The sequence below is a fragment of the Nocardiopsis sp. NRRL B-16309 genome, assembly GCF_001279585.1.
Lineage (GTDB): Bacteria > Actinomycetota > Actinomycetes > Streptosporangiales > Streptosporangiaceae > Nocardiopsis.
Genome location: NZ_LGEC01000062.1, coordinates 57,033 through 105,677 on the forward strand (window position 1 = coordinate 57,033; position 48,645 = coordinate 105,677).

General features: G+C 71.7%; 39 protein-coding genes. 23 read left to right on the forward strand and 16 right to left on the reverse strand.

The window, feature by feature from the left end; translation table 11 throughout:
• Window positions 1-87: 87 nt before the first annotated feature.
• Window positions 88-1,737, reverse strand: a complete 1,650-nt coding sequence (locus ADL05_RS08855) for a S1C family serine protease (RefSeq protein WP_053616392.1) — start codon at window positions 1,735-1,737, stop codon at window positions 88-90.
• Window positions 1,738-1,969: 232 nt separating this feature from the next.
• On the opposite strand from ADL05_RS08855, the gene ADL05_RS08860 reads away from it, so the two are divergent.
• Entirely contained in the window at window positions 1,970-2,575 is a 606-nt protein-coding gene (locus ADL05_RS08860) for a response regulator transcription factor (RefSeq protein WP_053616393.1), read from the forward strand.
• A 22-nt stretch (window positions 2,576-2,597) separates the two neighbouring features.
• Here ADL05_RS08860 and ADL05_RS08865 read toward each other — a convergent pair whose 3' ends face one another.
• The gene (locus ADL05_RS08865; protein ID WP_053616394.1) at window positions 2,598-4,742 is read right to left on the reverse strand and encodes a SpoIIE family protein phosphatase; all 2,145 of its coding nucleotides are present in this window, start codon (window positions 4,740-4,742) and stop codon (window positions 2,598-2,600) included.
• A gap of 165 nt (window positions 4,743-4,907) precedes the next feature.
• Between ADL05_RS08865 and ADL05_RS08870 the strand changes: the two genes are divergently transcribed.
• Together ADL05_RS08870 and ADL05_RS08875 are read left to right on the forward strand one after the other, a co-directional pair.
• Window positions 4,908-9,257, forward strand: a complete 4,350-nt coding sequence (locus ADL05_RS08870) for a HAMP domain-containing protein (RefSeq protein ID WP_053616395.1) — start codon at window positions 4,908-4,910, stop codon at window positions 9,255-9,257.
• Between the two features lie 5 nt (window positions 9,258-9,262).
• Window positions 9,263-9,898 carry a two-component system response regulator gene (locus ADL05_RS08875; protein WP_053616396.1) on the forward strand — a complete coding sequence of 212 codons (636 nt, stop codon included), beginning with the start codon at window positions 9,263-9,265 and terminating at the stop codon, window positions 9,896-9,898.
• Between the two features lie 282 nt (window positions 9,899-10,180).
• Here the strand turns inward: ADL05_RS08875 and ADL05_RS08880 are convergent, their stop codons facing one another.
• Window positions 10,181-11,350 carry a GAF domain-containing protein gene (locus tag ADL05_RS08880; protein ID WP_053616397.1) on the reverse strand — a complete coding sequence of 390 codons (1,170 nt, stop codon included), beginning with the start codon at window positions 11,348-11,350 and terminating at the stop codon, window positions 10,181-10,183.
• A gap of 330 nt (window positions 11,351-11,680) precedes the next feature.
• Between ADL05_RS08880 and ADL05_RS08885 the strand changes: the two genes are divergently transcribed.
• Entirely contained in the window at window positions 11,681-12,454 is a 774-nt protein-coding gene (locus ADL05_RS08885) for an ANTAR domain-containing response regulator (protein WP_053616398.1), read from the forward strand.
• 92 nt (window positions 12,455-12,546) lie between these two features.
• Complete coding sequence (locus ADL05_RS08890; protein ID WP_053616399.1) at window positions 12,547-12,909, forward strand: STAS domain-containing protein; 363 nt, start codon at window positions 12,547-12,549, stop codon at window positions 12,907-12,909.
• Between the two features lie 68 nt (window positions 12,910-12,977).
• On the opposite strand, the gene ADL05_RS08895 is transcribed toward ADL05_RS08890, so the two are convergent.
• From ADL05_RS08895 to ADL05_RS08905, 3 genes are all read right to left on the reverse strand, one after another.
• Window positions 12,978-14,246 carry an aminotransferase class I/II-fold pyridoxal phosphate-dependent enzyme gene (locus ADL05_RS08895; protein WP_053616400.1) on the reverse strand — a complete coding sequence of 423 codons (1,269 nt, stop codon included), beginning with the start codon at window positions 14,244-14,246 and terminating at the stop codon, window positions 12,978-12,980.
• A gap of 250 nt (window positions 14,247-14,496) precedes the next feature.
• Window positions 14,497-15,417, reverse strand: a complete 921-nt coding sequence (locus ADL05_RS08900) for an anti-sigma factor RsbA family regulatory protein (RefSeq protein ID WP_053616401.1) — start codon at window positions 15,415-15,417, stop codon at window positions 14,497-14,499.
• A gap of 149 nt (window positions 15,418-15,566) precedes the next feature.
• A complete protein-coding gene (locus ADL05_RS08905; protein ID WP_053616402.1) occupies window positions 15,567-16,844 on the reverse strand; it encodes a glycosyltransferase in 1,278 nt (425 codons plus the stop codon).
• Between the two features lie 883 nt (window positions 16,845-17,727).
• Between ADL05_RS08905 and ADL05_RS08910 the strand changes: the two genes are divergently transcribed.
• Window positions 17,728-18,489, forward strand: coding sequence for a PP2C family serine/threonine-protein phosphatase (locus ADL05_RS08910; RefSeq protein ID WP_053616403.1), 762 nt, complete (start codon window positions 17,728-17,730; stop codon window positions 18,487-18,489).
• Between the two features lie 436 nt (window positions 18,490-18,925).
• Here ADL05_RS08910 and ADL05_RS30405 read toward each other — a convergent pair whose 3' ends face one another.
• From ADL05_RS30405 to ADL05_RS08925, 3 genes are all read right to left on the reverse strand, one after another.
• Window positions 18,926-19,540, reverse strand: coding sequence for a copper resistance CopC family protein (locus tag ADL05_RS30405; RefSeq protein WP_231640669.1), 615 nt, complete (start codon window positions 19,538-19,540; stop codon window positions 18,926-18,928).
• A 66-nt stretch (window positions 19,541-19,606) separates the two neighbouring features.
• The gene (locus tag ADL05_RS30410; protein ID WP_369800913.1) at window positions 19,607-20,284 is read right to left on the reverse strand and encodes a copper resistance protein; all 678 of its coding nucleotides are present in this window, start codon (window positions 20,282-20,284) and stop codon (window positions 19,607-19,609) included.
• 113 nt (window positions 20,285-20,397) lie between these two features.
• Window positions 20,398-20,661, reverse strand: a complete 264-nt coding sequence (locus ADL05_RS08925; protein WP_053616404.1) for a WhiB family transcriptional regulator — start codon at window positions 20,659-20,661, stop codon at window positions 20,398-20,400.
• An 842-nt stretch (window positions 20,662-21,503) separates the two neighbouring features.
• On the opposite strand from ADL05_RS08925, the gene ectA reads away from it, so the two are divergent.
• The 11 genes from ectA (at window position 21,504) to ADL05_RS08980 (ending at window position 32,516) form a co-directional block, all read left to right on the forward strand.
• On the forward strand, window positions 21,504-21,974 hold the full coding sequence (ectA, locus tag ADL05_RS08930; protein WP_053616434.1) for a diaminobutyrate acetyltransferase: 471 nt from the start codon (window positions 21,504-21,506) through the stop codon (window positions 21,972-21,974).
• A gap of 89 nt (window positions 21,975-22,063) precedes the next feature.
• On the forward strand, window positions 22,064-23,329 hold the full coding sequence (ectB, locus tag ADL05_RS08935; RefSeq protein WP_053616405.1) for a diaminobutyrate--2-oxoglutarate transaminase: 1,266 nt from the start codon (window positions 22,064-22,066) through the stop codon (window positions 23,327-23,329).
• Between the two features lie 138 nt (window positions 23,330-23,467).
• Window positions 23,468-23,884 (forward strand): ectoine synthase, encoded by a 417-nt coding sequence (locus ADL05_RS08940; protein ID WP_053616406.1) that lies wholly within the window; start codon window positions 23,468-23,470, stop codon window positions 23,882-23,884.
• A 561-nt stretch (window positions 23,885-24,445) separates the two neighbouring features.
• The gene (gene ehuB / locus ADL05_RS08945; RefSeq protein ID WP_053616407.1) at window positions 24,446-25,294 is read left to right on the forward strand and encodes an ectoine/hydroxyectoine ABC transporter substrate-binding protein EhuB; all 849 of its coding nucleotides are present in this window, start codon (window positions 24,446-24,448) and stop codon (window positions 25,292-25,294) included.
• Between the two features lie 7 nt (window positions 25,295-25,301).
• Window positions 25,302-26,030: an ectoine/hydroxyectoine ABC transporter permease subunit EhuC gene (ehuC, locus tag ADL05_RS08950; RefSeq protein ID WP_053616408.1), complete on the forward strand. Its 729-nt coding sequence runs from the start codon at window positions 25,302-25,304 to the stop codon at window positions 26,028-26,030.
• The gene (gene ehuD, locus ADL05_RS08955; RefSeq protein WP_053616409.1) at window positions 26,031-26,666 is read left to right on the forward strand and encodes an ectoine/hydroxyectoine ABC transporter permease subunit EhuD; all 636 of its coding nucleotides are present in this window, start codon (window positions 26,031-26,033) and stop codon (window positions 26,664-26,666) included.
• Window positions 26,653-27,477 (forward strand): ectoine/hydroxyectoine ABC transporter ATP-binding protein EhuA, encoded by an 825-nt coding sequence (gene ehuA / locus ADL05_RS08960; protein ID WP_053616410.1) that lies wholly within the window; start codon window positions 26,653-26,655, stop codon window positions 27,475-27,477. The genes ehuD and ehuA overlap by 14 nt, the downstream gene beginning before the upstream one ends.
• A gap of 165 nt (window positions 27,478-27,642) precedes the next feature.
• Window positions 27,643-28,578, forward strand: a complete 936-nt coding sequence (locus ADL05_RS08965) for a CPBP family intramembrane glutamic endopeptidase (protein ID WP_197285732.1) — start codon at window positions 27,643-27,645, stop codon at window positions 28,576-28,578.
• 359 nt (window positions 28,579-28,937) lie between these two features.
• Complete coding sequence (locus ADL05_RS08970) at window positions 28,938-31,043, forward strand: RNA degradosome polyphosphate kinase (protein ID WP_082376211.1); 2,106 nt, start codon at window positions 28,938-28,940, stop codon at window positions 31,041-31,043.
• Window positions 31,040-32,005, forward strand: a complete 966-nt coding sequence (locus tag ADL05_RS08975) for an NUDIX hydrolase (protein WP_053616412.1) — start codon at window positions 31,040-31,042, stop codon at window positions 32,003-32,005. Before ADL05_RS08970 ends, ADL05_RS08975 begins: the two co-directional genes overlap by 4 nt.
• Before the next feature lie 64 nt (window positions 32,006-32,069).
• Complete coding sequence (locus ADL05_RS08980) at window positions 32,070-32,516, forward strand: SRPBCC family protein (protein WP_053616413.1); 447 nt, start codon at window positions 32,070-32,072, stop codon at window positions 32,514-32,516.
• 46 nt (window positions 32,517-32,562) lie between these two features.
• On the opposite strand, the gene ADL05_RS08985 is transcribed toward ADL05_RS08980, so the two are convergent.
• Window positions 32,563-32,820: a hypothetical protein gene (locus ADL05_RS08985; RefSeq protein WP_053616414.1), complete on the reverse strand. Its 258-nt coding sequence runs from the start codon at window positions 32,818-32,820 to the stop codon at window positions 32,563-32,565.
• Window positions 32,821-33,082: 262 nt separating this feature from the next.
• On the opposite strand from ADL05_RS08985, the gene ADL05_RS08990 reads away from it, so the two are divergent.
• Window positions 33,083-33,778, forward strand: coding sequence for a M50 family metallopeptidase (locus ADL05_RS08990; RefSeq protein WP_053616415.1), 696 nt, complete (start codon window positions 33,083-33,085; stop codon window positions 33,776-33,778).
• Between the two features lie 21 nt (window positions 33,779-33,799).
• Here the strand turns inward: ADL05_RS08990 and ADL05_RS08995 are convergent, their stop codons facing one another.
• The 3 genes from ADL05_RS08995 to ADL05_RS09005 all read right to left on the reverse strand — a co-directional run bounded on the left by ADL05_RS08995 (window position 33,800) and on the right by ADL05_RS09005 (window position 38,141).
• Entirely contained in the window at window positions 33,800-34,153 is a 354-nt protein-coding gene (locus tag ADL05_RS08995) for an STAS domain-containing protein (RefSeq protein WP_053616416.1), read from the reverse strand.
• A 547-nt stretch (window positions 34,154-34,700) separates the two neighbouring features.
• Entirely contained in the window at window positions 34,701-36,959 is a 2,259-nt protein-coding gene (locus tag ADL05_RS09000; RefSeq protein ID WP_053616417.1) for a hypothetical protein, read from the reverse strand.
• Window positions 36,960-37,046: 87 nt separating this feature from the next.
• On the reverse strand, window positions 37,047-38,141 hold the full coding sequence (locus tag ADL05_RS09005) for a CaiB/BaiF CoA-transferase family protein (protein WP_053616418.1): 1,095 nt from the start codon (window positions 38,139-38,141) through the stop codon (window positions 37,047-37,049).
• Between the two features lie 385 nt (window positions 38,142-38,526).
• On the opposite strand from ADL05_RS09005, the gene ADL05_RS09010 reads away from it, so the two are divergent.
• Both ADL05_RS09010 and rsmA read left to right on the forward strand, forming a co-directional pair.
• Complete coding sequence (locus ADL05_RS09010; protein WP_053616436.1) at window positions 38,527-39,627, forward strand: resuscitation-promoting factor; 1,101 nt, start codon at window positions 38,527-38,529, stop codon at window positions 39,625-39,627.
• Window positions 39,628-39,906: 279 nt separating this feature from the next.
• Complete coding sequence (gene rsmA / locus ADL05_RS09015) at window positions 39,907-40,803, forward strand: 16S rRNA (adenine(1518)-N(6)/adenine(1519)-N(6))-dimethyltransferase RsmA (RefSeq protein ID WP_053616419.1); 897 nt, start codon at window positions 39,907-39,909, stop codon at window positions 40,801-40,803.
• Between the two features lie 75 nt (window positions 40,804-40,878).
• On the opposite strand, the gene ADL05_RS09020 is transcribed toward rsmA, so the two are convergent.
• Both ADL05_RS09020 and ADL05_RS09025 read right to left on the reverse strand, forming a co-directional pair.
• A complete protein-coding gene (locus ADL05_RS09020; protein WP_053616420.1) occupies window positions 40,879-41,112 on the reverse strand; it encodes a hypothetical protein in 234 nt (77 codons plus the stop codon).
• Window positions 41,099-42,598, reverse strand: coding sequence for a PspC domain-containing protein (locus tag ADL05_RS09025; RefSeq protein ID WP_082376212.1), 1,500 nt, complete (start codon window positions 42,596-42,598; stop codon window positions 41,099-41,101). The genes ADL05_RS09020 and ADL05_RS09025 overlap by 14 nt, the downstream gene beginning before the upstream one ends.
• A 184-nt stretch (window positions 42,599-42,782) precedes the next feature.
• On the opposite strand from ADL05_RS09025, the gene ADL05_RS09030 reads away from it, so the two are divergent.
• Both ADL05_RS09030 and ADL05_RS09035 read left to right on the forward strand, forming a co-directional pair.
• Window positions 42,783-43,988: an ATP-binding protein gene (locus tag ADL05_RS09030; protein ID WP_053616421.1), complete on the forward strand. Its 1,206-nt coding sequence runs from the start codon at window positions 42,783-42,785 to the stop codon at window positions 43,986-43,988.
• Window positions 43,989-44,056: 68 nt separating this feature from the next.
• A complete protein-coding gene (locus ADL05_RS09035) occupies window positions 44,057-44,728 on the forward strand; it encodes a response regulator transcription factor (protein ID WP_053616422.1) in 672 nt (223 codons plus the stop codon).
• A 9-nt stretch (window positions 44,729-44,737) separates the two neighbouring features.
• Here ADL05_RS09035 and ADL05_RS09040 read toward each other — a convergent pair whose 3' ends face one another.
• Window positions 44,738-45,667: a nucleoside hydrolase gene (locus ADL05_RS09040; protein WP_053616423.1), complete on the reverse strand. Its 930-nt coding sequence runs from the start codon at window positions 45,665-45,667 to the stop codon at window positions 44,738-44,740.
• 157 nt (window positions 45,668-45,824) lie between these two features.
• Here ADL05_RS09040 and pcrA point away from each other — a divergent pair, with 157 nt between their 5' ends.
• Window positions 45,825-48,188 carry a DNA helicase PcrA gene (pcrA, locus tag ADL05_RS09045; RefSeq protein ID WP_053616424.1) on the forward strand — a complete coding sequence of 788 codons (2,364 nt, stop codon included), beginning with the start codon at window positions 45,825-45,827 and terminating at the stop codon, window positions 48,186-48,188.
• Window positions 48,189-48,645: the final 457 nt, after the last annotated feature.

Consider the following 48,645-nt stretch of genomic DNA (forward strand, 5'->3'; position numbering starts at 1 on the left):
ACCCACCCCGTCCCCGCACGCCGGAGGCGGCCCGGACCGGTGGTCCGAGCCGCCTCCGGCGTGAGCGCGGTCAGGTCCGCGCGCGTGTCAGTTCCCCTCCGACTCCTCCCCCTGCTCGACGGAGGTCGAGCTCTGCTCGCCGAGCGTCACCGCGATGTCCTGCGGCGACCCGCCGCCGCCCTTGCGGACGCCGAGCGTGATCTCGTCGCCCGCCTGGTGGGAGCGGATCGTCGCGATGAGCTGGTCCGGGCTGTTGACCTGCTCGCCCTCGACCGACACCACCACGTCGTCGGGCTCCAGCCCCGCCTCCTCGGCGGCACCGCCCTCGGTGACGTCCACGATCAGCGCCCCGCCCTGCGGGTCGGCGGTGATGGTCGCCTCGATCGCCGGGTAGCTCGCGCTGCCCGTCTCGATCAGCTGCTCCGCGATGGGCCGGGCCTGGTTGATCGGGATGGCGAAGCCGAGGCCCACCGAACCGCTCTCCTCCGAGATCCCGGCGATCGCGGTGTTGATGCCGATCACCTCGCCGCTCATGTTGACCAGCGGGCCGCCCGAGTTGCCGGGGTTGATGGCCGCGTCGGTCTGGATCGCGTTGATCACGGTGGACGTGAAGCCGTTGACGCTCTCGGTCGCGCCGGTGTTGACCGGGCGGTTGAGCGCGCTCACCACACCGGTGGTCACCGTTCCCTGCAACCCCAGCGGAGAGCCGATCGCCACCACGTTGCCGCCCACCCCGATCTGGTCGGAGTCGCCGAGCACGGCCGGGGTCAGGTCGGTGCGGCCCTCGGCCTGGATCACCGCGATGTCGGACACCGTGTCCACGCCCAGGATCTCGGCCGGGGCGGTCGTGCCGTCGTTGAACTGGACCTGGAGCCGGCCTTCGCGGGCCGCGGTCACCACGTGGGCGTTGGTCAGGATCTCGCCGTCCGAGGAGAGGATCACGCCGCTGCCGCTGCCGTCGGAGGTCTGGATGGACACCACGCTCGGCAGGACCGCGTCGGCGACCTCGCCGACCTCGCCCTCGGTGGGCGTGCTGCCCTGTTCGCCGTCCAGCGAGCTGCTGGGGGAGCCGAGCCCGCCGGGCAGCAGGTAGGCCGTGCCCAGAGCGGTCGCCGGGCCCACGATGAGGCTGGTGACCAGGGCGGTCGCGGCGGCGATGGCGATGATCCGGCCCGACCCGCGCTTCCTGGCGGGCGGCGGCTGGGAGCCGGCCGGCATCCCGCCGTGGTGCGGGTGCTCCGGAGGCGTGCCCCCGGGCGGCGGGGGCTGCTGGCCGCCGTGGTCGCCGAACCCGCCGTGTCCCCCCTGTCCGGGATGACCGCCCTGACCGGGGTGTCCCCCCTGGCCCGGGTGGCCGCCGTGGCCGGGGTACCCCGCGTACCCGGCCGAGGCGAACGCCGCGGTCTGGGACGGGTGGGCGTAGCTGCCGCCGTGCGGAGGCACGGACGTGCTCGGGTGCTGCGAGAACGGCTCGGAGGACCGGCCCGCGGCCGGGCCCTCCGTCGCGCCCGGCCGCGGACCGGCCGACTGACCGGAGGCGTCCTGGGCGGCGTAGGTGTAGGCCGCGCCCTGGGACTGCTCGGGGCCGGTGGCCCAGTGCGGTCCGGACGGCGGGGAGAAGCGCGGGGTCCGGCCGTCGGAGGGGTCGTCCACCTGATTCTCGGAGGAGTGCCCCTCGTGCGGGGTCGGCTCGCCGGGGGCGGGCGCGGTGTCTTCGTTCGGTTCGTTGGGGTTCAACTCATCCTCCGGCTGGCGGGACGATGCCTGCTGACACTCATCATCTTGAGCCGCATGGGTTAGAACAGGGTGAGAGCGCGATATACCAGGGTTTCGAGTCCGCTCCCACACGGTGGGCCCGGATGCGCGCGGTCCCGGTCGCCCCCTCGTGACGACCGCGGGTGACGAGCACATCACGATGTCCGGAACGATACCGTGCCTACGCAAAGGGGACGCCGGGGAAGGAACGACCTTGATCAAGATCGTGCTGGCCGATGACGAACACCTGGTGCGGGGAGCGATCGCCGCCCTCCTGGGCCTGGAGGAGGACCTCGACGTCGTCGCCCAGGTGGGGCGGGGCGACCAGGTCGCCGACGCCGTCCGCGAGCACGGTGCCGCCGTCGCCGTGCTGGACATCGAGATGCCCGGCGCGACGGGACTGGAGGTCGCCGGGCAACTCAGGACGGCGGCGCCCGACTGCGGCGTGGTCATCCTCACCAGCTTCGGCCGGCCGGGCTACCTGCGCCGCGCGCTCGCCTCCGGGGCCCGCGGCTTCCTCGCCAAGGACGCGCCCGTGGAGCAGCTGGCCGGCGCGATCCGCCGCGTCCACGAGGGCGGCCGCTACATCGACACCGACCTGGCCGCCGCCGCCATGGTCGGCGGGGAGAGCCCGCTGACCGACCGCGAGGCCGAGGTGCTGCGAGCGGCCTCGGACGGCGCCACGGTCGCCCGCATCGCCGCGTCCCTGCACCTGACCGAGGGGACCGTGCGCAACTACATGTCCAACGCCATCGGCAAGACCGGCGCGGACAACCGGCTGTCGGCGATCCGCACCGCCCAGGACATGGGCTGGCTCTGAGCCCGGGGCGGGCGGCCGGGTCTCACAGGAACCGCAGGACCAGCATGGCCGTGTCGTCGGTGTGCCCGCCCGGGGCGTACTCCTCCAGCTCCCGGTCGATACGGCTGATCACGGCCTGGGCGGTCAGGCCCGCGCACCCGGAGAAGATGTCCATCAGGCCCTCGTCGCCGAGCATGTCGGAGTTGCTGCGCCGCTCGGTCACGCCGTCGGTGACCGCCAGGACGACCTCCCCCGGGCCGATGTCCACGTTCTCCGTCGTGAAGCCCACGTCCTCGAACGCGCCCAGGAGCGGCTGTGAGGAGCCGAACGACTCCACCTCGCCCTTCTGGTTGAGCCGCAGCGGGAGCGGGTGGCCGGCGGACACCATGCGCAGGCGCATGCCGCCGGACTCGTCGGTGGAGGGGGTCATCTCCCCGTAGAGCATGGTCAGGAAGCGGGTCGAGGTGTTCTCGTCCAGGATCGCCATGTTCAGCCGCTGCATGATGTGCGACGGCGTGAAGCCCTCCTTGGCCAGGGCCCGGAGGGTGTGCCGGGCCAGCCCGGTGACCGCGGCCGCCTCGGGGCCGGTCCCGCAGACGTCGCCGATGGCGAAGCACCACCGGCCGCTGGCCGCGAACACGTCGTAGAAGTCGCCGCCCACCACGTTCTTCTCGTCGGCCGGGCGGTAGAACACCGCGTGGTCCACGCCCGGGATCGTGGGCTCCTTCTCCCTGGCCGGCAGCAGGCTGCGCTGGAGCGCCTCGCTCATCGCGGACTGCTTCTCGTGGAGCCGGGCGTTCTCCATGGCCGAGGCCACCCGGCGGCTGAGGTCGTCGGCGACGTCCACCTCGTCCCGGGTGAAGTCGTCGGACTCGCTCTTGCCGATCGTCATCCGGCCGAGCGGGCGGCCGTGCGCGACCAGGGGGAGGCTGATCGCCGGGCCGTGCGCCAGTTCACGGGCGAGGTGCTCGTCCACCTCGGACAGGTCCTCGGGCGTCCACAGCGGCTGCGGGTCGCGCTCCTCGCGCGGGGGCAGGTCGGTGAGCAGGTCGTGCAGGACGTCGTTGTAGTTCTCGTCCGCGTGGACGACGTGGGTCAGCTCCGAGGTGCCCAGCTCGTTGATCGTGTGGATGGCGCACCACCGGCCCAGCCGGGAGGTGATGAGCTGCGCGGCCAGCGCGCCGGTCATCCGCTCGTCCAGCGTGCCCGCGAGCAGGTCGCTGGCCTCGGCCAGGAAGCTCAGGGAGGCGCGGCGGTTGAGCTCCACCTCCGCCAGGCGGGCCCGCTCCACGGGCAGGGCGATGAGGTCGGCGCCCTCCTGCAGGCGCTTGGCCGCGGTGGGGCCGAAGTGCCGCGGGCGGGCCGAGGCCACCCCGAGGAGGCCGGTGACGCGGCCGTCCACGATGAGCGGGGCCGTCACCAGCGACCGCATGCCGCCGCGCGCCAGGCGGCCGCGGTTGGCCCGGGCGATCATGAGGTCGTCGTTGATGACCGCGCCCGGTTCCGGCGCCGCGGACGGGAAGACCTCCTCGGTGCGGACCCGCAGCGGGCGCCAGGGGTGGTTGAGACCGACCGCCGAGCGCACCTCCCACATGGTCTCGTCCGAGGTGGCCAGCGCGATGTAGGCGGCGTCCCCGCCGAGCGCGGTCGCCGCGTGCTCCACCGTGCGCTCCAGCAGCTGCGGCAGGCTCAGCCGCGCCCTCAGGGCGGCGTCGAGCGCGGACCACGTCGTGGGGCGCGAGGCGCGGCGGACCCCGCCGCGTACCGGGGGCGACTCCAGGGACGCCTGTTCCGGAACGTCGTCCACCCGGAACCAGACGCCCTTGTCGGCCCGCCCGTAACTCACGCCCCAGCTGGAGGCGATGGCCGAGGCGAGCGCCAGCCCGAGTCCGCCGCTGCGGGACCCGGCCGAGTCGGAGGTGTCGACGGAGAGCGGGCCGGCCTGGGGCACCGCCCGCTCGGGAGCGGCGTCCGTGACCATCACCTCGGTCGAGCCCTCGCCGCGGCGGACGGTCACCTCCAGGGACGACTTGGCGTGGATGACCGCGTTCGTCACCAGCTCGCTGACGAGGAGGATGACGTCGTCGGTGGGTTCGACGCCCCAGGACAGCAAGGTGTCGTGGACGAACTCGCGGGCAGCCGCGGCGGTCTCCGGGGCCGGAGGGAACTCGTGCCGGGCGACCTTCAACGCATCGTGTGCTGGCAAGCCGTATGTGTCCTTCGTCACTGGGCGGGGGCCGGTCACTGCCACGATACGCGCGCTGCGCGACCAGGACTGCTTGGTCAACCCACCTGTGCCCGTCCTCCTGGGCGGTTAGTGTAAGTCAGCGACACCTTTCAGTGGAGGGATTCGATGCCCGAGGCGGTCCAGGAAGTGGCCGAAGAACAGCTCGACGAGATTCTGCGCGCCCTGTACCGCATGCGGGACGGCGACTTCAGCGTCCGCCTGCGCAAGCGGGGCAGCGGCACCATCAGGGAGATCGCCTCGGTCTTCAACGAGGTGGTCGACCACAGCGAGCAGCTGAGCAGCGGCCTGCAGCGGGTCGGCGACGTGGTGCGCGACGAGGGCCGGCTCAACGAGCGGGTCAGCGTCAACCCCGCACGCGGTGCGTGGGGCAAGAGCGCGCAGGCGCTGAACGACCTCCTCGACGAGGTCGCCGACCCCGTGACCGACGTCGCGCAGGTCCTCGACTCGGTCGCCGAGGGCCAGTTGAACCGCAGGGCCTCCACCGAGGGGCGCCGGGGCGGGCTCAACGGCGACCTGCTGCGGCTGGCCACGACGGTGAACCGGATGGCCGACCAGATGAGCGGCTTCACCGAGGAGGTCACCCGGGTGGCCCGCGAGGTGGGTACCGAGGGCAAGCTCGGCGGCAGCGCCAAGGTCGAGGGCGTCTCCGGCGCCTGGCGCGAGGTCACCGAGAACGTCAACTCGATGGCGGACAACCTCACCAACCAGGTGCGCGACATCTCCGCGGTGACGACGGCGATCGCCCAGGGCGACCTGAGCAAGAAGATCACCATCGACGTCCAGGGTGAGATGCTCAACCTCAAGGACACCGTCAACACGCTGGTGGACCAGCTCTCCACCTTCGGTGACGAGGTGACCCGCGTGGCCCGCGAGGTGGGCACCGAGGGCAAGCTGGGCGGGCGCGCCAACGTCCGCGGGGTCCGGGGCATCTGGAAGGACCTCACCGAGAACGTCAACTCGATGGCCGACAACCTGACCAACCAGGTGCGCGACATCTCACAGGTGACGACCGCGGTGGCGCGGGGCGAGCTCACCCGCAAGGTCGAGGTCGACGTCCAGGGCGAGATGCTCGCCCTGAAGAACACCGTCAACACGATGGTGGACCAGCTGGACTCCCTGGCCGACGAGGTGACCCGGGTGGCCCGCGAGGTCGGTACCGAGGGCAAGCTCGGCGGACGCGCCAACGTCAAGGGCGTGTCGGGGATCTGGAAGGACCTGACCGACAACGTCAACTCCATGGCCAACAGCCTCACCTACCAGGTCCGCAACATCTCGCAGGTGACCACGGCGATCGCCAAGGGCGACCTGAGCAAGAAGATCACCGTGGACGCCCAGGGCGAGATGCTCGACCTCAAGGACACCATCAACACGATGGTCGAGCAGCTGGACTCCTTCGCCAGCGAGGTCACCCGGGTGGCCCGCGAGGTGGGCACCGAGGGCAAGCTGGCCGGGCAGGCCCACGTCCGCGACGTGTCGGGCGTGTGGAAGGACCTCACCGACAACGTCAACTCCATGGCCAACAACCTGACCTACCAGGTGCGGCAGATCTCCATGGTCACGCGCGCGGTGGCCGCCGGCGACCTGACCAAGAAGGTCACGATCAACGCCAAGGGCGAGATCCTGGAGCTCAAGGACACCATCAACGTCATGGTGGACCAGCTGTCCGCGTTCGCCGACGAGGTGACCCGGGTGGCCCGCGAGGTCGGTACCGAGGGCAAGCTCGGCGGGCGCGCCAACGTCAAGGGCGTCTCCGGGATCTGGAACGACCTCACCGAGAACGTCAACTCGATGTCGCACAACCTCACCACGCAGGTGCGCAACATCTCCGAGGTCACCACCGCGGTCGCCGCGGGCGACCTGACCAAGAAGATCGACGTCAACGCCCAGGGCGAGATCCTGGAGGTGAAGACGACGGTCAACACGATGGTCGACCAGCTGTCGGCCTTCGCCACCGAGGTCACCCGGGTGGCCCACGAGGTGGGCAGCCAGGGGCAGTTGGGCGGCCAGGCCAAGGTCGAGGGCGTCTCCGGTACCTGGAAGCAGCTGACCGACAGCGTGAACGGCCTGGCGGGCAACCTCACCACACAGGTCCGCGCCATCGCCGAGGTCGCCAACGCGGTCGCCAAGGGCGACCTGACCCGCAACATCCAGGTCGACACCCGCGGCGAGATGGAACAGCTCAAGGACAACATCAACCTGATGGTGTCCAACCTGCGCGAGACCACCGCCGACCAGCGCGACGCCGACTGGCTCAAGTCCAACCTGGCCCGCATCTCCGGCCACATCCAGGGCCACCGCGACCTCCACGAGCTGGCCCGCCTCATCATGACCGAGGTGACACCGCTCATGGAGGCCCAGCACGGCGCCTGCTACCTGCCCGAGGACCAGGACGACCAGGACGTCTTCCGGCTCTACGCCGGATTCGGCTTCGAGCCCGACGAGGGCCGGCGCCGGATCCGCAAGGGCGTCGGCGTCGCGGGCGAGGCGCTGCAGCAGCAGGTCGAGCAGCACATCCGCAACATCCCGTCAGGCTACGTCACGGTGGAGTCGGGGCTGGGCGAGGCCGAGCCCCGCAACCTGTACATCCTGCCGATCGTCTCCGAGGAGCGCTCGCTGGGCGTCATCGAGTTCGCCTCCTACAGCGAGTTCCGGGAGATCCACAAGAACTTCCTGCGCCAGCTCGTGGCCCTGCTGGGCACCACGATCAACACCATCCTGGCCAACAACCGCACCGAGCACCTGCTCGAACAGTCCCAGCAGCTGGCCAGCCAGCTGCGCGAGCGGTCCAACGAGCTCCAGCGCCAACAGGAGGAGCTGCGCGGCAAGAACGCCGAGCTCCGCCAGAAGGCCACCCAGCTCGCCAACCAGAACCGGGCCATCGAGCTCCAGAACCAGCAGATCCAGCGCTCCAGGAACGCCCTGGAGGAGCGCGCCCACCAGCTCCAGGTCTCCTCCAAGTACAAGTCGGAGTTCCTGGCGAACATGTCGCACGAGCTGCGCACGCCGCTCAACAGCCTGCTGATCCTGGCCCGGCTCCTGGCCGACAACGGCGAACAGAACCTGTCCCCGAAGCAGGTCGAGTTCGCCCAGACCATCCACAAGGCCGGCAGCGACCTGCTGCTGCTCATCGACGAGATCCTCGACCTGTCCAAGGTGGAGGCCGGGCGCGCCGAGGTGCAGCCCAGCGAGGTGTCCATCGCCCAGCTCGTCGACTACGTGGAGGCCACGTTCCGGCCGGTCACCGGCGAACAGGGCCTGGCCTTCGCCGTGGACGTGTCCCCGGACATCCCCGGCACGCTGTGGACCGACGAGCAGCGCCTCCAGCAGATACTGCGCAACCTGCTCTCCAACGCGGTGAAGTTCACGCCCCAGGGCGAGGTCCGGCTCCTGATCGAGCCCGCCTGGGCGCTGGACGACGCCGACCTCGACATGTTCGTGGAGAACGAGGAGGTCATCGCGTTCACCGTCGCCGACACCGGCATCGGGATCGCCGAGGACAAGCTCCAGGTGATCTTCGAGGCCTTCCACCAGGGCGACGGCGGCACCTCGCGCCGGTTCGGCGGGACCGGGCTGGGGCTGTCCATCAGCCGCAACTTCGCCCGCCTGCTGGGCGGCGAGATCCGTGTCCAGAGCGTCGCCAACCAGGGATCGACGTTCACGCTCCTGCTGCCGGTACGCCTGCCCGACGACGCGGCCGAGCGCGCCGAGGAGCCCAGCGGCCTCGAACCCGTGCAGGTCACCGACACGCCGCAGCCGCGTGCCGTCGAGCGCGTCCCGGCCGGCGACGGCTTCGACATGCAGGACGAGGACTTCGACGCGGCGGTGGCCGCCCTCACCGACTTCGGCAACGAGCCGCTGCCCACGGTGCCGGTGCTCAAGGCACCCGAGACGGCTCAGGGCTCGACCGACCCCGGCGAGGAGCACGACACCGTCGAGGCCAGGCCCGACCCCGAGCGCCGGGCCGTGCTGACGGGTCGGCGGGTCCTCATCGTCGACGACGACGTGCGCAACGTCTTCGCGCTCACCAGCGCGCTGGAGGCGCAGGGACTGGAGGTCCTCTACGCCGACAACGGGCGCTCGGGCATCGAGCGCCTGGAGGCCAACGAGGACATCTCCCTCGTCCTGATGGACGTGATGATGCCCGAGCTCGACGGCAACGAGACCACCCGCAAGATCCGGGACATGCCGCAGTTCGCCGACCTGCCCATCATCTCGCTCACCGCGAAGGCGATGCAGGGCGACCGCGAGCGGAGCCTGGCCTCGGGTGCGACCGACTACGTCACCAAACCGGTCGACCTGGACCACCTGCTGGACGTCATGCGACGCTGGCTCACCGCGGGCCGGGAGGAGACCATCGCCGGCGCGGCGGCGGACGAGGCCCGGTCCGATGCGTCATCGGCCGACGCGAGCGGGCACAATGGCGCAACGGACGCCCCGACCGAAGACCTGGACTAATCACCATGACCAAGGCCAACATCCTTCTCGTCGACGACCGCGACGAGAACCTGATCGCGCTGGAGGCGGCGCTCACGTCCCTCGACCAGAACCTGGTCCGGGCCAACTCCGGTGAGGAGGCGCTCAAGCACCTGCTGGGCACGGACTTCGCCGTCATCCTGCTCGACGTGGTCATGCCCGGCATGGACGGTTTCGAGACGGCCGCGCACATCAAGCAGCGCGACAAGACCAAGGACGTGCCGATCATCTTCCTCACCGCGCAGGAGATCGACCGGCACCAGGTCTTCCGGGGCTACGCCTCCCGCGCCGTGGACTTCCTGCTCAAGCCGTTCGACCCCTGGGTGCTGCGCTCGAAGGTGGAGGTGTTCGTCGAGCTCCACCAGCTCAAGTCGCAGATGCGCGAGCAGGCCAGGGCCCTGCAGCGCGACCTCGGGCAGGAGACCGGCGAGCCCGGCCGGGTGCTGGCCGAACAGCTCTCGCAGCGCTCCCGGCAGGTGCAGTCCGACCTCGCCGAGCTGCGGGACCACGTCATGACCCACTACCAGGACACTGACCAGCCGCTGGTGGAGGGCGTGCGCCGGATGGACAGCTCGGTGTCGCGGCTCTCCACCCTCGTCGACACCGTGCACGGCCCCGCCTAGGGGGTCGGGCGGGCACACGTCCGGTCCGCTGTGTTTGCTTTGGGCCTCCGCTCGTTCCTCGCTTCGGCCCGTGCTCGGGGCGCTCGACCCAGCGTTCCTCGTCGTCGACCTGCCTGGCTCGCGAGCTCGCTGGCGGCCCCGTCTCCTCCTGCAGAACACTGGCGCACCCCGAGCCAACCCCCCGGACCCCCGCAGGCAGAACGCCCTACCAGGGGACCAGCATGGTGAGGCCACACCTCAGGCGGTAGCGAAGACGAGGGACCCGGCGCGAAGGCCCCGTCTTCAGGGCGCCCGAGGCGGGAGGGCGAGGCCGATGTGCTCGCCGATCTCCTCGATGAGGCCCAGATCGGCCAGTCGGAAGCTGCCCCGGGCGCTGCGCCGGATCAGCGTGAGCGCGCCGCGCACACCGCGGCTGCCCCGCAACGGTACCGACAGCAGCGAACCGGCGCCCAGGGCCGCCAGCAGCGGCACCCCGGACGCGGTGTGGCCGAACACGCCCTCGTCCTCGATCAGCGGGAAGAGCAGCGACTGGCCCCGGCCCAGCACCTCGCCGAGCACGTCGCCCTCGCCCGGCGTCGCGGCCGAGACCGCCTCGCGCAGCTCCGCGGGCGCGTCCGCCGGGCCCGCCACCCCGGCGCGGCGGGCCGCCTGCGGGTCGCCGGGCAGGTCGCACACGTCCACGACCACCCAGTCGGCGTAGGAGTCGGCCAGCAGGTCGGCGGCGTCGGCCAGGGCGAGCGGCTCCCCGGCGCCGCTGGGACCGGCGCCGCGCAGCAGCAGGCGGGTCATCCGGGTGAGCACGTCCAGCCGTCGGGCGGCCAGCACGACCACCTGGTCCTCCACCTCCGGCTCCAGGGGGGAGGGGCCCTCCTCGTCGGTCCCGCCCATCGGTGGCGACATCGCCACCAGGACGAGCGGGTGCGGCTCGGTCGGCAGCTCCAGGCGCGTCAGCGTCAGGTGCACGTCCTCGGCCCAGCCGCGCTGGGCCAGCCGGGCCTGGACGGTCGTGGACCCGCCGCCGCGCAGGACCGACGCCAGCCACGACTGCAGCGCCGCGCGCTTGCGCAGGTCGACGAAGTGCGTGAACGGCTTGCCCGTGAGATAGCCGGGCGCGCTGCCCAGCTGGGTCGCGCCGGCGTTGTTGATCCTGCGGATGTAGCCCTCGTGGTCCAGGAGCACCACCGGGACGCTGAGCTCGGCGAACATGGCGCGCAGGAGGACCCGGTCGCCGTCGTCGCCCTGGCGCCGGGGCTCGGGCTGCTCGCTGTAGGACCGGGCCAGTTCCGCGCCGGCGTCGGTGAGCAGGCGCTCGGCGTACTCCAGCTCCGTGAGCGCGGCCTCGGCGGTGCCCTGGGCGTCGTCGGGGTACATGGCGTGCGTACTGCGCAGGGCGGCGACGCGTTCACTGAGCGCAGTGGTCTCGCGCTGCAGTCCGGCGAGGTTCTCGGACACGCTCGGGTCTCCCGGTCTTCGTCGACGGCGTCTTCGGCAGTACCCGCTGCGGGGCGCTACGACACCGTTGTCCCGGTGCCCGCCCCCGACGCTAGTGGATGTCCGGACGGACCGGCGTCCGAGGTGGCGCCGAGGAGCACCCCGGGATCCGGCCTCCTCCTCGCCCGCTGCGCCGGATCACGCGAGGGCGTGCCGCCGGGGCGCGTGCCGGAGCGTCGCGGAGCAGCAGCGCCCGGTCGCGGGGGCGGATACGATTCACGTCCGGCCCGAAGGGCGGCGCACTCCCGGACCGGACCGGCGGGAGGCCCTGACGCGGAAGGAGGCCGTACGGTGTGGATCGAACGCCTGGCCCGCGACATCGGCGCGTTGGGCCAGAGCGAGGGCACCACGCTCGAACGCGCCCTGGACCAGATGAGCCGCGCCGCCGCCCTGGGCGTGCCCGGGTGCTCGGCCGCGCTCGTGGTCGTCTGGCGCGAGGTCGAGGGCCCCGACGGCTCCGTGCGGCACGTGGTGGCCGACTACGGTGCCTCCCACGCCGACCTGTCCACCGCCCTGGAGCACCAGTACACCAGCGACCAGGGGCCGACCGTGGAGGCCGTGCGCGAGATGCGCCAGGTCAGGGTCGGCGACGTCCTGCGCGAGCACCGCTGGCCGCGGTACACGAGCATGGCGGTCCAGTGCGGCGACCGCTCCTCGGTCACCGTGCCGAGCGAACTGCCGGGCGAGGGCCGGGGCGACGGGCGCGTCGTCACGTTCGGCGTCCACTCGTCCCGGGCCGACGCCTTCGACGAGGACGTCGTGGTGCCGCTCACGGCGCTGCTCGCCGAGCACGCCGCGGCGGCCCTGCACAACGTGGGCCGCCAGGCCGACGCCGCGCGCGAGACCGCGCACATGCGCCGGGCCATGTCCGCGCGTACTGTGATCGACCAGGCCAAGGGGATCATCATGCACGCCCGCGGCTGCGACGCCGACGCCGCCTTCACCGCGCTGCGGGAGGTGGCCCAGCGCAACCGGAAGAAGGTCGTGGACGTGGCCCGCGACCTCGTGGCCGAGAACACTGGACCGCAGCAGAGGATGCGCCGTCCCGGGACGGACGGGCGATGAACCCGCGGCCAAACCTGCGTGACGAGTCCCGAGCGTGACCCTGTGCCGCGATGATGTGGTCAGGGGCCGTCCGTCGACAAGGAGAACCGAGCGTGACGACAGACATCTCGACCCGCCGCGAGGATGGCGTCGTCGTGGTCACCCCCGTGGGGGAGATGGACGCGGTGACCTCCCCCGCCCTGGCCGAGGTCCTGGAGGGCGTCCTGCAGGAGCTTCCCGTGGGCGTGGTCGTCGACCTCGCCAAGGTCGGCTTCTGCGACTCCCGCTGTATCGGCGTGCTCGTGGCCGCCTTCCGCCACGCCCGCGACCAGGGCCTGGGCCTGGTCGTCGCCGAGCCCCAGCAGCAGGTGAACCGGCTGTTCGTGATCGCCGGCATCGACCAGGTCATCCCGATCCTGCCGAGCACCGGCGCCGCGGTGGACTCGCTGCGCGACCAGGGCGCCCGCGAGGGCTAGCACCCGCGGACACGTGCGGGGGCGCGGCCCGGGTGGTCCCGGGACGCGCCCCCTGACAACGCGGCGGATCAGGCGCCGACGGCCTTCTCGTAGCCGGCCAGGCGCACGCACACCGTGAGGCCGTACATCGCCCGCTCCAGCTCGGCCAGGCCGGGGAAGCTCGGCGCGATGCGGATCGTGGCGTCGCGCGGGTCGTCGCCGTAGGGGTGCGTCGCCCCGGCCGGGGTCAGCTTGATGCCCGCCTCGGCCGCGCGGCGCACGACCTCCCCGGCGCAGCCCTCGACGACCTCCAGGGTGACGAAGTAGCCGCCGTCGGGGTCGGTCCACGTGGCCAGGCCGGTGCCGCCGAGCTCCTCGGACAGGATCCGCTGCACGGCCGCGAACTTGGGCGCCAGCAGCGCGCGCTGGCGCTCCATGTGCGCGCGCACGCCGTCCGCGTCCCGCAGGAACTCCAGGTGGCGCAGCTGGTTGACCTTGTCGGGGCCGATCGAGCGCTTGGAGTTGTTGGCGGTCAGCCAGTCCACGTTGGCCGCGGAGGAGCCGAAGAAGCCGACGCCCGCACCGGCGAAGGTGACCTTGGAGGTGGAGCCGAACACGAACGCCCGGTCCGGGTTCCCGCTCTTGGCGCACGCGGCCAGCAGGTCGGCGATCTCGACCGGCTCGTCGGTGAGGTGGTGCGCGGCGTAGGCGTTGTCCCAGAAGATCCGGAAGTCGGGGGCGGCGGTCTCCATCCGGGCCAGCCGCGCCACGGTCTCGTCGCCGTAGCTGACACCGCTGGGGTTGCTGTACTTCGGCACGCACCAGATGCCCTTGACCGCCGCGTCCTCGGCGACCAGGCGCTCCACGACGTCCATGTCGGGCCCGGAGTCGTCCATGGGGACCGCGACCATCTCGATGCCGAAGCGCTCGCACAGCGCGAAGTGCCGGTCGTAGCCGGGCACCGGGCACAGGAACACGATCCGCTCCTGGTCGACCCAGCGCGACTCGGCGCCCGGCATGACGCTCAGCAGCGCGTGCACCAGGCAGTCGTGCATCATCTCCAGGCTGGAGTTGCCCCCGGCCAGCAGCTGGTCGGCCGGGACCTGCAGCACGTCGGCGAAGATCGCGCGGAGCTCGGGCAGGCCGCGCAGGCCCCCGTAGTTGCGCACGTCGGTGCCGTCGGCGGCGGTGTGGCCGCCGGGCAGGCCGAGCAGTTCCTCGGACAGGTCGAGCTGCTCGGGCGCGGGCTTGCCGCGGGTCAGGTCGAGCTTGAGGCCCTGGCCCGCGAGATCCTTGTAGTCGCGCCGAGCCTGGTCGAGGAGCCCGGGCAGGGAGTCGTCGCTCAGCTGGGTGGTCATCGTGTTTCCTCCTGTGTTGTTCGCGCGCTCGCAAGCCCGCGACGGGGGTCGGGCGCGCCGGGTTCCTCGTCGTCGCCCCGCCATGCGCGTTCCTCGCCGCGGCGACGGCTCCTCCTGCGGACTCCTGTGCGCCCCTCGCACGACTCCCAGGGGCCTGGAAGCCGGTCGGCGGACGTTTGCCGAGGATACCGAGGGTCGCCGCGTGGCGCGGCCCGGTGGTCGGCGTCCGGGCGGGCCCGGGGGCGCGCGCTCAGCGGTCCAGGAAGTGCAGGCGCACCAGCGAACCGTCGGCGTCACCGCAGATCTCCAGGAAGTCGCAGCTCTGGCGGGTGATCCACAGGCCGTAGCCGCGCGGGCGCATGGTGTCGGCCGGCCGGTAGCCGGTGAGCGGGTCCGCGAGACCGCCGCCCTCGTCGAACACGTCGCACACCCACCGCCCCGGTGCCCGCCAGACGCTCACCGTGCCCTTGCCCGCCCCGTGCTCCAGCACGTTGGCGGCCAGCTCGTTCACGGCCACGACCAGGCTGTCCACGCGGTCCGCCGGCAGGCCGACGGCCGCGCCCAGCGACGTCAGCTCCCGCCGCAGCCTCGGCAGCGACATCCCGATGTCCAGGCGGTGCACCGGGCCGGTGACGGGCAGGGGCTCGGGCTCGGTCGGCCGTGAGCCGAACGCCTCCGTGCCCAGGTATCCCGGGTTGGCGGCGGGCCCGTCCGCACCGACCATGGCGGGGTGTGTGGCCCGGAGCGCGGCCCTGACGCGCGGTGCCAGGCCGCGGTCGTCGTAGGCGCACAGCAGCCGGAGCCGCATCGGTGCCAGAGCGGTGCACAGGACGGACTCCAGGCGCATCCACTCGCGGAACTCCATGGAGGCTCCGGAGGGCAGTGGGGGCTCGGCGACCACGACCACGGGCGCGGGGTCGTGCGCGAACGCCAGGCGGTGCAGTGCGGCCAGGGCACGCCCCGGGGCGTCGTAGAGCCGGTCGGGGGCCGTGACGTGCACCCGCGCGCGCTCGGCGTGCTCCAGACCGGCGGTCACCTCGGCGGCGCGCCGGTCGTCCACCGCCAGGACGGTGTGGGCGTTTTCGCGTAGCGCGGAGCGCAGCCGCTCTCGGGCCACCTCGTGGAACTGCCGGTCGCGGCGGAAGAGCAGTCCCTGGTGATCGAAGGTCATCGTTCGGTGATGAGCTGCGCCGTGCACGGGGCCGCCGGGGCGACTCGGCGGTCCCTCCGGCGTCCGGGATGTACCCGTATTGTTCCCGGTCTCGGGGAAAGGATGCCCCGGGACCGGGAACGCGTACGCGGACGGTGCGCTGACACGGTTCAGTGCGAGGCTCCGGACAGCAGGAGGCCGTCCACCTCGTCCTCCTCGTCGTCCTCGCGCTCGGCCTGCTGGGGCCGGGACCGCTGGTAGGCGATCTCGGTCTCGACGGCGATGCGCTGCCAGGTGAACCGCGAGCGGGCACGGTCCACGGCGGCGATGCCGTAGGCGGAGCTCATGGTGGGCGTGTGCAGCACCGCGCGGACGGCGCGCGCGACCTCCTCGGGGCGCCCGAAGCGGATCAGCACGCCGCTGGTGCGGTGCAGGACGGCGCCGGGGACCGCGCCGGTGGCGGTCGCCACCACGGGCAGCCCGCAGGCCATGGCCTCCAGCACGGCGCCGCCGTAGGGGTCGTAGGAGGCGGCGGACACGTAGACGTGCGCGGAGCGGAGCAGGCGGGGCAGCTCCTTGCGGTCCACGGGGCCGGTGAGGTGCACGCGGTCGTCCACCCCGGCCTCCTTGGCCAGCAGCTCCACGCGCCGGGCGTTCTCGTCCAGGGCGACGTCGATGTCCTCGGCGGTGGAGACGAGCAGCAGTTCGGCCTCGGGCAGCCGGGTCATGGCCTCGATCAGGCGGTCGGCGCCGCCAGCCTCGGTCAGGGACGTGACCGACACCAGGCGGGGGCGCTCCTCGCGGCGCGACTGCCAGTGCTCACTGGAGGCGCTGCCCTCCACGCTGAAGTGGTCGGTGTCCACGCCGAAGGGGACGACGCTGACCTGCTGGCGCGGGACCCCGAGCCGGGCCAGCTCGCCCTGCTGGTCGGTGGAGTTGACCAGGACGTGGTCCACCCGCGAGGCCAGGACCGACTCCATCCGGGCGCGGTCGGGCCGGTGGGCGAGCCCGGAGCGCTGCTCGCTCGCGTTGAGCGAGTGGAAGGTCTGGACGATGGGCGTGGCAGCGTGGTCCCGGCCGGTGTGCGCCTGCGCGTGCAGGGCGGCCAGCCCGCTGGTCCACCCGACGGCGTGCAGCACGTCCGGGACGTCCTCGTCCAGGGCACGGGCCAGGGCGGTGCCGAAGTCGCCGGTGTGCTCGGTCTGCTCGTCGCCCGTGAGCGGGCGCCCGGGGCCCGCGTCGAGGTAGGTGACGGAGACGCCGCGCGCCATCCGGGTCCTGCCGTCCGGCTGGTCGGGCGAGCTGCGGCGCGCGTACACGGTGACCTTGTGGCCGCGTTTGGCGAGCTGTCGGGACAGCGCGCACACGTGCAGGCTCGCGGGGCAGGCCGGCTCACCGCGGTGCGCGGGGAGGGGGTTGGCGTGTTCGGCGACCATGGCGATCTTCACTGGACTGGACTCCTTGGACACATCACCGTGTCCGTCGTGGGTGGGCCCGAAGGGACTCCTGAGCGGGGACGGAATCCTTGCGGGCGGTACAGGGAGCGCGGCGCCGTCCGGAGTCGGGGACGCCACGGGGCGGGGGCACGGCCGGAAGGAGAGGACGGTTCGCGGTCAGTGAGGGGGCGGGTGGCCCCGCGGGGCGGGCGCGGTGCCGGGCGGCGAACGCAGGGCAGCACGGAGCGCCGTGCGCGAGCGGTGCACACGGTGGCCCGGAGGCGGAGTGAGAAGGGAAGGAAGGGGAAGACGCAAGGAGACCACACCAAACGACCGGTCGAGGAGAGAACCGAGGCCACCGCCGGGCCCGAGGGGCCGCGCGCGGGGCGGTCGTGTGTGTCTGCGTCTTAGACACCCAACGGGACCCATTCTGCCAGACGCTTCGGAACCCGACAACGCCGTGCGGGCGCCCGACACGGGTCGAAGGTCCTGAAAAGCGCATGACGGGGGCATCGGCGGGGCTCCTGTGCTCAGGGCGCCCGCGCGGAAGACCCCTTCGGTGCCGTCCGAAAAGACCCGAGAACCCCGGGACCCGCGCGTTCGTCCCACCTTGTGGCGGGCACTGTCGGCTCGGTTCCAACACCGCTAGTGTCAGACCCGGACGCGGGACCGCCACGGGCGCTCCGCACATGCCCGACACAGCGCTTTCGATGGCCGGAAGTGGGCCTGGAACTGCGTATCCGGGTGTTTTCCGCCATGATGTACGCGGATTTTGACCGACTCCTGCGGTGGCTCGGTACGGTTACAGAATCCAGACGTTGAACGGGACTCGACCAAGGTCCGGCCGCACGCGCCGGGCGACCGGCCACGGCCGACGAAACGGGAGGAAGGGCGTATGGGTGTCGCTGGTGGGGAAGTCATTGTCACGGCCCTCACGCACCGGGGCGCTATCCGCCCCGCCAACGAGGACGCCGTCGTCATGGGTGCCCTGACCGTGGCCAGTGCGAACATGACGTCGCCGGTGCGCTGTGTCCTGCCAGTGGGCGAGCCCGTCATCCTCGCCGTCGCCGACGGCATCGGAGGCCAGGCCGCGGGCGAGATCGCCTCGGAGCACGCGGTGCACCGGATGGCCGAGATGGGGCCGAGGCTGAACGGCCCCGAGGAGATCGCCCAGCTGCTGAGCAACATCGACGAGGAGATCAAGGACCACGCCACCCAGCACACCGAGTTCTCCGGGATGGGGACCACGGTCGCGGGGGTCCTGCTCAACAACGACGGCAACTTCTGGTTCAACGTCGGCGACTCGCGGACCTACCGCCTGGAGGGCCGGCGCCTGCGCCAGCTCTCCGAGGACGACTCCCCGGCCCTGCCGCCGTCGGAGGACGGGCGCCCCGTCACCACGAACTTCATCACCCAGTCCCTGGGCGGCAGCTCCGGCGGCTCGATGGTCCCGCACGTGGGCCGTGACGAGGCCGCCGACCCCAGCGCCTGGCTCATGTGCAGCGACGGCCTGTCGGACCTGGTCCTGCCCGAGGAGATGGAGCGGATGATCGCCGAGGCGGGCAGCGACGAGGCCGCCGTCCACGCCCTGTGGCAGGCCGCCATGGAGGCGGGCGGCAAGGACAACATCAGCATCCTGCTGGCTCGGCGCGTCTGAGGCTCGGGCGCCCGGTAGACGGGGCCTTCGGTCCTTCCGGTGCACGCCCTCGTTCCTCGGGAGCGCACCTCCAGGCCCTCCAGGCCCCGTCGGCGCCCTCACTTGTGTTTGCCTTGGGCCTCCGCTCGTTCCTCGCTTCGGCCGGGGCGCCCGGTAGACGGGGCCTTCGGTCCTTCCGGTGCACGCCCTCGTTCCTCGGGAGTGCACCTCCAGGTCCTCCAGGACCCCGTCGGCGCCCTCACTTGTGTTTGCCTTGGGCCTCCGCTCGTTCCTCGCTTCGGCCCGACCAACCCCCTGCGGCCACGGTGAGCGGGACCGTTACGGCCCGGGGCACCCACGAGCACGGCCGTCGGCACTGAGGCCCGGACACGGTGACGTGTCCGGGCCTCAGTGCCGTCCCGGCGGTCCCGTCACCGGGAGGCGCCGGCACGGGTCGTCAGGATCCGCCGGGGCGGTTGCGCAGGCGGACCGCCACCAGCACGACCGCGCCGATCCCGGCGAGCGCGACCAGGCCGACGACCACGAGCGCGGCCACGGACAGGGCGCCCTCCTCCGCCTCGGTCGAGGCGGCCGGCGACGGGTCGGCGGTCTCCTCTCCGGCCTCGTCCGCCGGAGCCTCCTCCTCGGCCGGCTCCTCGGTCTCCTCCGGGGCCGCGGCGGCCGCCGCCTCCTCCGAGACCGTGAACTCCAGCGAGTCCTGGATGGGGTGGCCGTCGGAGGAGACGACCTGGAAGGCGAGCGTGTAGTCGCCGCTGTCCATGATCGGCAGCAGCGGGACGGACACGTCGGTGCCGTCGAACACCAGGGCGCCGTCCTGGTACTCCTCGCCGTCGGGGCCGGTCACCACGATGGCACTGGCCTCGGGGCTCTCCATCGGCGGGTTGTTGAAGGTCAGAACGACCTCCTCGGGCACCGTGTCCACGGTGTCGCCGTCCTCCGGCGAGGAACCGGTCAGCACGTCGTGCGCCATGGCGGGAGCGGGCGCCAGGACGACGGCGGCCGCTGTGAAGGGGATCAGTGCGGCCGAGGCCGCTCTGCGCAGGATGGTCATGGTCTCTCTCAGGGTCGGATGCGGTTCGCGTCCGGTCCGCGGCGTCGGCGCGCGCGGCCCGGGTCCTCAGGTGGCGGTGAGGAGCGAACCGGGAGGACCCCGCGGGCCGTGCGCCCGGACCGGGGCCCACCGCGGACGGGAGCCGGTCGGCCCGTTCACCGCGCACGCCCGCGCGTGCGGCGACGGACGGGACGCGCGCAGCAGCGGCGGCAGCGCGCGTGCCAGGAGCACGGCCAGGGACCACAGGGCCGACTCGCCGTGCGCGAGCAGCGCCGAGGCCAGCAGCGCGGCCCACAGGTGGGCCAGGAGCATCCCGGGGGAGAGCCCGAGCGCGTGGGTGAGCAGCCCGTGCCCGGAGTGGCCGGTCCCGGCGAACGCCGAACCCGTGCCGCCCGCCCCCTGCATGGCCAGGTGCAGCACGATCTGGACCGGGGCCAGCACGGCGAAGACCTCGCCGAAGCTCCGCATGATCCGGGTGAAGTGCCACAGCACGGGCGTCAGGACCGCCGTGGCGAGGAGGAATCCACCGCCGTCCGACGCCCCGCCCGCCCACAGCTGGTGCCCCGCCCAGCTCAGGCCGGTGCACGCCCCGGCGAGGAACGCCGTGCGCACCAGGCGGAGCGGGCCGTGCGCCGGCGCGATGGAGGCAGGGCTGAGCCGTTGGTGTCCGTTGGGGGTGGTAGCCCGTTCCTGCGGGGAGCGCCCCCGACGGGCGATGGCGGGTGACGGGCAGGCAGGGTCCACGTGACCGAACCTAAGCGGTGCCACGGCCGGTCGCAAGGCACGAACGCGGAAGGGCCGCCGGGCGCGGTCGTCCGCGATCCCGACGGCCCCGGGCTCGCGCCCCGACCGACGCCTCAGGAGGCCGGAACCAGTTCACGCCGCATGTAGCGGCGCTGCTCGGGGGTGGTGCCACCCCAGACGCCATGCGCCTCTCCGGCCCTCAGGGCCCACCGCAGGCACTCTTGGCGAACAGTACAACTGCGGCAGACGGCGACGGCCTGCTCGGTGTCGACGCGCCCGATCCCGGTGCTGCTCACCGGAAAGAAGATCTCCGGGTCGTACGAACGGCAGTTGCCCTGCTCGACCCAGTCCTCGCTCTCGTGGTACAGGCGGTTCACGGGCGCCTCCGATCCGTGGCTTGTGGTCCGTGGCCAGCGGCCCGCACCGTGTCTCCCACGGCGGGGTCAGCGAAGCTCGCGCTCCCGTCACCGGCCAGAGGTGATCGACCCGGCTGGACTGCGGCGACGCGATGCGACCAAGTGTAGTACTACATGAGGTCGTACTACACGGAGTCTGCGCCAAAATCTGTGAATCGGCAAGGACGTCGGCGGCCGTCGGACCCGTTCTGCCCACCCGTACGCCAACGGAGGGCCATGTGTCGTTCCGGAGTCGGCAACGTCGCGAAGGGCGCCCACAGCGGGGGTTTCGCAGCGCACGACGCCGCCCGCGGCCTACACGATGTGCGACGTGACGTGCCGATCGGCCCCGTTCACCCGTTATGTCGCGAGGTTTCCACCGAGTTGATGTGACTTAACGCACGCTTAATATTGCTCGTTCAGGCTCTATGTTTGACCCTGACGGCCGCGGCGCGCCATCGGCGGACCCCGGCGGTCCGGGGCCTTCCCGGCCCCCGGTGAGGATGCCGAAGCGCCTGATGGGGGCGGCGTCAGCCGCTCTCCGGGCGGGGTGGTCGCCCCGCGCGAATGCCCAGGTCACAGGCTCGCACCGCTGTTAAATGAACAAGCCATACCCCATGCGGGCGGGCCGAAACATCTGCGAGGAATCTCCCTGAAATCCCATTGACCTTCGTTCGCTATGTTCGATCGACGTGCCACATCAACGAACGAATCTCCAAGCACGCGATCACGCTGACGCCGGAGCCGAGCGCTCCGAGACCACAGGGGCCGCGGGCCATGGAGGCGTGCGCCTGTCGCACCCGTCCGTGGAGGACGGTCCGCTCATGTGGCGGCTGGCGGGGGCGACGGGAATGGACGTCAACTCCCCGTACGCCTACACGCTCTGGTGCAGGGACTTCGCGACCAGCAGTGTCGTGGCCAAGGACGCCGACGGCCGTCTCGCCGCCTTCGTCACCGGCTATGTCCGTCCCGACGACCCGGACACCTACTTCCTCTGGCAGGTCGCCGTCGACTCCGCGTACCGCGGACAGCGGCTGGCCCGCCGGATGCTCGACTTCATCGGGGACCGCATCATCGAACGGGGTATGACTCACCTCGAAGCGACCGTTACACCGGACAACGCCGCATCCCGCGCGCTGTTCGCGTCGTTCGCCCGTGACCGCGGTACCGAGGCCGTGTGGAGTCCGCTCTTCGGCGTGGAGCACTTCCCCGCCGGAGGGGACACACCGCACGAACCCGAGGACCTCGTTCGGATCGGCCCGTTCGGGCCGCGACCGAGCCAAGGGCGTGACTGAACATCCGCACCGGATCGATCGATCCTGACCCACCCCGTCGTCAAAGCCACGAGCCCACGAACTTGGGGAAAGGAACCAAGGAACACACGATGGAGACCTTCCAGCGCCTCGAATCCGAAGTCCGCGGATACTGCCGCAACTGGCCTGTCGTCTTCGACAAGGCCGTCGGCAGCCACGTGTACGACGAGACCGGCAAGCCCTATCTCGACTTCTTCGCCGGGGCGGGCTCCCTCAACTACGGGCACAACAACCCGAAGCTGAAGACCAAGCTCATCGAGTATCTGACCGACGACCGCATCGTCCACAGCCTTGATGCCTACAGCGTCGCCAAACGCGACTTCCTGAAAACCTTCGAGGAGATCGTCCTCAAACCGCGCGACCTGGACTACAAGATCCAGTTCCCCGGCCCGGCGGGCAACAACGCCGTCGAGGCCGCGCTGAAGCTGGCGCGCAAGTACACCGGTCGCGAGACCATCATCAACTTCACCAACGGCTTCCACGGCATGACCCTGGGCGCCTTGGCCGTCACCGGCAACTCGATGAAGCGCGGCGGCGCCGGCGTTCCGCTGGACCACGTCGCCACGATGCCGTTCGACAACTACCTGGACGGCCAGACGCCGGACTTCCTCTGGCTGCGCACCCTGCTGGAGGACAGCGGGTCCGGCCTGGACAAGCCCGCGGCCGTCATCGTCGAGGCGATCCAGGGCGAGGGCGGCATCAACGTCGCCAGCGCCACCTGGCTGCGCGGCCTCTCCGAGGTCTGCCGCGAGTACGACATGCTGCTGATCGTCGACGACATCCAGATGGGCTGCGGCCGCACCGGCGACTTCTTCAGCTTCGAGGAGGCCGGGATCACCCCGGACATCGTCACGCTGTCCAAGTCCATCAGCGGCTACGGCCTGCCCATGGCGCTCACCCTGTTCAAGCGCGAGCTGGACGTGTGGGAGCCCGGCGAGCACAACGGCACCTTCCGTGGCTTCAACCCCGCCATGGTCACCGGTTCCGAGGCGCTGCGCCAGTTCTGGAGCGACGACGAGTTCGCCACCGCCACCAAGGCCAAGGGCGACATGGTCGCCGCCCGCCTGGGCGAGATGGCGGCGGAGTTCCCCGAGGTCGGCGCGCACGTGCGCGGTCGCGGACTGGCACGCGGCCTTGCTTTCGAGGACACTGGGATCGCCAAGCGGCTCGCCGCCGAGTCCTTCGACCGGGGGCTGCTCGTCGAGACCTCCGGACCCGAGGACGAGGTCGCCAAGCTCCTGCCGCCGCTGACGGCGACCGAGGAGGAGCTGACGGCCGGACTGGACATCATGGCGGACGCCGCCCGCGCGGCCGTCAAGGTGGCCCAGCCCGCCTAGGACATCCGGGGACCGCTCCACCTTCGGGTGGCGGGGCCGGTCGGTACACCGTGGACCACGGGATGCCGATCGGCCCCTCCCCTTGTTACACCAGCACAGACACGGACTGACGGCGCACCCGCGCAGAAGGAGACAGCAGTGATCGTTCGCAGCCTGGACGACGTCAACGACACCGAGCGCGACGTCAAGCACGGCAACTGGCGCAGCCGCCGGGTCATCCTCGCCAAGGAGGGTGTGGGGTTCTCCTTCCACGAGACCGTCCTCTACGCGGGCACCGAGACGACCATGTGGTACGCCAACCACGTCGAGCTCGTGCACTGCATCGAGGGCGAGGCGGAGCTGACCAACGAGGAGACCGGGGAGAAGCACACCATCACCCCGGGCACGCTGTACCTGCTCGACGGTCACGAGAAGCACACGCTCCGCATCAAGAAGGACTTCCGGGTGCTGTGCGTGTTCAACCCGCCCGTGACGGGGCGCGAGGTCCACGATGAGAACGGTGTCTACCCGCTCATCGTCGAGGAGCCCGACGGCGAGCAGTCGTCGCTCGTCTGACGAGTACGGGCAGGGGACCGGGCCTCCGCTGAGGTGGACGCACGGTCCCGCGCGCGGCGCTTCCGAGGGGGCCGGGTCATCACCGTGGGTGGTGGCCCGGCCCCCTCGTGTCGCGACCACCGTGTGATGGGACGTGTGGGGCGGCGGACGCGCGAGTGTCCGGAGTCACGGACCCCAGGGTGACGGCAGCCGAAACCCAGGGTCACAAGGTGCAGGTGGAGTGCTTGGAGCTGGGCAAACGGGTGGTCACCCGATGGTCAGCCATGCATAACCAGTGCATAACGGACCAAACATGTCCTGTTAGCGCAAGGTGGGGTAGGGGAGGGACAACCCGTACCAGTGCCGCCGACCCGTGTTCCGGTCGGCGGACGGCACCCGCGGCACCGCGCCGCGGTGCGCCGGCCTCCGGCGTCCCACCATCCGAATGCGCGGCGTCCTCGCCCTGACCTCGGGGCACAGACGCCGCTCCGCGAGTTATTTCGAGGAGCAGTCGTGAAGAAGCAGGTACCAGCGGTCAAGCGAGGAACCTGGGGCCGCCGAGACGCACTCCGACTGGGTGGAGTGGGGCTCGCCACGGCCGGCCTCGCCGCCTGCAGCCGGGTCGACGACGGAGGTGGCGAGGAGGGCGGGCCGAGCCTGCTCGAAAGCCTGCGCGAGCAGGGCTTCGTCGCGGTCGGTCTGGCCAACGAGATCCCGTTCGGCTTCATCGACGGCTCCGGTGAGCCGGCCGGGCAGTCCCCGGCCGTCGCCCAGGCCGTCTTCGAGGAGCTGGGCGTTCCCGAGATCCAGGCCTCCCCGGTGGCCTGGGACGGTCTGATCCCCGGCCTCCAGGCCAACCGCTTCGACGTCATCGCGGCGGGCATGTTCATCACGCCGGAGCGCTGTGAACAGGTCGCCTTCTCCGAGCCCACCGCCACCTCGCCCGAGGCGTTCATGGTGCCCGAGGGCAACCCGGAGAACATCCAGCACTTCACGGACTTCGCGGACAACCCCGACCTCACGCTGGCGGTCCTCAACGGCTCGGTCGAGCAGACCTACGCCGAGCACTTCGGTGTCCCCGAGGACCAGATGGAGCTCATCTCCAACCAGACCGCCGGGTACGAGCTGCTGGAGTCCGGCCGTGCCGACGCGATGTCCATGCTGAGCGTGTCGCACACCTACCTGCTCCTGGACCGCGGCGGCCCCTTCGAGGTCACCGAGGCCTTCTTCCCCGAGATCGACGGCAAGGAGGAGCGCGGCTGGGGCGGTCTGGCCTTCCGCCAGGAGGACACCGAACTCCTGGAGGAGGTCAACCGGGTGATCGCCGAGTTCAAGGAGAACGGCCGCCTGCTGGAACTGGGCGAGGAGTGGGGCTTCACCGAGGCCGACCTGCCCGACGAGACCACCACCGCCCAGCTCTGCGAGGGCTGATCGAGCCGTGGAGTTCCTGATCGAGCGGCTTCCGCTCTATCTCGACGGCGCGTGGGTCACCATCCAGCTCACCATCGGCGGCAGTGCCCTGGCCTTCGTCCTGGCCATGGTCTTCGGCACGCTCGGCAGCATGAAGCACTGGCTGCCGAGGGCCGTGGCCACGGTCTACGTCGAGGTGTTCCGGGGCATCGCCGCCCTGGTGCTGATGTTCTGGATGGCCTACGCGCTGCCGGTGGCCACCGGCTTCCAGCTGGAGGACAGGTTCGCCGCGATCGTCGCCCTGGGCCTGAACGTCGGCGCGTACGGTGCCGAGGTCGTCAGGGCGGCGATCAACGCCGTCCCCAAGGCGCAGGTCGAGGCGACGGTCGCGCTGAACATGTCCTGGTTCCAGCGCACGCGCCTGGTGGTGCTGCCGCAGGCCTGGGCCCAGATGCTGCCCACCTTCGGCAACCTCGTCATCGAGCTGATGAAGGCCACCGCCGTCGCCTACCTCATCGGGGTGGCCGACCTGACCGCAGTGGCGCAGCAGATGCGCCAGGGCACCGGCGAGACGATCATCGCCTTCGTGGGCGCCCTCATCCTCTACTACCTGATCGCGCAGGTGCTGATCTCCGGCATGCGACTGCTCGAACGCCGGGCCAACCGCAGGCTCGGCCGGACACCCTCGGGCGGCACGGGGCTGAGCGCCCTGCTCAAGTACCCGGCCGTCGGCGGCGGAAGCGCGGGGGTGGGCTAGATGTGGGACTTCGAGTTCACCCTGGAGGTCATGCCCGACCTCCTGGAGGGCCTGTGGATCACCGTCCAGGCCACCGTGATGGGCTACCTCATCGCGCTCGCGCTCGGCCTGGCCATCGCCATGGTCCGGCGCGTGCCCTACGCCGGCGGCGTCGTCCACGCGGTGATGGAGTTCATCCGCACCACGCCCCTCCTCGTCCAGCTGGTCTTCGTCTTCCTCGTCGCCCCGAGCACCGTCTCGGGCATGACGATCGGCGTCGTGGTGCTGGGCGTCCACTACTCGGCCTACACCGCCGAGGTGTACCGCTCGGGGATCGAGGGCGTGGCCAAGGGCCAGTGGGAGGCGGCCCGGGCACTGAGCCTGCCCGCGCGGCGGACCTGGGGGGCCATCGTGCTGCCCCAGGCCATCCGGAAGGTCATCCCGGCCCTGGGCAACTACCTCATCGCGATGTTCAAGGACACGCCCCTGCTCTTCGCCATCGGTGTGGCCGAGCTCCTGACCCAGGCGCAGCGGCTCGGCGCGGCGAACTTCCGCGTGGTGGAGATGTACACCCTGGTCGGCTTCCTCTTCCTCATCGTGAGCATCCCCTCCGCGATCCTGATCCGACGACTGGAGCGACGCTATGCCGCCGTCTGAGACCCCACTGCACGAAGGACCACAGGGCGTCGAGGGCCAGCCGCTGATCGTCTTCGACCAGGTGGTCAAGCGCTTCGGCGACCTGACCGTGCTCGACCACCTGGACTTCCAGGTCGACCCCGGAGAGCGCGTCACGCTCATCGGACCGAGCGGATCGGGCAAGACGACCATCCTGCGGCTCCTGATGACCCTGGAGAAGGTCACCGAGGGACACATCTGGGTGGACGGCGAGCCGTTCAGCCACATGCCCCGCGGCTCCGGCCTGGCGCCGGCCAGCGAGAGCTACCTGCGGGCCAAGCGCAGGCGCGTGGGCATGGTGTTCCAGCAGTTCAACCTGTTCCCGAACATGACCGTGCGGCAGAACATCACCGAGGCGCCGATCCACGTCCTGGGCACGCCCAAGGACGAGGCCAACCAGCGTGCGAGCGACCTGCTCGACCTGGTCGGCCTCGGCGAGAAGATCGACGCCCACCCGACGCAGCTCTCCGGAGGCCAGCAGCAGCGCGTGGCGATCGCCCGCGCGCTGGCGATGCAGCCGGAGATCCTGCTCCTGGACGAGGTCACCTCGGCCCTGGACCCGGAGCTGGTGGCCGGTGTCCTGGACGTGCTGCGCGAGATCGCGGAGACGACCGACATCACCATGCTGTGCGTGACCCACGAGATGGGCTTCGCGCGGGACGTGTCCCACCGCGTCCTGATGTTCGACCAGGGCCAGATCGCAGAGGAGGGCCACCCGGACCAGATCTTCGGCGACCCGCGGGAGGAGCGGACCAAGTCCTTCCTCCGGTCGGTCCTGGACAACGGGGACTGACCCTGTGCCGCGCGGCGGCCCCGCGTACCGGTTCATCCGGTACGCGGGGTTTCGTGTTCCGGCGCCCCCGCAACTGCACTGACGACATACCGTAGTCATTGCGTAGCTTTTAGTTTCCCCTTGGGCAGAATGAGTGTTCTGAGACAGGGGGGGACGCTTGTGACCATGGTGCGAAGATGGGGGCTCGTCGTAGGGGTCTCGGTGGCCGCGCTCGTCATCGCCCTACCGATCGCCTTCCAGCCGGTGCTGCGTGCCGACATCGCCGAGGAGACCACGTTCCTGCTGTTGGTGCTCTGGGCGCCGATGCTGACCGGCGGCATCATCGCCTGGGCGGTGGTCGGCGGCTTCGGCGACCGGGACCGCCTGGACCAGCGCGTCCGCCAAGCGCTGGACGGACACCCGCTCACCCGGGAGCTCACCTGGCTCGGGGTGTTCCTCTGCTGCTTCGTGCTGCTGATGGTCTTGCTGTCCCGGTTGTTCCAGATCTACGGCGCCCATACCGGTGCGGACCTGAACATGTCCGCGTCCCTCGTCTCCCGGCTGCTGTTCCTGTTCACGCTGCCCATCCTGGTGATGGACCGGTCGGGGATCACGGTGGACGGCAAGGGCACAGCCATGCCCGCCGTCGCCCTGAAGGTGAACACGCCGTGGCGGTGGCTGGGCCTGATCCCCGCGGCCGCGGTCCTGGTCCTGGCCGGCTACGCCATCGTGCCCAATCTCGGACTGCCCCCGCTCAGCCTGGGCCTGATCGGGTTCGTGCTGGCGTTCGCGCTGATCGCCATGTGCGAGGAGATCTTCTACAGGGCCATGCTCCAGACACGTCTGGAGGTCCTCATGGGGCGCTGGGGCGGGATCGTCGCCACGACGCTGATCTTCTCGCTCGCCTACGCCTTCGTCCAGCCCTTCGACGAGGTCTCGCAGCTGCCCGACGCCGGCTACGGCCATCTCTTCGCCCTCTCGCTGCTGAGCTACGGTCCGGCCGGCCTCCTGTACGGCTACCTCTGGACCTGCTTCCGCAACATCTGGACCAACGTCACCATCCGCATCGGGATGTTCATCGTGCTGATGCCACCGGACCTCGAATTCGGCATCCTCGCCTGACCTTCCCGTTCGCCCCGCCCCCGTCCCGCCGTCCCGGTCCGCGTCGCCCGCTCCCGTCCGCGTGTCCGTCGCACGCGCCCGTTCGCGCCCCACGCGCCCATCGCACGCGCCCTTCCCCGTTCCCGCCCTCCCACCCGCGAGTGCCCGCCGGGAGGGCGCGCCGCTGCGCGCCCCGTGACCACTCCGCGCCCGACGGTCGTTTCCGCACGAAGGGTGTGAAACCTGTGGAAACAATGCCAGTCCGGAAGGCGCATGGGGGGTGAGATGGGTAGAGATGGTTCATAGGAGTCGTGTTGCGGTCATTTCCCCCTCATGGGGTTGTCACCGTGTGGTCATGAAAGAGGGGGAGTCTGCCCACTGTGAGCACGGAATCAGCGCCTACGCCCGCGGTACCCACCGCCGCCGAGTTTCCCGCCGACCGCTTCATGGACCGCGAGGAGGGATGGCTCCGCTTCAACCAGCGGGTTCTCGAACTCGCCGAGGACGAGCACATCCCGCTACTGGAGCGCGCGCGGTTCCTGTCGATCTTCTCCAGCAACCTGGACGAGTTCTTCATGGTGCGGGTCGCCGGGCTCAAGCGGCGCCTGGCGACCGGGCTGGCCGTGGCCTCCGCCAGCGGCCACCACCCCCGGGACCTGCTGGAGCGGATCTCCACGTTCACGCACGAGCTGATGGTCCGGCAGAGCGCCTGCTTCGAGAACAGCGTCGCCCCGGCGCTGCGCGAGGTCGGTATCCGCATCCTGCGCTGGAACGAGCTGGAGGAGTCCGAGCGCGAGTACCTGCACGGCTACTTCCGCCGTTCCATCTACCCGCTGGTGACGCCCTTCGCCGTCGACTCGGCCCATCCCTTCCCCTACATCTCCGGCCGCTCCCTCAACCTCGCCGTCACCGTCCGCGACCCCCGCGACGAGCGCCGCATGTTCGCCCGCGTCAAGGTGCCCAGCTCACTGGCGCGCTTCATCGATCTCGGCACCCGCGGCAACGCCAGGTACGTCCCGGTCGAGGACGTCATCGCCGCCCACCTCCCGCAGCTCTTCGAGGGCATGCAGGTCGTCGAGCACCACGCCTTCCGCGTCACCCGCAACGCGGACCTGGAGGTCGACGAGGACGAGACCGACGACCTCGTGCAGTCCCTGGAGAACGAACTCCTCCGGCGCCGCTTCGGCCCGCTCGTGCGCCTGGAGGTGGAGCAGTCCATCACCGACGAGGTCCTGAACATCCTCACCGAGGAGCTGGGCGCCGAGGAGGAGGAGATCTACCGGGTCCCCGGCCCCCTCAACCTGGCGGGCCTGAGCCAGATCGCCGACGCCGACCGCCCCGAGCTGTGCTTCCCGCCGATGGTCCCGGTCGAGCCCCGCGCCCTGACCTCCGGTGGCCTCTTCGCCGCCATCCGCGAGCGCGAGATCCTCGTCCACCACCCCTACGAGTCCTTCGCCACCACCACCGAGCGCTTCCTCGCCCTGGCCGCGACCGACCCCAAGGTCATGGCCATCAAGCAGACCCTGTACCGCACCAGCGGCGACTCGCCCATCGTGGAGTCCCTGATCGAGGCCGCCCGGGCGGGCAAGGAGGTCGTGGTCCTGGTCGAGGTCAAGGCGCGCTTCGACGAGCAGAACAACATCCAGTGGGCCCGCAAGCTGGAGGACGCGGGCTGCCACGTGGTCTACGGGGTCGTCGGGCTCAAGACCCACTGCAAGCTGTCCATGGTGATCCGCCAGGACGGCGACGGCCACCTGCGCCGCTACTGCCACGTCGGCACCGGCAACTACAACCCCAGCACCGCGCGCGTGTACGAGGACTTCGGCCTGTTCAGCGCGGCGGCGGAGGTCGGGGAGGACGTCAGCGACCTCTTCAACAGCCTCACCGGATTCTCGCGCAAGAAGCACTACAGACGCCTGCTCGTGGCCCCCGCGGCCCTGCGCGAGGGGCTGCTCGCCCAGATCGCCGCCGAGATCGAGAACAGCCTCAAGGGCGAGCCCGCCCGCATCCGGATCAAGGTCAACTCGCTGGTCGACGAGGAGATCATCGACGCCCTCTACCGCGCCTCCCAGGCCGGGGTGCACGTCGACCTGTGGGTGCGCGGCAGCTGCGTCCTGCGCGCGGGCGTCCCGGGCCTGTCCGAGCACATCCGGGTGCGCAGCATCCTCGGCCGCTTCCTGGAGCACTCCCGCGTCTTCGTCTTCGCCAACGGATGGCGTCCCCAGGTGTGGCTGGGCAGCGCCGACCTCATGCCCCGTAACCTGGACCGGCGGGTGGAGGCACTCGTCCGGGTGTCCGACGCCGAGCAGTGCCGCCGACTCGTCGGTCTCATGGACCTGGCGATGGCCGACGGCACCTCGTCGTGGCACCTGGAGCCGGACGGCTCGTGGACGCGCCACACGCACGACCAGGAGGGGCGACGACTGATGGACCTGCAGGACGCACTGCGAGGCGACCGCCACCTGAGAGTGGTGGAGGGCGGATGAGCGACGGTGACGGGATCCAGGTGACCAGCGCCTTCCCTCCCCGGGACACCGCGGTGGGCGGGTACCTGGAGCCCATCCGGGCCGGGGGAGCGGTCCTGTGGCGGCCCGGGGTGAACGGGCGCACGGAGGTCGTCCTGATCCGCCGGCCGCTGCGCGACGACTGGACCCTGCCCAAGGGCAAGCTCAAGAACGGCGAGCACCCGATCATCGGGGCCGTCCGCGAGGTCCAGGAGGAGACCGGGCTCACGCCCGTGCTCGGGCGCCGCCTCCCGGCGCAGCACTACCTCAAGGACGGGTGGCCCAAGCAGGTGGAGTGGTGGGCCGCCACCCCGGCCGAGCCCGGCGGATTCATCGACTACAAGCCCAACGACGAGGTCGACACCGTCGAGTGGGTCCCGGTCGAGGAGGCCCGCGAGCGCCTCACCTACGACCACGACGTCCAGGTCCTGGACAACTTCCGCGCGGGCCCGCACCACACGTTCCCCGTCATCCTGCTCAGGCACCTGTCGGCCGGGGAGAAGCGGAGCTGGACCGACAACGACGTGCTTCGTCCGCTGGACGGGACCGGACGCGCCGACGCGCTGGCCCTGCCGCGCGTCCTGAGCGCCTACGGGCGGCCCCGAGTGGTGTCGTCGGCGGCGGCGCGGTGCACCGAGTCGATGCTGCCCTACTCGCTGGAGTGCGACGTGCCCATGCGCACCGAGCGGGCCCTCACTGTGTGGAACGGCACCTACGACGCCGACGACGCGCGGGCCGCCTTCCGGTCCCTGCTGGTCGAGGGCGTCCCGACGGTGGTGTGCACGCACGGCGAACTCGTCCCGCAGCTGATGGAGGAGGCGCTGGGCTGGCTGGGCGCGCCCAACACCCAGCAGTCGGGGCTGCGCAAGGGGTCGTTCTGGGTCGTGCACGTCTCGCGGGAGGGGGCCCTGGCGGGCGTGGAGCGGCACGCCGCCCGGGGCTGACCCGGAAGGGCGCCCGCGCGGGGGTGCCCGCGGGGGCGGCCCGCGGCGCTGGCATCATCGCGGTATGGGTACACACAGGGTCTCGCGGAGTATCGTCATCGACGCCCCCGCCGAGCGGATCTTCGACATCATCGCCACGCCGTCCCGGCACAGCGAGGTCGACGGGTCCGGCACGGTCCAGGACGCGGTGTCCGGCCCGGAGCGGCTGGAGGCGGGCTCGGAGTTCGGCATGGACATGCGCATGTTCGGGATCCCCTACCGGATGACCAACCGGGTGGTGGAGTTCGTTCCCGACCGGCTGATCGCCTGGCGGCACATCGGCCCCCACCGGTGGCGGTACGAACTGGAGGAGCTGGACGGGGGACGGACGCGGGTCACCGAGACGTTCGACTACTCGATCCGCTTCTCCGCCTACTACGTGCTGGCCGGCCTCCCGGCGCGCAACGCGGCCGGCATCGAGCGGTCGCTGCCGCGCCTGAAGGACGTCGCGGAGAAGGCCGAGACGGCCTGACCGCGCGGGTCACGGCCCGGGCCGCCGGGCCCGGGCCGTTCACGGGCTAGTGGTACTCGTAGTAGCCGTGGCCCGCGGCGTCGACCAGCGGCAGGGTGTGGGCGGCCGTGTAGGGGCCGTAGCCGCGGTCGCAGTCGTGGTGGTGGCCCTGTGACAGGACCGCGCTGTCCTGCCGGTCACCGCAGTAGCCGTCGTAACCGTCGTAGCCGTGGTGGTGCCCGGCGGCGGAGGCCGGGCCCGCGGCCAGGGCCAGGGCGGCACCGGTGGACATGGTCAGCAGTGCGAGAGCGGCGATGCGTTTCACGTACGTTCCTAGCTGTGAGTAGTCAGGTGTGTACTGCACGTGCTGACTTTAGATTCGCCCGGTGCCCTTTGGCCAGTTCATCGGAGCGCGAGTGCCGACCGTTCCGCGGGCCTTGCGGTGACCGTCGGCAACGGTGTCCCCACATATGCCCTAAAGTTCGGCAAGGGCCCGCGCGGGTCAGCGCCTCCCGGCCACCGCGGCGATGCGAGGGCGGGTCCCTCGGCCCTCCGTCGACGATTCGGGAGCAGTGGTGGGAACAACCTTGGGTGACGTCTGGCAGGAAGTGCTGTCCGTCCAGCCCGAACCGGAGCGGTGGATCATCGTCACGGCGGCCGTCCTGGCCCTGGCGGCGGTCCTGCTGGGTCCGCCGTGGCGGATCGGTCGCAACGTCGTCACGATCGCCCACGAGGGCGGACACGCGCTGGTCGCGCTGCTCAGCGGGCGCCAGCTCACCGCGATCCGGCTGCACTCGGACACCTCCGGCGTGACCGTCTCCCGGGGCAGGCCCACCGGTGTCGGCATGGTCCTGACCGTCTTCGCCGGGTACGTGTCGTCGTCGGTGATCGGGCTGCTGGGCATCCTGATGCTGATGTCCGACCGCATCACCGCGCTGCTGTGGCTGAGCATCGTGGTGCTCGCCGCCATGCTGCTGATGATTCGCAACGTCTACGGCGTGGTGTCGGTCGTGGGGACCGGGGCGGTGGTGTTCGGCGTGAGCTGGTTCACCCCGAGCGAGGTCCAGGCGGCCTTCGCCTACCTGTTCATCTGGTTCCTGCTGTTCGCGGGGATCAGGCCCGTGTTCGAGCTCCAGGGCCAGCGGATGCGCCAGCCCTCCCCGCACTCCGACGCCGACCAGCTGGCCCGGCTGACCGGCCTGCCGGGCACGCTGTGGGTCGTGGTGTTCGGCCTGTTCAACCTCGCGGTGACCGGCCTGGGCGTCTGGCTGCTGCTCTTCTAGGCGGCGCCGACGGGAAGGCGGTCAGCGCATCTGCGGCGCGGACAGGGCCTCGGTGACCGTCGTGAAGACGGGGATGCGCGTGTCGAGCGAGGTCACGCGCAGGGTCTGCAGCACCCGGTGGATCGGGGCCGCGATGGCCAGGACGGCCTGCTGCTCCCTGGCGGTCTTGTGCGCGCGGATCAGCACGCGCAGGCCGCTGGAGTCGATGAAGCGCAGGTCGGAGCAGTCCAGGACCACGCGGCCGTAGGGCTGCGTGGTGAGCGCCTCGGTGACCGCGTCCTGGAAGCGGTGCTCGGTGGCCATGTCGATCTCCCCGTTGAGCGCGAGCACCCGCCCGGTGTCGTGCAGCGTGGAGACGATGGTCAGGTCGGGCATGGCGACTCCGGCGTAGTCGGGCCGGGCCCGAGGGGTCGGCGAGGCCGGCCGTACGGCGCTCCACGAGCGCGTGCGGACCGGTGTGTTCTTCGCGTTGCCGCGGTGGCCAAACTGATGGTTCATCAATGTCCTCGTGTGGTTCCCCGGGCTGGGCCGGAGAGAAGGCGCCCCGCCCACCGAGTGCTCGTGGACCAGGTGCTGCTGCCCCGTCCAACGTCCGGGGCCGGACCGAAGGTTCCGTGGGGCGGCGTGGGTACGCCGCCGCGACTGCGGTGGTGGGTGGCGCGTCGCGGACACGCGCCGTGCGTCGGTTCCGGGTCGCGAAGACCCTGTCAGACCGATCAACCCGCGGGAGCGGGAGGTCATTCCCCTCGTGGGGCGGCGACCGGCTCCGCGGGGCCGTTACCCGCGGGCGGGCCGACCGTGTCCCCAGGGGTCCGGCGGCACAGCCACGGACTTTACCATAGGGCTGTGGCCGTTTCGTGACGTGAGCGACGCAAGGTCGTGCCCGTGCCTTGCGCCCGGTCGCCGACCGATGAGGTATGCCTCACATTATCTGGGCGGATTCTGGTGATTTGTGGTCGTTTGGGGGATTCTTGGGTCCCTCCTGGAGTGCCCAAGCACACGCCGAGAGTGTGAGCGGTACCGCTACCGTCAGAGCGATCGCCGGGATGGCGACCCCCGAGTCGTTGGCCGCGAAACCCACCAGGGCGGTCACCAGGGAACCGGTCAGACCGGCCCGCAGGGTCGGCGCGTACTCGTAGGCGCGTTGCAGGGCCCCGATCCGCCAGTTGGTCGGCCGGTTCAGCACCGCGAACAGGAACAGCAGGGCGCCCGCGGCCAGCAGCGTCAGCTGCCAGTTGCCCAGCGTCCCCAGCATCGCGCCCAGCTTGCGCGCGACCACCGGTCCGGCCTCGCCGTTCAGCACCTGGGCGGCGAACTCCCCGATGTGGCTGCGCTCCTGCGGCGGGCGCAGGTAGTCCAGCCAGGCCAGCAGCGTGATCACCGCCACGGCCGACAGCGCGGCCGAGCCCAGGCGCAGGGGCGTGACCCGCACCCCGGCGATCATCATGGTGGTCACCGCCAGCCCCGGCACGAGGGCGATGACGCCCCCGAAGTCGGTGCCCAGGCCCGGCCACCCGATGATCACCACCGACGCCGCCCCGATCACCGCGGTCACCGCTACCGCGGCCCCCCGCCTGCCCCGCGAGATCAGCTCGTGGGACACGCCCGCGACCGTCATCAGCATGCCCGTGGCGAACGTGGCGAACGCGATGTTGCCGATGCCGTAGAAGCGCCCGGCGACGATCGGGGAGTACCCCGTCGGGGAGTTCATCTGCAGGCTGGCGCCGAAGGCCAGGTCGACGAAGAGCACCACGGTGGTCGTGGCCGCCACCACCGTCATGGGACCGAGGATCGTACGGCGCCACGGTCCCGCCATGGCCAGCGCCACCACGAGCGCGTCCGCCGTCAGGACACAGGCCAGCAGTGCCAGGAACGGGTGGGGCGAGTCCCACCACGGGACCAGGTTGGCCAGGTAGCTGGCCACGGGGAAGGACGCCCCCGCCAGCGCCACCGCCCGCGTCACCGTCAGGACGACCGCGCGCTTGACGTGCCGGCCCTTGGCGTAGCGGTGCAGGGAGTAGGCCGCGGCCGCGTAGATGAGGAGTTGGAGGGCGACCAGTCCGCTGAAGAACCCGGGGATGGCCCCGCCGACCACGACCGCCGCGGTGTTGAAGTCCATCAGCCGCTTCACGGCCGCCTCGGTGGTCGGCGGCCGTTCGGTCCGGTGCCACGGCCGGCCGCCGACCGGTTCGATCGGGGCGACCCCGGCCCGTTCCAGGAGGGTGGGCGTGGTGTCGGTGAGCGCCACCAGGCCCGGACGCCGGGTCGAGTCCGAGGCGAGGTAGGCGGGTGTGCCGGTCACGGCGCCGTCGGCCACCCGCCCGGACGCGGCCGCGGTGAGCTCCGAGGGGCCGGTGTCCATGGAAACGCCGACGACCATCAGCGACGACCCGGACGGCAGCAGGTCCACCAGCGACCGCAGCCGGGCGTCCAGGTCGGCCAGCGCCTCCGCGCGCGCCCAGGTGGGGACGTCCTCGGGATCGGGCTCGTCCGCCTCGGCCTCCTCGACCGCCTCCTCGTCGGAGGGCTGCGGGGGGTCGGGGTAGAGCCGGGTCAGGTCCGGCAGCTCCACGGCGGCCAGCGTCACCTGCGACAGCCGCTCACGGGTCAGGTCGTGGACCGAGCCCAGGTAGTGGTCGACCCGGCCGGAGGTGTCGGCGACCCCGAGCGCGGCGCCGGGGCCGACCGCCAGCGTGGTGCCGCCGGCGCCGCGCACACTCTCACCGAGCAGGCCCACCGGGGCCTGGAAGACCGACTCCCGGTTGGGTGCGGCGTAGGTCTCGAACTCCGGCAGGACCGCGCCGGAGCCGTCGCGCACGGGCTCCGGCACGGCCTCGCACACGGTGAAGCTCTCCCGCTCGGACAGGGCGCGCTCGCCGGCCGACACCGTCAGCCAGCCGTCGGTGGGGCAGGTGCGGGAGGTGGCCGTGCGGATCGAGACGTTGCCGATGGCGGTCTCGCCCGCCATGTTCCACAGGGTCGGCGTGTTCTCGGGAGTGACGTCCCTCCACAGCAGCCCCGGCACACCCACCAGCACCGTCGGCGCGGCGTCCTCGGGCGCGGTGCCCGACGCACGGGACGTCTCGGACGCCGCGGGGGCGGCGCCCAGCAGGACGGCCGCCAGCACCAGGACGACGAGGGCCGGGACCGCGCGGCCCGCGATCGCCGGGCTGAGTGGCATGTCGCAACCTCCTCGGGTCAGGACTGGTCACCCTAGTGAGGGCTCTCCCCCCGATGGTGGACGCCTCGCCGGGCGCCCGTCCCGGTCTCAGAGGTCCATACCCCAGTCCTTCAGCGTCTCCCGCGCGTCGGGGAGCGGGCGCCCCCGCGTGACGCCGCCGGGCGTGCGGTCGAAGCGCGGGGCCGGACCGGGGACGATCCGGCCGTCCTCGTCGGTGAGGGTCCCCCGGGCGCGCACGTGGGGGTGTTCCGGGGCCTCGCCCGGAGCCAGGACGGCGGTCACGCAGGCGTCCTCCCCCTCGAACACGGCGGCCCACTCGTCGCGCGTGCGGGTGCGCAGCACCTCGGCGAACCGTGCCCGCAGTCGCGGCCAGCCGTCGCGGTCCCACTGGTCGGGCAGGTCCTCGCCCGAGAGGCCGGTCCCCGCGAGGAAGGCGGCGTAGAACTGCGGTTCGATGCAGCCCACGGCCACGTGCCGGCCGTCGGAGCACTCGTAGACGTCGTACCAGGGCGCCCCGGTGTCGAGGTAGTTGGTGCCGCGTTCGTCGGTCCACGATCCGCGGGCCCGGTCCTCGTAGACCATCGACATCAGCAGGGCGCTGCCGTCGACCATGGCCGCGTCGACGACCTGTCCGCGGTCGGAGCCCTGGCGCTCGACCAGGGCGGCGAGGATCCCCGTGACGGCGAACATGGTCCCTCCGGCGAAGTCGCCCAGCAGGTTGACCGGGGGTACGGGCGGACCGCCCGCGCGCCCGATCGAGTGCAGCGCGCCGTTGACGGAGACGTAGTTCATGTCGTGCCCGGCGGTATGGGCGAGCGGGCCCTCCTGTCCCCAGCCGGTCACCCGCGCGTAGACCAGCCGCGGGTTGAGGCCGAGGCACGTGTCGGGGCCGAGCCCCAGGCGCTCCATCACGCCGGGGCGGAAACCCTCCACCAGCACGTCGGCGCGCTGGACGAGGTCGCGGGCCAGCGCGCGGCCCTCGTCGGACTTGAGGTCGGCGCCCACGACGGCGCGCCCCTCGCTCATGTGGGGCCCGGCGGCGCCGGCGGCCATGGCCTCGGCCGCCGCGGGCCGGTCCAGGCGGACGACGTCGGCACCGAGGTCGGCGAGGAGCATGCCGGCCATCGGTGCCGGGCCGATCCCGGTGAACTCGACGACGCGGATGCCGTGCAGGGGTCCCATCGGTGGCCTCCAGGTGGGGCGGTGGTGCGGGCGTGCGGGCCGGTCCGCGGTCGGCGGGCGGCCACGCTCATACTAGAACGCCGTTCGGTCAAGGGGAACGGCACCGTCGCGTGCGTCATTGCACGAAACGCCACAAGGAATGCGAAAGGAAACATATGGCCTGAATCCTTTTTGGCCAAGGCCAAAAAGCAATTCAAGAATGAGTGTTAATGTGTCCGTGCTCGCTGCCGAACAGCGCCCCCTGCCCGTGCCACCCCGCCGAGGCACCGCCGCCACCAGCGAGAACGACCCACGCACACGCGCCGAGAAGGGCGAGACCGCCATGCCCCGTACCCAGAGGAACCGTTTCCGGCGCAGGCGCGCCCGACGCCGGTTCCCGCTCCCGATGCCCCTTCTGGCCGCGACCGCCGCCGGACTCCTGGCCGCGACCGCGGGCGGGACGGCCTTCGCCATGGACAAGGGCGTCGTCCTCGACACCGGCGGCGAGGAGCGGACCGTGCACACCTTCGGCGGCACCGTCGCCGACGTCCTGGACGCGGCCGGTGTGGAACTGGGGGAGGGGGACGTCGTCGCGCCGCCCCCGGACACCCCCGTCGGCGACGGCGACCACGTCCTCGTCCGGTCCCCGCGCGACCTCACCGTCGAGCTCGACGGGCACGAGCGGTCCCACCGCGTCATCGCCGCCGACCTCGGCGAGGCCCTGCACCAGATCGGCCTCGACCCCGGGTCCGTGGAGCTCTCCGAGTCCCCGGACACCCCCCTTCCCGCCGAGGGCCTCTCCGTGTCCGCCGAGCGCGCCCCGCGCATGGTCGTCATGTACGACACGGTCCGCACCGAGACCCGCACCACCGGCACGACCGTCGCCGACGTCCTCGACGCCGCCGGGATCGACCTCGGCGCCCACGACATCGTCACCCCCGAGCCGGACGAGCCCGCCGCCCCCGACACGGTCGTCGAGGTCCTGCCCGTGCTCACCGCACCGGAGACCGAGGAGGTGGTCATCGAGGCCGACACCGAGGAGCGCGACGACCCCGACCTGCCCCAGGGCGAGCGCGAGGTGGTCACCGAACCCGAGGACGGACTCAAGGAGGTCACCACCGCCACCGTCCTGCGCGGCGGCGAGGAGGTCGAGCACCGGCTGTCCGAGGAGACCGTCAGCCATCCCGTCGACGGGCTCGTCAGGGTCGGCACCCAGGTGGAGGAGGCCGGCACGCCGCCGGTCGGCGGCGGGGACGCCGCGGGGCTCAACTGGTCCGCCCTCGCCGCCTGCGAGTCCGGCGGCGACCCCACCGCGGTCAACTCCGCCGGCGGCTACTACGGCCTCTACCAGTTCAGCACCGCGAGCTGGCGGTCGGTCGGCGGCACCGGCCTGCCGTCGGAGGCCGGCGCGGGGGAGCAGACCCAGCGGGCCCAGCAGCTCTACGACGCCGTGGGCGGGAACTGGCAGAGCCAGTGGCCGCACTGCGGGGCGCGCCTGTTCGACTGAGCCGACCCGACCGCGTCGGCGTACCGCCCGTGCCCATCGGGCCCACCGAGCGGCCCGCGTCGCCGTACCTCCGTGCCCGACCGACCCGGCGGCGCCGACCGCGTCCCCCGCACCGCCCGCCTCTCCGCACCGCCCGCGCCCCCGCACCGCCCGCGCCCCCGCACCGACCGCGCCCCCGCACCGACCGCGCCCCCGCACCGACCGCGCCCCCGCACGTCCGTCCACGTGCGGGCCCCGTGCGGCGCACACCCCGGAACGGTCCCGCGGTGATGGCAAGATGTGTGGGTGACACAGACACCCGCCAACGACCCCGCCGACCGGTCCCGCCTGCTCACGCCCGGAGACGTGCGCGAGCTGGCCGGACGCTTCGGAATCCGGCCCACCAAGACCCTGGGCCAGAACTTCGTCATCGACCACGGCACGGTCCGGCGGATCGTCAGGGTCGCGGGCGTCACCGACGACGACGTCGTGGTGGAGGTCGGCCCCGGGCTCGGCTCGCTCACCCTGGCCCTGCTCCCGCACGTGCGCCACGTGACCGCGATCGAGATCGACCCGGCCCTGGCCCAGGCCCTGGCGGGCACCGTCGCCGCACACGCCCCCGAGCTCACCGACCGGCTCACGGTCGTCCCCGGCGACGCCATGCGCATCGCCGACGTGCCCGGCCCCGCCCCCACGGCGCTGGTCGCCAACCTGCCCTACAACGTGTCCGTGCCCGTCCTGCTGCACCTGCTCGAACTCCTGCCGTCGCTGCGGCGCGTGCTCGTCATGGTCCAGTCCGAGGTGGCCGACCGGATCACCGCCACCCCCGGGGGCCGGATCTACGGCGTCCCCTCCGCCAAGGTCGCCTGGTACGCGCGGGCCCGCCGGGCGGGCGCGGTCGGCCGCAACGTGTTCTGGCCGGCGCCCAACGTCGACTCCGGGCTCGTCGAACTCCTCCGCCGCCCCCAGCCCGACACCAAGGCCCCCCGCACGGAGGTCTTCGCGGTGATCGACGCCGCCTTCGCCCAGCGCCGCAAGACACTGCGCGCGGCCCTGGCCGGGTGGGCGGGTTCGGCGCCCGCCGCGGAGACCGCGCTGCGGGCCGCCGGGGTCGACCCCTCCGCCCGCGGGGAGTCCCTGGGCATCGAGGAGTTCGCCGCCATCGCCGAACACCGTCCGGCGCGCCAGGTCCACTGACCCGGCGCGCCGGACGGCGTGATCCGGCGCCGGGAGAGCCGCCGACCGCGCGCCGCCACCCTCCCGCCGCGGTGCTCAGCGGGGGGAGGACCCGTGGTCGGGCACGTCCCCCTCGTGCTCCTTCGTTCCGCGCGAGCGGGTCAGCGCCCGCGCCACACCGGCCAATCCCAGCCCCACGGCCAGCACGGGCAGGACCCACACGACGTGGAAGTCCCAGTCGCCCGACCCCCGCACGGCGAACGCCACCGCGAGGCCGAGGAACAACACCGCGGCGACCAGCGAACCCCAGTCAGCCCTACGCCTCGCCATGCTGTACCTCCACGACTCCGAAACCCACGTCGGCGTTGATCCTGATCGTCGGTGGACCGGCCTCGTCGCCGTCCTCCCCGCTTCCGCCGTCCTCTTCCGTCCCGCCGTCCTCGCTTTCCGTCGCGCCGTCCCCGTCCTCCGCGCCGGCCGACACCGGCTCGATCACGGACACCTCGTCGATACCGGGGCCGATCACGTCGGCCCCCTCCGTCCCCGGGTCGAGGTCCACCGCCCCGAAGCCGATCCGCGACGTCAACTCGACCCGGACGTCGTCGGGCACCGTGATCTCCGCGACGCCCGCGCCGACCCGCACGCCGACGTCGGCGGACTCCCCGCGCTCCAGGTCGGTCAGCCCGGTCAGGTCCAGGAAGGCGCCGCCGACGGTCAGCCGGTGCTCGCCCTCCTCCATGGCGGCGACCGTCGTCGGCTCCCAGGAGGCACCGCCCACCCGGATCCGCGTCAGATCGGTCACCGACGCCGCGCTCAGCACCAGAGCGACCGTCAGCCCCAGGAACATCAGCCCCGAGGGATTGCCGACCCACGTGCCGACCAGGGCGTAGAGCCCGATCACGGCGAGCGCGGCGGCGAGGAAGTACACCCCGCTCTCCGGCCCGAACAGCAGATCGGCCGTCCGCGCGCTCCACAGAGACGAGTCCCAGCCGTACACCCAGAGGGGGACGACGATGGCCATGGCCACGAGCGTCCACAGGGCGAGCGAGCCCAGTGGAGCGCCGCAGCGCCGCTTGCGGGCCCGGCGCCCGCCTCCCTTCCCGTCCGGAGCGTCCCCGTCCCCGTTCTCGTCCTCGTCCCCGTGGCCGTCCGACCCCCCAGCTCCGGGCCGGGAGGTGCGCTCGGACACCACGGCCAGGTCCACCGGGCCCGGCGGCGCGGTCGCCCACGGCTGCGCGGGGTTGTAGTACGCCGCGGCCGGCTCCGGGGAGGGGGGCGTCGGCGGCGGCGCGTGCGTGCGCAGGTCGTCGCGCAGGCCCGTGAACGTTCCCCGCAGGTCGATACCCCGGTTGCGCGCGGCCAGCACCCCGAGCACCAGCGGAACCGCCAACAACAGCGTGCCCCAGCTGAACCCGCCCAACAGGCTGAACGCCGTCATCACGGCCAGGCCCACCGCGAGCAGCTTCACGACCGCCCGGGACGGGATGCCGCGGTCGAGCATCTGCTCGATGGTGGCGGGACCGCCCTCGGAGTCGCGCATCAGCATCCACGCGGCGACGTAGAGCAGGAGCCCGGAGCCGCCGGCGAACGCCGTCAGTACGAAGCCGGTCCGCCACACGACCGGGTCGATGTCGGTGTACCGGCCAAGCCCGCCGCACACACCGGCGAGCACACGGTCGTCGGACTTGCGGAGTTCGCGTCCGGGCGCCGCCCCCGGCGCCCCGCCCTCCGCTCCGGAGCCCGTGGCACCGGGCGTCTCCGGCGGAGGAGGGCCCTCGCCCGCCCCGGCAGGCGACGGTGTGTCCGTCATCGTCATTCACCGCACTTTCCTCGACACCACCATGGTCGCCCGCCGGAGCCGGTCAGGGTAATCCGGGACGACCCTGACCACACCCTGACCGGAACCAGGGCACGACCAGGGACGCGCCCCCGATGCCCCTCGGGGGGCGCAGGGGGCATGCTGGAGACACCAAGGAACGGAAGAGAGCGGTGATCAGCCGGTGGCACCCACGGCCCCGGACACCCCGCGGCTGACCCGCGCGGTGGACGGCAGACTCCTCTTCGGCGTCGCGTCGGGCCTGGCCAGGCACCTGGGCGTCGACCCCGTGGTCGTACGCCTGGCCTTCATGTGCCTGTCGATCGGCGGGATGGGCATCGCCGTCTACGTCGCCCTGTACTTCTTCGTCCCCAACGAGCCGACGGCGGAGGACACGGCGACCCTGGACGACCCCACCGCGCGCAAGGGCCGCGACGTGTCGCAACTGGTCGCCTACACGGGCCTGGCCGCCGGACTCGGAACCCTGTTCCTGCTCTTCGGCGGGGTGTTCGACCCTCTGCTGTGGTTCGTGGTCTTCGGCGCCCTGGGTGCCGCCATCCTGTGGCAGCAGGCCAACCCCGCCCAGCGCGACGAGTGGATGTCGAGCACCGTCCACCGCGTCGGCGGCAAGGGGCTGATGCGCGCCGGCGCCGGCGTCCTCCTCATCGTGGTGGGCGTCATCGGCTTCCTGGCCTTCCAGCAGCAGCTCCAGGACGCCCGGGCGGGACTGACCTTCGCGTTCACGCTCATCGCGGGCGTGTCGCTGGTGGTCGCGCCCTGGATCATCGGCCTGATCCGCGACCGCGACCTGGAGCGCCGCGAACGCATCCGCAACGCCGAACGCGCCGAACTGGCCGCGCACATCCACGACTCCGTCCTGCACACCCTGACCCTGATCCAGCGCCGCGCCGAGGACCCGCGCGAGGTGCAGCGCCTGGCCCGCGTCCAGGAGCGCGCCCTGCGCACCTGGCTCTACCGGCGCCCGGCCGACGCCGACACCACGGTCTCGCCCGCGCTCGAACGCGTGGCGGCCGAGGTCGAGGAGGAGCACGGCGTCCCCATCGAGGTCGTGTGCGTGGGCGACTGCCCCATGGACGACTCGCTGGGCGCGGTCCTGCGCGCGGCCCGCGAGGCCATGGTCAACGCCGCCAAGTACGCCGACACGTCCTCGATCTCGGTGTTCGGCGAGGTGGAACCGGAGGAGGTGCTGGTGTTCGTCCGCGACCGCGGCGCCGGGTTCGACCTGGAGTCCGTCCCGGAGGACCGGATGGGCGTGCGCGGCTCCATCCTCGGCCGGATGGACCGCCACGGGGGCTCGGCGCGCATCCGCACCGCCCCGGGCGAGGGCACCGAGGTCCAGCTGCGCATGCCCCGCACCCCGGAGTCCTGACGTCCGGATGCGGACACCCGCCGGACACGGGTGTCCGGGGCACCCGCGTCCTGGATAGAGTCTCGGGTGTGGGAGACGAGAGCACGACCTTCAGCGACGGAGACGCGGTACCCCGCGTCGTGATCGTGGACGACCACCGGCTGTTCCGCAGCGGGGTCCGCGGCGAACTCGGCGACGCGGTCGAGGTCGTCGGTGAGGCCGACGACGTCGACAGCGCGGTGCACGTCATCGGTGAGCGGCTGCCCGACCTCGTCCTGCTCGACGTCCACCTGCCGGGCGGCGGGGGCGTGGAGGTGCTGCGCCGCGTCCTGGCACAGCACCCGCAGATCCGCTTCCTGGCGCTGTCGGTGTCCGACGCCGCAGAGGACGTCATCGGCGTGGTGCGCGGCGGCGCGCGCGGCTACGTCACCAAGACCATCTCCGGCACGGAGCTCGCCCGGGCGATCGTCCGCGTCGCCGACGGCGACGCGGTGTTCTCGCCCCGCCTGGCGGGGTTCGTGCTCGACGCCTTCTCCGCCACCGACGCCCCGCCGGTCGACCCCGAGCTGGACCGCCTCACCCAGCGCGAGCGCGAGGTGCTGCGGCACATCGCCCGCGGCTACGCGTACAAGGAAGTCGCCAAGGAGCTGTTCATCTCCGTCAAGACGGTGGAGACGCACGTGTCCTCGGTGCTGCGCAAGCTCCAGCTGTCCAACCGCCACGAGCTCAGCCGCTGGGCGACCGCCCGCCGCCTGGTCTGACGGCGGAGCTCAGCGCAGCGCGTCGAGCATCCGGCCCAGGAACTCGTCCTCCGCCACGCCGGTGATGACCCGGGCGGAACGGCGCTCGTCGCCCGCCGGGCGCGGACGCAGGTCGGCGACGGTCATACCGCGGGTCAGGCTCCCGGAGAGCTCCACGCGCAGCGGCGTCTCGTAGGCGCCGGTCACCAGGTGCGGGTCGACGAGGACGGCGGCGGCCAGCGGGTCGTGCATCGCGCACTGGCGGACACCGAAGAGCCCCGCGTAGAAGTCGGCGTAGAAGTCCAGGAAGGCCGAGGTGCGTTCGGCGCGCTCGCCCGGGACCTCCTTCAGCCGCGCCAGCCACTCCGGCGTTGCCACGGTCTCCATGGTGACGTCCAGCGCCACCAGGTCCAGGTCGAACCCGGCCGCGAACACCGCCTCCGCGGCCTCGGGGTCGTTGTTGATGTTGGCCTCGGCGTGCGAGGAGACGTTGCCCGGCGCCCTGACGGCGCCGCCCATGACGACGAGGCGGCGCACCAGGCGCGGCAGCTCCGGCTCCAGGCCGAGCGCGATCGCCAGGTTGGTCAGCGGGCCCACCGCGAGGACGTCGATCTCGCCCGGGTCGGCGCGCACCAGGCGCACCAGCAGCTCGGCGGCCGACTCCCGCACGGGCTTGCCCGAGGGCGCGGGCAGCTCCACGTCGCCCAGCCCGTTGCCGCCGTGGACGTGCTCGGCCAGACGGGGCTCCTGCACCAGCGGCCGGCCGGCGCCGACGGCGACCGGGACGTCCGGGCGCCCGTACAGGTCGAGCAGCCGCAGGGCGTTGTCCGCGGTGACGTCGACGCTGTTGTTGCCGAACACCGCGCCGATACCGACGATCTCCACGTCGCCGCGCGCGGCGAGGTAGGCCAGGGCGACGGCGTCGTCGATACCCGGGTCACAGTCAACGAACACGCGCATGGACAAGGAAGCTCCCCTGAGAGACGGTGACGGCCCCGGACCGGGGCCTCGATACCCACCAAGGGTAGGCGCCCGACCAGCCCCGTCGTGACCGCCCGGACGGGACCGCGCCGCTGGGGCGTCGGTGCCCGTCCGACGTCGGCCGTAACCTGTAACGGTGTCCTCCCAAGAGCAGCTTCTCGAAGGTCTGAACGGTCCCCAGCGCGACGCCGTCACCCACAGCGGCGCACCGCTCCTGATCGTGGCGGGTGCCGGGTCGGGCAAGACCCGTGTCCTCACCCACCGCATCGCCCACCTCATGGCCGAACGCGGTGTGCGCCCCGGCGAGATCCTCGCCATCACCTTCACCAACAAGGCCGCGGCCGAGATGAAGGAACGCATCGAGGCCCTGCTCGGGACGCGCGCCGCGAACACCATGTGGACCATGACCTTCCACTCCGCGTGTGTGCGCGTGCTGCGCAGGGAGGGCCACCGGCTCGGCTATCCGAGCAGTTTCACCATCTACGACTCCGCCGACTCCGCGCGCCTGATGCAGCTGGTGTGCAAGGAGATGGACCTGGACCCGAAGCGGTTCCCGCCCAAGGCGTTCTCCGCGCAGGTGTCCAACCTCAAGAACGAGCTGGTCGACTACGACACGTTCGCCGCGCAGGCCCAGAACGAGCAGGAGAAGACGCTCGCCGAGGCCTACCAGCTCTACCAGCGCCGCCTGCACGAGGCGGGCGCGATGGACTTCGACGACCTCATCATGATCACCGTCAACCTGTTCCAGATGTTCCCGGACGTCGTCGAGCACTACCGGCGGCGGTTCCGGCACGTCATGGTCGACGAGTACCAGGACACCAACCACGCCCAGTACGTGTTCGTCCGAGAACTGGTGGGCGCGGCCGAGGACTCCGACACCAGCGTCGTGCCGCAGGCCGAGCTGTGCGTGGTGGGCGACGCCGACCAGTCCATCTACGCGTTCCGCGGCGCCACCATCCGCAACATCCTGGAGTTCGAGCGCGACTTCCCCAACGCGCGCACGATCCTGCTGGAGCAGAACTACCGCTCCACCCAGAACATCCTGTCCGCGGCCAACGCCGTGATCGACCGCAACGAGGGCCGCCCGGCCAAGAACCTGTGGTCGGAGCAGGGCGAGGGGCCCGCGATCACCGGGTACGTCGCCGACAACGAGCACGACGAGGCCGCGTTCGTGGTGGGCGAGATCGACCGCCTCACCGACGAGGGGACGGTGCGCCCCGGCGAGGTCGCGGTCTTCTACCGGACCAACGCGCAGTCCCGCGTGTTCGAGGACGTGTTCATCCGGACCGGGCTCCCCTACAAGATCGTCGGCGGCGTGCGCTTCTACGAGCGCAAGGAGATCCGCGACATCCTCGCCTACCTGCGGGTGCTGGCCAACCCCGAGGACACGGTCAGCCTGCGCCGGATCCTCAACGTGCCCAAGCGCGGCATCGGCGCGCGCGCGGAGGAGGCCGTGGAGCTCTTCGCGGCCCGCGAGCGGATCTCGTTCTCCCAGGCGCTGCGCCGGGTCGACGAGGCGCCCGGCATCGCGACGCGCTCGGCCAAGGCGATCCAGTCCTTCGTCGCCCTGCTGGAGGAGCTGGGCGAGACGGTGCCGACGGGCACGCCGGCCGAGATCGTCGAGGCGGTGCTGAGCAAGACCGGGTACCTGTCCGAGCTCGCCGAGTCCAAGGACCTCCAGGACGAGAGCCGGGTGGAGAACCTGGAGGAGTTCGTGGACGTGGCGCGGGAGTTCGAGCACACCTTCGCGACCCTGCTGGAGGAGGAGCCCTCCGACGGTGAGGACGGCGGGGGCGGGGAGTCCGGTGCGGCCGGATCGGCGCTGGACCCGGGAGCCCCGACGCTCGTCGACTTCCTGGAGCGCATCGCCCTGGTCGCCGACACCGACCAGATCCCCGACGCGGACGACGAGGGCGGGGTGGTCACGCTGATGACCCTGCACGCGGCCAAGGGGCTGGAGTTCCCCGCGGTGTTCCTGACCGGCCTGGAGGACGGGGTCTTCCCGCACACCCGGACGCTCGGGGACAAGACGGAGCTGGAGGAGGAGCGGCGGCTGGCCTACGTCGGCATCACGCGGGCCCAGAAGCTGCTCTACCTGAGCCGGGCGGCGGTGCGCAGCGCGTGGGGTACGCCGTCCTACAACCCGGCGTCGCGCTTCCTCGACGAGATCCCGTCCACGCTGGTGGACTGGCGCCGCGCGGAGTCCACTCTGGCGCCGCCGCCCAGTCGCGGCCTGTCCGGCGGATGGGGCGGCGGGTCCACCTCCGGTTTCGGCGGCGGCTTCGGCGGCGGCTCCCGCTCGCGTGCGGGCACGGCCAGGCCGACCAAGGAGGCCCCGACGCTGAGCGTGGGCGACCTCGTCAACCACGACTCCTTCGGTATGGGCCGGGTCCAGCTGGTCGAGGGGGCGGGCGACAAGACCAAGGCCCGCATCGACTTCGGCGCCGACATCGGTGAGAAGGACTTCCTGGTGAAGTACGCCCCGATCGAGAAGCTCTGACGGGACCCGCGGTGGCGGTGCTGTGGCCGTGCGGCGGCGGGTGCGGCTGTCGTGCGGCCGTGGTGCGGCCCGTTACGCGGGTGTTCGTCCGGTGTTGCGGCGGGCGTGTTAGCCACGACACCCGGGAGATTCGCGAAACGCGTCCGACGCACTCCCTCGCGGGGGTAGAGTTGGTCAAGACCGAGCGAGGCGAACGCGGTTCCACAGGGGCGGCGGGCGTGCCGGTCACTCTCTGAACTTCCAGACCTCGATCCTTCGTTCGTCGTGCTCTGCGCGATCCGACGGTGGGACGGGGGAGGGATCCGAGCTTCCGGTCCGAGCACTGATGCGGTTCGGGTAGGCTCGGGGAGTTGCTTCGGAAAGCCGGGCGAATTCGCCGGGTCGGAGAAGCGGAACGGGCTTTACCCCGATCAATTGCTCCGAAACCGCCGATTTGGCGGGGCACGGAACACCTGAT

Excerpts from the sequence above, each read along its gene's own strand:
- ADL05_RS09025 (WP_082376212.1), bottom strand. The coding sequence starts at position 42,598 with ATGACGATGACGGACACACCGTCGCCTGCCGGGGCGGGCGAGGGCCCT.
- ADL05_RS09000 (WP_053616417.1), bottom strand. The coding sequence starts at position 36,959 with ATGCCACTCAGCCCGGCGATCGCGGGCCGCGCGGTCCCGGCCCTCGTC.
- ADL05_RS08870 (WP_053616395.1), top strand. The coding sequence starts at position 4,908 with ATGCCCGAGGCGGTCCAGGAAGTGGCCGAAGAACAGCTCGACGAGATT.
- ADL05_RS08895 (WP_053616400.1), bottom strand. The coding sequence starts at position 14,246 with ATGACCACCCAGCTGAGCGACGACTCCCTGCCCGGGCTCCTCGACCAG.
- ADL05_RS09040 (WP_053616423.1), bottom strand. The coding sequence starts at position 45,667 with ATGCGCGTGTTCGTTGACTGTGACCCGGGTATCGACGACGCCGTCGCC.
- ehuA (WP_053616410.1), top strand. The coding sequence starts at position 26,653 with ATGCCGCCGTCTGAGACCCCACTGCACGAAGGACCACAGGGCGTCGAG.
- ADL05_RS08875 (WP_053616396.1), top strand. The coding sequence starts at position 9,263 with ATGACCAAGGCCAACATCCTTCTCGTCGACGACCGCGACGAGAACCTG.
- ADL05_RS08980 (WP_053616413.1), top strand. The coding sequence starts at position 32,070 with ATGGGTACACACAGGGTCTCGCGGAGTATCGTCATCGACGCCCCCGCC.
- ADL05_RS08975 (WP_053616412.1), top strand. The coding sequence starts at position 31,040 with ATGAGCGACGGTGACGGGATCCAGGTGACCAGCGCCTTCCCTCCCCGG.
- ADL05_RS08900 (WP_053616401.1), bottom strand. The coding sequence starts at position 15,417 with ATGACCTTCGATCACCAGGGACTGCTCTTCCGCCGCGACCGGCAGTTC.
- ADL05_RS08910 (WP_053616403.1), top strand. The coding sequence starts at position 17,728 with ATGGGTGTCGCTGGTGGGGAAGTCATTGTCACGGCCCTCACGCACCGG.
- ADL05_RS09010 (WP_053616436.1), top strand. The coding sequence starts at position 38,527 with ATGCCCCTTCTGGCCGCGACCGCCGCCGGACTCCTGGCCGCGACCGCG.
- ADL05_RS09020 (WP_053616420.1), bottom strand. The coding sequence starts at position 41,112 with ATGGCGAGGCGTAGGGCTGACTGGGGTTCGCTGGTCGCCGCGGTGTTG.
- ADL05_RS08995 (WP_053616416.1), bottom strand. The coding sequence starts at position 34,153 with ATGCCCGACCTGACCATCGTCTCCACGCTGCACGACACCGGGCGGGTG.
- ehuD (WP_053616409.1), top strand. The coding sequence starts at position 26,031 with ATGTGGGACTTCGAGTTCACCCTGGAGGTCATGCCCGACCTCCTGGAG.
- ADL05_RS08965 (WP_197285732.1), top strand. The coding sequence starts at position 27,643 with ATGGTGCGAAGATGGGGGCTCGTCGTAGGGGTCTCGGTGGCCGCGCTC.
- ADL05_RS09005 (WP_053616418.1), bottom strand. The coding sequence starts at position 38,141 with ATGGGACCCCTGCACGGCATCCGCGTCGTCGAGTTCACCGGGATCGGC.
- ectB (WP_053616405.1), top strand. The coding sequence starts at position 22,064 with ATGGAGACCTTCCAGCGCCTCGAATCCGAAGTCCGCGGATACTGCCGC.
- ADL05_RS30405 (WP_231640669.1), bottom strand. The coding sequence starts at position 19,540 with ATGACCATCCTGCGCAGAGCGGCCTCGGCCGCACTGATCCCCTTCACA.
- ectA (WP_053616434.1), top strand. The coding sequence starts at position 21,504 with ATGTGGCGGCTGGCGGGGGCGACGGGAATGGACGTCAACTCCCCGTAC.